Origin of the sequence: Lysinibacillus sp. NPDC047702 (assembly GCF_050272555.1) — a bacterium.
Lineage (GTDB): Bacteria > Bacillota > Bacilli > Bacillales_A > Planococcaceae > Lysinibacillus.
In genome coordinates this window covers 1-57,671 of record NZ_JBNNMG010000001.1, presented here as the reverse complement: position 1 = coordinate 57,671, position 57,671 = coordinate 1, and the positions used below count along the sequence as shown (strand labels likewise).

The 57,671-nt window shown below is 34.9% G+C and carries 56 protein-coding genes and 4 pseudogenes (1 of these 60 running past the window's edge); 18 read left to right on the top strand and 42 right to left on the bottom strand.

Annotated features, from left to right (window positions below):
- Nucleotides 1-753 carry the 3' portion of an MATE family efflux transporter gene (locus tag ACQKIM_RS00300; protein ID WP_427537322.1) on the top strand. Its footprint begins 588 nt before the window's first position, so the window shows 753 of its 1,341 coding nt (coding positions 589-1,341); its start codon lies off the left edge, out of view; its stop codon occupies nt 751-753.
- A gap of 62 nt (nt 754-815) precedes the next feature.
- On the opposite strand, the gene ACQKIM_RS00295 is transcribed toward ACQKIM_RS00300, so the two are convergent.
- From ACQKIM_RS00295 to ACQKIM_RS00280, 4 genes are all read right to left on the bottom strand, one after another.
- Nucleotides 816-1,016, bottom strand: a complete 201-nt coding sequence (locus ACQKIM_RS00295) for an excalibur calcium-binding domain-containing protein (RefSeq protein WP_427537319.1) — start codon at nt 1,014-1,016, stop codon at nt 816-818.
- A gap of 118 nt (nt 1,017-1,134) precedes the next feature.
- Complete coding sequence (locus ACQKIM_RS00290) at nt 1,135-2,346, bottom strand: MDR family MFS transporter (protein WP_427537316.1); 1,212 nt, start codon at nt 2,344-2,346, stop codon at nt 1,135-1,137.
- Between the two features lie 23 nt (nt 2,347-2,369).
- Nucleotides 2,370-3,038 (bottom strand): GntR family transcriptional regulator, encoded by a 669-nt coding sequence (locus tag ACQKIM_RS00285; protein WP_427537313.1) that lies wholly within the window; start codon nt 3,036-3,038, stop codon nt 2,370-2,372.
- Between the two features lie 155 nt (nt 3,039-3,193).
- The gene (locus tag ACQKIM_RS00280; protein WP_427537310.1) at nt 3,194-4,246 is read right to left on the bottom strand and encodes an AI-2E family transporter; all 1,053 of its coding nucleotides are present in this window, start codon (nt 4,244-4,246) and stop codon (nt 3,194-3,196) included.
- A 454-nt stretch (nt 4,247-4,700) separates the two neighbouring features.
- On the opposite strand from ACQKIM_RS00280, the gene ACQKIM_RS00275 reads away from it, so the two are divergent.
- Entirely contained in the window at nt 4,701-5,090 is a 390-nt protein-coding gene (locus tag ACQKIM_RS00275; RefSeq protein ID WP_427537307.1) for a RidA family protein, read from the top strand.
- A 211-nt stretch (nt 5,091-5,301) separates the two neighbouring features.
- Here ACQKIM_RS00275 and ACQKIM_RS00270 read toward each other — a convergent pair whose 3' ends face one another.
- The 4 genes from ACQKIM_RS00270 to ACQKIM_RS00255 all read right to left on the bottom strand — a co-directional run bounded on the left by ACQKIM_RS00270 (nt 5,302) and on the right by ACQKIM_RS00255 (nt 9,496).
- On the bottom strand, nt 5,302-6,684 hold the full coding sequence (locus ACQKIM_RS00270; RefSeq protein ID WP_427537304.1) for an amino acid permease: 1,383 nt from the start codon (nt 6,682-6,684) through the stop codon (nt 5,302-5,304).
- 277 nt (nt 6,685-6,961) lie between these two features.
- Entirely contained in the window at nt 6,962-8,227 is a 1,266-nt protein-coding gene (locus tag ACQKIM_RS00265) for a DUF4179 domain-containing protein (RefSeq protein WP_427537302.1), read from the bottom strand.
- A complete protein-coding gene (locus ACQKIM_RS00260) occupies nt 8,211-8,741 on the bottom strand; it encodes a sigma-70 family RNA polymerase sigma factor (protein WP_427537299.1) in 531 nt (176 codons plus the stop codon). Before ACQKIM_RS00260 ends, ACQKIM_RS00265 begins: the two co-directional genes overlap by 17 nt.
- 173 nt (nt 8,742-8,914) lie before the next feature.
- Complete coding sequence (locus tag ACQKIM_RS00255) at nt 8,915-9,496, bottom strand: TetR/AcrR family transcriptional regulator (RefSeq protein ID WP_427537296.1); 582 nt, start codon at nt 9,494-9,496, stop codon at nt 8,915-8,917.
- A 238-nt stretch (nt 9,497-9,734) separates the two neighbouring features.
- Between ACQKIM_RS00255 and ACQKIM_RS00250 the strand changes: the two genes are divergently transcribed.
- From ACQKIM_RS00250 to ACQKIM_RS00235, 4 genes and pseudogenes are all read left to right on the top strand, one after another.
- The gene (locus ACQKIM_RS00250; protein WP_427537293.1) at nt 9,735-10,988 is read left to right on the top strand and encodes an MFS transporter; all 1,254 of its coding nucleotides are present in this window, start codon (nt 9,735-9,737) and stop codon (nt 10,986-10,988) included.
- 118 nt (nt 10,989-11,106) lie between these two features.
- Nucleotides 11,107-12,174, top strand: coding sequence for an LLM class flavin-dependent oxidoreductase (locus ACQKIM_RS00245; RefSeq protein WP_427537290.1), 1,068 nt, complete (start codon nt 11,107-11,109; stop codon nt 12,172-12,174).
- Between the two features lie 150 nt (nt 12,175-12,324).
- A pseudogene (locus tag ACQKIM_RS00240) lies at nt 12,325-12,477 on the top strand (alpha/beta hydrolase); the annotation flags it as partial.
- 368 nt (nt 12,478-12,845) lie between these two features.
- Complete coding sequence (locus tag ACQKIM_RS00235) at nt 12,846-13,808, top strand: MerR family transcriptional regulator (protein ID WP_427537287.1); 963 nt, start codon at nt 12,846-12,848, stop codon at nt 13,806-13,808.
- A gap of 37 nt (nt 13,809-13,845) precedes the next feature.
- Here ACQKIM_RS00235 and ACQKIM_RS00230 read toward each other — a convergent pair whose 3' ends face one another.
- Nucleotides 13,846-15,279 (bottom strand): alpha/beta hydrolase family protein, encoded by a 1,434-nt coding sequence (locus ACQKIM_RS00230; protein ID WP_427537284.1) that lies wholly within the window; start codon nt 15,277-15,279, stop codon nt 13,846-13,848.
- Between the two features lie 246 nt (nt 15,280-15,525).
- Here ACQKIM_RS00230 and ACQKIM_RS00225 point away from each other — a divergent pair, with 246 nt between their 5' ends.
- Nucleotides 15,526-16,278, top strand: coding sequence for an IclR family transcriptional regulator (locus ACQKIM_RS00225; protein ID WP_427537281.1), 753 nt, complete (start codon nt 15,526-15,528; stop codon nt 16,276-16,278).
- 119 nt (nt 16,279-16,397) lie between these two features.
- On the top strand, nt 16,398-17,333 hold the full coding sequence (locus ACQKIM_RS00220) for an aldo/keto reductase (RefSeq protein WP_427537278.1): 936 nt from the start codon (nt 16,398-16,400) through the stop codon (nt 17,331-17,333).
- Nucleotides 17,334-17,382: 49 nt separating this feature from the next.
- On the opposite strand, the gene ACQKIM_RS00215 is transcribed toward ACQKIM_RS00220, so the two are convergent.
- From ACQKIM_RS00215 to ACQKIM_RS00200, 4 genes are all read right to left on the bottom strand, one after another.
- Nucleotides 17,383-17,991 (bottom strand): flavin reductase family protein, encoded by a 609-nt coding sequence (locus ACQKIM_RS00215; protein ID WP_427537275.1) that lies wholly within the window; start codon nt 17,989-17,991, stop codon nt 17,383-17,385.
- 14 nt (nt 17,992-18,005) lie between these two features.
- Nucleotides 18,006-18,944 (bottom strand): ring-cleaving dioxygenase, encoded by a 939-nt coding sequence (locus ACQKIM_RS00210; protein WP_427537272.1) that lies wholly within the window; start codon nt 18,942-18,944, stop codon nt 18,006-18,008.
- 76 nt (nt 18,945-19,020) lie between these two features.
- Complete coding sequence (locus ACQKIM_RS00205; RefSeq protein ID WP_427537269.1) at nt 19,021-19,614, bottom strand: NADPH-dependent FMN reductase; 594 nt, start codon at nt 19,612-19,614, stop codon at nt 19,021-19,023.
- A 531-nt stretch (nt 19,615-20,145) separates the two neighbouring features.
- Entirely contained in the window at nt 20,146-20,694 is a 549-nt protein-coding gene (locus tag ACQKIM_RS00200) for a cupin domain-containing protein (RefSeq protein WP_427537266.1), read from the bottom strand.
- Nucleotides 20,695-20,876: 182 nt separating this feature from the next.
- On the opposite strand from ACQKIM_RS00200, the gene ACQKIM_RS00195 reads away from it, so the two are divergent.
- Nucleotides 20,877-21,278 carry an SMI1/KNR4 family protein gene (locus tag ACQKIM_RS00195; protein WP_427537263.1) on the top strand — a complete coding sequence of 134 codons (402 nt, stop codon included), beginning with the start codon at nt 20,877-20,879 and terminating at the stop codon, nt 21,276-21,278.
- 58 nt (nt 21,279-21,336) lie between these two features.
- On the opposite strand, the gene ACQKIM_RS00190 is transcribed toward ACQKIM_RS00195, so the two are convergent.
- Both ACQKIM_RS00190 and ACQKIM_RS00185 read right to left on the bottom strand, forming a co-directional pair.
- The gene (locus ACQKIM_RS00190) at nt 21,337-22,464 is read right to left on the bottom strand and encodes a serine hydrolase (protein ID WP_427537260.1); all 1,128 of its coding nucleotides are present in this window, start codon (nt 22,462-22,464) and stop codon (nt 21,337-21,339) included.
- Nucleotides 22,465-22,618: 154 nt separating this feature from the next.
- A complete protein-coding gene (locus ACQKIM_RS00185) occupies nt 22,619-23,062 on the bottom strand; it encodes an SRPBCC family protein (RefSeq protein ID WP_427537257.1) in 444 nt (147 codons plus the stop codon).
- 191 nt (nt 23,063-23,253) lie between these two features.
- Here ACQKIM_RS00185 and ACQKIM_RS00180 point away from each other — a divergent pair, with 191 nt between their 5' ends.
- Nucleotides 23,254-24,093: a YitT family protein gene (locus ACQKIM_RS00180; protein ID WP_427537254.1), complete on the top strand. Its 840-nt coding sequence runs from the start codon at nt 23,254-23,256 to the stop codon at nt 24,091-24,093.
- 71 nt (nt 24,094-24,164) lie between these two features.
- On the opposite strand, the gene ACQKIM_RS00175 is transcribed toward ACQKIM_RS00180, so the two are convergent.
- The 5 genes and pseudogenes from ACQKIM_RS00175 to ACQKIM_RS00155 all read right to left on the bottom strand — a co-directional run bounded on the left by ACQKIM_RS00175 (nt 24,165) and on the right by ACQKIM_RS00155 (nt 28,743).
- Nucleotides 24,165-25,067 carry a D-alanine--D-alanine ligase gene (locus ACQKIM_RS00175; protein ID WP_427537251.1) on the bottom strand — a complete coding sequence of 301 codons (903 nt, stop codon included), beginning with the start codon at nt 25,065-25,067 and terminating at the stop codon, nt 24,165-24,167.
- 4 nt (nt 25,068-25,071) lie between these two features.
- Nucleotides 25,072-26,523: a PLP-dependent aminotransferase family protein gene (locus ACQKIM_RS00170; protein WP_427537248.1), complete on the bottom strand. Its 1,452-nt coding sequence runs from the start codon at nt 26,521-26,523 to the stop codon at nt 25,072-25,074.
- A 197-nt stretch (nt 26,524-26,720) separates the two neighbouring features.
- Nucleotides 26,721-27,260 (bottom strand): annotated as a pseudogene (locus ACQKIM_RS00165) (GrpB family protein).
- Nucleotides 27,261-27,368: 108 nt separating this feature from the next.
- Nucleotides 27,369-28,229: a hypothetical protein gene (locus tag ACQKIM_RS00160; RefSeq protein ID WP_427537245.1), complete on the bottom strand. Its 861-nt coding sequence runs from the start codon at nt 28,227-28,229 to the stop codon at nt 27,369-27,371.
- On the bottom strand, nt 28,219-28,743 hold the full coding sequence (locus ACQKIM_RS00155) for a sigma-70 family RNA polymerase sigma factor (RefSeq protein WP_427537242.1): 525 nt from the start codon (nt 28,741-28,743) through the stop codon (nt 28,219-28,221). The genes ACQKIM_RS00160 and ACQKIM_RS00155 overlap by 11 nt, the downstream gene beginning before the upstream one ends.
- A 137-nt stretch (nt 28,744-28,880) precedes the next feature.
- On the opposite strand from ACQKIM_RS00155, the gene ACQKIM_RS00150 reads away from it, so the two are divergent.
- Complete coding sequence (locus ACQKIM_RS00150; protein WP_427537239.1) at nt 28,881-29,660, top strand: ABC transporter ATP-binding protein; 780 nt, start codon at nt 28,881-28,883, stop codon at nt 29,658-29,660.
- Entirely contained in the window at nt 29,660-31,279 is a 1,620-nt protein-coding gene (locus tag ACQKIM_RS00145; protein WP_427537236.1) for a hypothetical protein, read from the top strand. Before ACQKIM_RS00150 ends, ACQKIM_RS00145 begins: the two co-directional genes overlap by 1 nt.
- 39 nt (nt 31,280-31,318) lie before the next feature.
- On the opposite strand, the gene ACQKIM_RS00140 is transcribed toward ACQKIM_RS00145, so the two are convergent.
- From ACQKIM_RS00140 to ACQKIM_RS00090, 11 genes are all read right to left on the bottom strand, one after another.
- Nucleotides 31,319-31,933 carry an ABC-2 transporter permease gene (locus ACQKIM_RS00140; RefSeq protein ID WP_427537233.1) on the bottom strand — a complete coding sequence of 205 codons (615 nt, stop codon included), beginning with the start codon at nt 31,931-31,933 and terminating at the stop codon, nt 31,319-31,321.
- Between the two features lie 104 nt (nt 31,934-32,037).
- Nucleotides 32,038-32,415, bottom strand: coding sequence for a GntR family transcriptional regulator (locus ACQKIM_RS00135; RefSeq protein WP_054771273.1), 378 nt, complete (start codon nt 32,413-32,415; stop codon nt 32,038-32,040).
- Between the two features lie 269 nt (nt 32,416-32,684).
- Nucleotides 32,685-33,299 carry an ABC-2 transporter permease gene (locus tag ACQKIM_RS00130; RefSeq protein ID WP_427537230.1) on the bottom strand — a complete coding sequence of 205 codons (615 nt, stop codon included), beginning with the start codon at nt 33,297-33,299 and terminating at the stop codon, nt 32,685-32,687.
- A 4-nt stretch (nt 33,300-33,303) separates the two neighbouring features.
- On the bottom strand, nt 33,304-34,161 hold the full coding sequence (locus tag ACQKIM_RS00125) for an ABC transporter ATP-binding protein (RefSeq protein ID WP_427537227.1): 858 nt from the start codon (nt 34,159-34,161) through the stop codon (nt 33,304-33,306).
- Between the two features lie 334 nt (nt 34,162-34,495).
- Nucleotides 34,496-35,446, bottom strand: coding sequence for an alpha/beta fold hydrolase (locus tag ACQKIM_RS00120; protein ID WP_427537224.1), 951 nt, complete (start codon nt 35,444-35,446; stop codon nt 34,496-34,498).
- Nucleotides 35,447-35,872: 426 nt separating this feature from the next.
- Complete coding sequence (locus ACQKIM_RS00115) at nt 35,873-36,376, bottom strand: GNAT family N-acetyltransferase (RefSeq protein ID WP_427537222.1); 504 nt, start codon at nt 36,374-36,376, stop codon at nt 35,873-35,875.
- A gap of 318 nt (nt 36,377-36,694) precedes the next feature.
- Complete coding sequence (locus ACQKIM_RS00110) at nt 36,695-38,467, bottom strand: oleate hydratase (RefSeq protein WP_427537219.1); 1,773 nt, start codon at nt 38,465-38,467, stop codon at nt 36,695-36,697.
- A gap of 515 nt (nt 38,468-38,982) precedes the next feature.
- Nucleotides 38,983-39,219: a small acid-soluble spore protein Tlp gene (gene tlp, locus ACQKIM_RS00105; protein ID WP_053595505.1), complete on the bottom strand. Its 237-nt coding sequence runs from the start codon at nt 39,217-39,219 to the stop codon at nt 38,983-38,985.
- A gap of 274 nt (nt 39,220-39,493) precedes the next feature.
- Nucleotides 39,494-40,852, bottom strand: a complete 1,359-nt coding sequence (locus ACQKIM_RS00100; protein ID WP_427537216.1) for a TraB/GumN family protein — start codon at nt 40,850-40,852, stop codon at nt 39,494-39,496.
- Between the two features lie 549 nt (nt 40,853-41,401).
- Nucleotides 41,402-42,277, bottom strand: coding sequence for a helix-turn-helix transcriptional regulator (locus ACQKIM_RS00095; RefSeq protein ID WP_427537213.1), 876 nt, complete (start codon nt 42,275-42,277; stop codon nt 41,402-41,404).
- Between the two features lie 167 nt (nt 42,278-42,444).
- Nucleotides 42,445-42,621, bottom strand: a complete 177-nt coding sequence (locus ACQKIM_RS00090; RefSeq protein WP_427537210.1) for a hypothetical protein — start codon at nt 42,619-42,621, stop codon at nt 42,445-42,447.
- A 170-nt stretch (nt 42,622-42,791) separates the two neighbouring features.
- On the opposite strand from ACQKIM_RS00090, the gene ACQKIM_RS00085 reads away from it, so the two are divergent.
- A complete protein-coding gene (locus ACQKIM_RS00085; RefSeq protein ID WP_427537207.1) occupies nt 42,792-43,292 on the top strand; it encodes an Lrp/AsnC family transcriptional regulator in 501 nt (166 codons plus the stop codon).
- Nucleotides 43,292-44,458: an aminotransferase gene (locus tag ACQKIM_RS00080; protein ID WP_427537204.1), complete on the top strand. Its 1,167-nt coding sequence runs from the start codon at nt 43,292-43,294 to the stop codon at nt 44,456-44,458. Before ACQKIM_RS00085 ends, ACQKIM_RS00080 begins: the two co-directional genes overlap by 1 nt.
- A 505-nt stretch (nt 44,459-44,963) precedes the next feature.
- Here the strand turns inward: ACQKIM_RS00080 and ACQKIM_RS00075 are convergent.
- A complete protein-coding gene (locus ACQKIM_RS00075) occupies nt 44,964-45,098 on the bottom strand; it encodes a hypothetical protein (RefSeq protein ID WP_427537201.1) in 135 nt (44 codons plus the stop codon).
- A gap of 195 nt (nt 45,099-45,293) precedes the next feature.
- Nucleotides 45,294-45,707, bottom strand: coding sequence for a hypothetical protein (locus tag ACQKIM_RS00070; protein WP_427537198.1), 414 nt, complete (start codon nt 45,705-45,707; stop codon nt 45,294-45,296).
- 183 nt (nt 45,708-45,890) lie between these two features.
- Here ACQKIM_RS00070 and ACQKIM_RS00065 point away from each other — a divergent pair, with 183 nt between their 5' ends.
- Nucleotides 45,891-46,781, top strand: a complete 891-nt coding sequence (locus ACQKIM_RS00065) for an ABC transporter ATP-binding protein (protein ID WP_427537195.1) — start codon at nt 45,891-45,893, stop codon at nt 46,779-46,781.
- Nucleotides 46,778-47,923, top strand: coding sequence for an ABC transporter permease subunit (locus ACQKIM_RS00060; protein ID WP_427537193.1), 1,146 nt, complete (start codon nt 46,778-46,780; stop codon nt 47,921-47,923). The genes ACQKIM_RS00065 and ACQKIM_RS00060 overlap by 4 nt, the downstream gene beginning before the upstream one ends.
- 191 nt (nt 47,924-48,114) lie before the next feature.
- On the opposite strand, the pseudogene ACQKIM_RS00055 reads toward ACQKIM_RS00060, so the two are convergent.
- From ACQKIM_RS00055 to ACQKIM_RS00040, 4 genes and pseudogenes are all read right to left on the bottom strand, one after another.
- Nucleotides 48,115-49,261 (bottom strand): annotated as a pseudogene (locus tag ACQKIM_RS00055) (IS256 family transposase).
- A 343-nt stretch (nt 49,262-49,604) separates the two neighbouring features.
- Nucleotides 49,605-51,266, bottom strand: coding sequence for a helix-turn-helix domain-containing protein (locus ACQKIM_RS00050; protein WP_427537190.1), 1,662 nt, complete (start codon nt 51,264-51,266; stop codon nt 49,605-49,607).
- 138 nt (nt 51,267-51,404) lie between these two features.
- Nucleotides 51,405-52,403 carry an ABC transporter substrate-binding protein gene (locus ACQKIM_RS00045; RefSeq protein WP_427537187.1) on the bottom strand — a complete coding sequence of 333 codons (999 nt, stop codon included), beginning with the start codon at nt 52,401-52,403 and terminating at the stop codon, nt 51,405-51,407.
- Between the two features lie 198 nt (nt 52,404-52,601).
- A pseudogene (locus ACQKIM_RS00040) lies at nt 52,602-53,127 on the bottom strand (serine hydrolase); the annotation flags it as partial.
- Nucleotides 53,128-53,331: 204 nt separating this feature from the next.
- Between ACQKIM_RS00040 and ACQKIM_RS00035 the strand changes: the two are divergent.
- On the top strand, nt 53,332-53,586 hold the full coding sequence (locus ACQKIM_RS00035; protein ID WP_427537184.1) for a hypothetical protein: 255 nt from the start codon (nt 53,332-53,334) through the stop codon (nt 53,584-53,586).
- A 166-nt stretch (nt 53,587-53,752) separates the two neighbouring features.
- On the opposite strand, the gene ACQKIM_RS00030 is transcribed toward ACQKIM_RS00035, so the two are convergent.
- The 5 genes from ACQKIM_RS00030 to ACQKIM_RS00010 all read right to left on the bottom strand — a co-directional run bounded on the left by ACQKIM_RS00030 (nt 53,753) and on the right by ACQKIM_RS00010 (nt 57,073).
- The gene (locus ACQKIM_RS00030) at nt 53,753-54,742 is read right to left on the bottom strand and encodes an alpha/beta fold hydrolase (RefSeq protein ID WP_427537181.1); all 990 of its coding nucleotides are present in this window, start codon (nt 54,740-54,742) and stop codon (nt 53,753-53,755) included.
- Nucleotides 54,743-55,019: 277 nt separating this feature from the next.
- Nucleotides 55,020-55,196 carry a hypothetical protein gene (locus ACQKIM_RS00025; protein WP_427537179.1) on the bottom strand — a complete coding sequence of 59 codons (177 nt, stop codon included), beginning with the start codon at nt 55,194-55,196 and terminating at the stop codon, nt 55,020-55,022.
- 476 nt (nt 55,197-55,672) lie between these two features.
- Nucleotides 55,673-56,017, bottom strand: a complete 345-nt coding sequence (locus tag ACQKIM_RS00020) for a YxlC family protein (protein ID WP_427537177.1) — start codon at nt 56,015-56,017, stop codon at nt 55,673-55,675.
- Nucleotides 56,004-56,534: an RNA polymerase sigma factor SigY gene (gene sigY, locus ACQKIM_RS00015; RefSeq protein WP_427537174.1), complete on the bottom strand. Its 531-nt coding sequence runs from the start codon at nt 56,532-56,534 to the stop codon at nt 56,004-56,006. Before sigY ends, ACQKIM_RS00020 begins: the two co-directional genes overlap by 14 nt.
- 242 nt (nt 56,535-56,776) lie before the next feature.
- Complete coding sequence (locus ACQKIM_RS00010) at nt 56,777-57,073, bottom strand: hypothetical protein (protein WP_427537172.1); 297 nt, start codon at nt 57,071-57,073, stop codon at nt 56,777-56,779.
- Nucleotides 57,074-57,384: 311 nt separating this feature from the next.
- Between ACQKIM_RS00010 and ACQKIM_RS00005 the strand changes: the two genes are divergently transcribed.
- On the top strand, nt 57,385-57,567 hold the full coding sequence (locus ACQKIM_RS00005) for a hypothetical protein (protein WP_427537170.1): 183 nt from the start codon (nt 57,385-57,387) through the stop codon (nt 57,565-57,567).
- The last annotated feature ends 104 nt before the right edge of the window (nt 57,568-57,671 follow it).

The window sequence follows — 57,671 nt, the reverse complement described above, 5'->3', positions numbered from 1 at the left end:
TTAGCTACAGCACTCTCCACAATTATCGGTATGTCAGTACTCTGCCTACATTTCTTCAGAAAGCAATCCGAATTAAGATTTGTACGTAATTTTTTCATCATCTCTGATTTAAAGAAAATATTTTCGATCGGGCTACCGAGCTTTATTGTTGAAGCTTCAGTGGCAATAATTGTCATTCTTTATAACGTGACATTCTTATACTATTTAGGTTCAGATGGGGTTACTGCCTACGCAATGGTGAACTATATTCATACGGTTCTGTTAACCGTTTTTCTTGGTATTGGTATGGCGCTTCAACCTCTAGTTAGCTATCATCACGGTGCAAGATTGGTAACAAGATTAACGGCACTCTTAAAAATCGGCACTGCCACAGCACTAATTTTTGGCTTAACAACTGCTATTATCGCAATGTTATTCCCATCACAGTTAATGGCGTTATTCGGAGAAAGTACATTCGAAATTCGTAATATGGCTGCACAAGGCTTCGTTCATTTCGCTATCGGTTATATATTCCTTGGCATGAATATGGTGTATGCAGAATTTTTCCAATCAATTGAAAAAATTCGACTTGCCACAACTATTATGTTATTAAGGAGTATTATATTATTCATACCTACACTTGTGCTATTACCAAAGATTCTTGGTCCTCAAGCTATTTGGTGGACCTTCCCTGTTGCTGAGGGAATTACCGCTCTGCTAATTTTTATATTTATGAAAAGAAAATCACATACAATTTTCAGGCCAGTAGTTTAAAATACAGTGCTAAAATTGAGAAAACCCCTTTCGTAATATTGCAACGAAAGGGGTTATATTGGTTATTTTTCACAAGCCCAACCATCTTTATCTCTATCAAGATTTGCTGAATACGCTGCATGACCCTTTTTTACACCTTTAGGATATTTTTTGTTTAGCTCTTTGCAGTTTTTAAATGTCTCTTTCGCTTCTACTTCAGCATTTAATGATGTGAACGAAAATACTAATGTTGCTGTTAATAAAGTTAAAATTACTTTTTTCACTATAACACCCCCATGTGGATAATTTTACATAATCTAGAGTATTAATACTATAGCAATAGATGAAATATAAAAGGAGCTCTTAAAAAGAAGCTCCAATTTCTTAACTATCCATTTTGGATCATAATTTTTCATTAACAATTAAATTTTTAGTATAATTCCTTTTCCCTAAATAAAAGAAATAGCTACCTAAAAGGGATATGAAGGCCATAAATAAAAACATCGTTGTTCCTCCATATACTGACAGCAAGATGCCTCCAAACCAAGGACCTACAAAATTTCCAAACTCCCCTAAACTTTGAGCTCCATAGTAAGTTCCACGTAAATGTGATGGTGTAATTTCATCTACCTGAGCATATTCAGCGGGAATAACAAGAATTTCACCTAAAGTAAATATAAGCATCGAAATAATGAAGGGTGTCCAATTGGTTGAAAAAGCAAACCCAGCCTCTCCAATCGCAAATAAAATACATCCAAATAAAATTCTTTGTGTAAATGTAAATCTCTCTGACCATCTCGTTACTGGTATTTGAAGTATTAATACAGTGAAACCATTAATGCTCATCAGCGCCGCAAATAATTTTATGCCATCTACGATATTTGCCTGTAGGTGTTGAGAAAGTGTCACTGACATTTGACCATACACGGTAGTTAATAACATTCCCCCAATAATAAACAATAGTAATGGCGTGTCCTTACGCATTGTTTTCCATAATAATGCTATATTGATGCTCTCCTCAGATACTGATGCATTATCATCAATAGCTCTAAGCATAAAAAATAAAACTACTGCATAGATACTATAGACAATGGAAGTTAATACAAATGCTATCGTACTGCCTCCAATACCTAAAAATGCTCCTAGCATAGGACCTACAGAAAAACCAATATTCAATGCTAAATAACGATTAGCGAACATTTTATATCTTTTATGATCTGGTGTTAAATCAGCCATAAGCGCCTTAGAAACCGTGCCAAAAAATGCCTGAGCTATTCCTCTAAGAATACTAAAAAAAAGTAAACCCATAATATTTGTTGTAATAGTAAAACCTATAAAGGCTATACTTAACCCAATTAAAGAAAGAAGCATTAATTTCTTTCTTCCAATAAAATCTGAAAGAACTCCCCCAATTAATCCACAAAAGGTTCCAGCTAAGGGACCTACACCAATAATAAATCCAATGGTTGCAAAATCTAAGCCTACAGATTGGCTTAAAAAAATAGCTAAAAAAGGCATACTCATAGAGCTTGTTAGGGTAATTAAAACAGTGCCGAAAACTAATACATGTACAACTGGATGATATTCCTTGATATAGCTTTGTATTTTACTCATTGCAAACCCCTTTGTTCTATGAATTAACCAATTAGGTGATTTTGGATTCTAGCAAAACTTAATGTCCAGTTTTGTTCAATTTCATTAAGTACTACAGATAACTTTTTTTGCCTAATAGCTTCGATAATACGTAAGTGTTCCTCATAGGAAAATTGAACATCCTCTACTAAATTAAAATAATATAATTCAACACGTCTAAGCTTTTGTCTGACACCTGTAAGTATTCGTTTCAATTCCTTATTTTGAGATATTTCAATAAAAATCTCATGAAACTCATTATCGTGTTCTACCGCTTCTAATTGATTTCCTTCAGTTATCGCATTTTTAAGTTTAAGATTAATTGCCTCCATCATTTGTAGATGATCATCTGTTATATATTCAAATATCTGTTTCATCGCTAATTGTTCAAGCGTACAGCCAATAGAATAGAGATGGAATACTTCAGTAGCATCAATAAGAGATACAGTTGTTGAACGATTAGGCTTTGTTTGCACAAACCCTTCATCCTCTAAGCGCAATAATGCTTCTCGAATTGGTGTTCGACTAACACCTAATTGCTCTGCTAAATCCTTGTCTCTCAATTGTTGATTGGGCTTTAAAGTTCCATCAACAATCCAATCTCTTATAATTGTATATGCCTCCTCACGTACGAACGTCCGTTTAAGCTTTTTCTTAGAATCGAATTGTTCCATTATAAATGCCTCCAATTATTTTATCTACTGATATGTAATATATCACATATCATTGTCACTTTCTTTATTTTTATCTCTTTATACATTGATAATGCTAATTTATAAAAATCAAAAAGGAATCATTTAGACTTTTGATTCCTTTTTGAAAGATAATGCTATTCGATTTGTTTATTTTCATGCACTGTCGTAGCCTTTTGTAGTTCATCCTCCGAGGAAGTAACCCCCAGAATATCAAGTAGAAACATGAATAATGGAATACCTATAATTAATCCCCATACGCCAAGGAAATGCTCCGAGAAGAGAATGACGATGAATGTATAGAATATAGGAAGATCCGTCTTTGCAGACATTAGCTTTGGATTTAAGAAGTATGCCTCTATAGCATGTAGTACCATCACTATTACTAAGATATAGACAATGTACATTAAACCACCAATGCTATATGCAATAATACTCAGTGGAATTAAGGAAATAATGACCCCTGCGACAGGTACTAATCCTAATACAAAGAGCATGATTCCCAAGGCAATTAAATGTGGGAAGCCCATAATGGATAAAGCTATAACCGATAAAACACAGTTCACTGCTGCAATAATAAATTGTGCTTCAATTACTTTACCAAAAGAACGAATGAAAATTCTTGAGAAATAATTTAGCTCATCGTAAAGTGGACCAATCTTACTTTCTTTAAACTTTGCTGTAAATTCAATAATTCTCTTCTTCTCAAGTAAAATAAACAAGCTTAAAATCAGTGAAATAAAGATGTGTAAAATGATTTTACCAATATTCGTAATATTTTTAAGAGTTAGGTCCACACCCTGCTCTAAATATTTACCAAGTTCAATCTTCTCAAAGGTAGGTGCCAAATATCTGGCAATCTCATTATCATCTGGATCCAAATTAAAGCTAGCAATAAGATCAAAAAGCTGTGTAATTTGTTGGGTAACTACTGGCAAATACTTATAGATTACGGCAACTATTCCTGCCACTAACAACAAATAAAGGGTAACAGTTACTGCTTTTTCATTCATCGGTACATACTTCCGAACTCCAGCTGTTGTCTTCGTAGTCAATTGATTCATCAAATAGGTAATAATAAAGGTAAGAAGTATAAGATTAATCATACTACGCATTAAGTAGAGTGCAGCAGCGATTCCGACTAGAATAATAAAGCGCTTAAATCCATGACTCCGAAAGAAATTACTCATGTATTCACTCCTTCTACAAAACGGCTTCGCTGTTTTTACTGCTCCAGTTTCGCTATCAAATGAACATAAGCAATTAATAAATTGATGTAAAACATTACGTATCATTCTTATGTAAATACTCCCCCTTCTTTGGATTATTATTTCCATCATCTCTTGAAATAAGACTTACTTATTTCTGCCTTACGAGTGTCTTAAGGGATGAATGCAAAAATCCAAGGAGCGGAAAAGAATTGCATGCCTTATCAAATTTAAAATGGGGAACAATACTTTTGTACTTTATTGAAAGCTATATCAGCGTTACAAGCCTTAATTCTATTTATCTATTATAACCTTTTGAATGAGCATATCCAATTTATGTTCCTTTAAAATAGTATTAAATATAAATTTTATCATTCAGAATCAGTATGTTATTATTAACAAAATTTTAAACTAAAAATTAGATAGGATGATTTTTATGAAGATTACAAGAAACCCGAAGGACATTCATCAACCAGTCGCTCCTTATGTACATCAAATTGAAGTAACAGGACCACAGAGATGGTTAACACTATCTGGACAAATCGGAATGGAGAAGGACGGAACGATACCTGAAGAATCAACAGCCCAATTGAAGATTGCACTAGATAATATCCGAAAGAATCTTGAAAGTGCAAATATGGAAGTTCAGGATTTAACGAAGCTTGTTTTTTATTTGGTTGGGGAAATGAACGCAGAGCAACGAAAGCAAATAATAAGTGAATTTCTTGGACTGCACCTTCCATGTACAACTTTAATGTATGTGGTAGCTCTTGCTGCACCTTCCATAAAGGTGGAGATTGATGCCTGGGCATGTAAGGAGATGTAACCTTATCATATGTAGATATTCTTAGAAATGTGCGCTTTGGTTTGCTTTTTTATCTGTTTCTTTAGAGAAAATTAGGAGCTGTCCCATAAGTCCCTTTGGGAGTAAAATCACATGAAATTGAAAAGGCAGAAACATTGAATTAACAACGTTTCTGTCTTTCACTTTTTATTCATTTTGGTTAAAAGGTCCTTTTGGGGACAACCTGTATGCACTACTTTATTTTAGCATGTTTGTATCCATAGGCTATATAGATAACCAAGCCTATTGCTAGCCAAATTAAAAAGCGCAGTATTGTAAACATCGGCAGACTGAAAATTAATGCAAGTGATCCACCAACACCTACTATCCCTACAAGCCATATCGCTGGCACTTTAAATGCGCGAGGTTGATCTGGTCGCGTGTAACGAAGAACAATTACACTAATTGTTGTTAATGCAAACGCAGTCAAACCTCCGATGTTAGCGAACTCGGCTAATTCACCGATTGATAAAAATCCAGATAATAGAATACCTGTCAATACGACTATGAAGATAGATAGTACAGGCACACCAGTCTTTTTATTTGTTTGCGCGATACGCTCTGGGAGAAGACCATCACGGCTCATCGCAAATAGTACACGAGTAGCACTAGTTGTATTAGCGATCATTGTAGCAAGCAACCCAAAGATAACAGCTACTGCGACGATAGCACCGCCCCATTGAATACCTACAGATTGTAACGCAAATACTGTAGGATTTGGAACATCTAAATCAGGGAATGGTACAATCCCTGTCAATATTGCTGCAACAAGAGCATAAATAAGTGTTAATACACTCAGACCACCAATTAAAGCTTTTGGTATTGTTTTTTGTGGATTTTTTACTTCTTCAAGTACTGTTGTTACACCATCAAAACCTGTAAAAGCAAAGAATACTAACGCTGCTCCTGCCATGACACCTGACCAACCAAATGGTGTAAATGGCGTCCAGTTTACAGGATCAACATGGAATGCACCGATGGCAAGGAACAAAATAATTGCTGCAACCTTTGCAATTGTAAATAACGTATTTGAACGACCCACATTCTTAATCCCACTCAATGCAATCCAAGCGACGATAAGCCATCCAATTACTGCTGGTAGATTGACAATCCCACCATGTGCAATATCTTTTGTAAGAGCCTCAGGGATATGAATACCTACAGATTGTAAGAATGAATCTACGTAACCACTCCAGCCAACTGCGACGGTACTAGCAATAACCGTAAATTCTAATAGCAAATCCCACCCAATCATCCATGCGATAATTTCTCCTAACGCAATATAGGAATAGGTGTAAGCGCTTCCGGCGACGGGCGCCATTGCTGCAAATTCTACATATGCTAGTCCAACTGCAATTGTTACAATCCCACCGATTAGGAATGAAACGATAACTCCAGGACCAGCATGAAGAGCAGCAGTAGTTCCAGGTAAAACAAAGATCCCTGCTCCGATTGTGGCTCCTAAAACATATAGCATTAATTGCCATGACCCAAGTTCACGTTTAAGTTTAAAGCGTTCAACTTCGGTTATTTTATTGGCTTGCTCGATTGACTTCGTTCGTAAAAACTTCGCCATAATAACCACCCCTTATTAATAACTAAAAAATATAAAATTTTCTAATAACTAGTATATTATATATTTTTTAGAATTGAGTCAACAATTAGATTATTGGAAAAATTAATTTTTCATTAGATTATAGTAAATTTTATTGCTTAATATAGAGAAAAAAAATAAATAACTGAATATTTATCTTTTTTATTTATAAACTAGTACTGTTATAGATTCAAAGTAAGATATAAAAATCTATGAGCCCCCTCAATTAACTGAGAATTCTCATAGATATTTTTTAAAACTATTTTACTGGAATCGTGACTATAGCAGATGGCTCTAGTTCCATATATGGCGTCGTTACAGTATGAACAATTGGTTTCCCTACATTTGCTTGATAAGATACCTCATACTTATTTGGTCCCACTGCATGGACATAATTAGTGATAAGACTTTCTCCTGAATCTGACACAATCTCAAAAAAGGAAGGTGTAAGTGTATCATCAAAAGGAAATTCACTATCGATATAAAAAGAAAGTGTTGCCTCATGTCCCTTTTTTGTTACTCCAGTTATGACATAATCCCCCATCTTGTCCTGTGATATTCGCTGTGGGAATGAGTCTGCTAGTGGTACAATTAAATCTTTACGATTTAAGTTAAACGGGAAGAAATAGTAAGCTATTCTTACCTCAGTAATATCTTGATGTAAGGGCTCTATTAAGTACGTGTAAGTTGTACTTTTGTCATCGCCACTTCCTGGTTGGTCCAATATTTTAAGTGGCGTGCCATGCTGATCCATTATTGTCGCATTTAGGACACCGGACTCTTCAGAAAATAATTTGTCCATAGTCGCATCAAATTTCACTTTAATCTTTGTCGTTGTTGTTGAACTGTCCATGCTTTCTACAACAAAGGTGTTACCTTTTACTTCCCCTGTTTGGCCAGCAATTACTTTATTACTATGATTATTTACTTTTTTAATAGGTGTAGAAAATACCCATTCTCCTTTTGTTGAACCAATCTGTAGAAACTTTAAAGTTAAATTAAACTCATCAGGTAATTCCTCAGCGATAGGAAATTCTAATAACCCGCGAAATATATTTTTATCTTCTAAAATTTTTAAACTTTCAGGAACATTTAGTTCTCTTTCGTTAACAGTTATAATGGCTTGTGAAAGTTCCTTATACTCTGGCATTGAATAAACTACATTTAACCGTGCACCATCAAATACAATTTCCTCTATCGTAAGAGCTGTACCGTTACTAGTAACTGTCTTATTTAAGACTACCTTATTGTCATCAGAAAGCGCTGTTTTTAATCCGTTATCATGTTCTGCTATATTAAACATAAAACCAATAAGTGGCACGTCTGCTAATACACTTGCCATTTTAGGAGAAATAAAACCGGAACCGACAATTAAGGCTATACTTGCCACACTTGAAAGGATGACTCTTTTCCATATTTTCTTGTCTTTTTTCTTTTGTATTCCCACACCTTTTTCAATAGCAAAATCTAGCTTTTCCATTGGTACATCAATGTTCTCTATTACTTCTTTAATATTGTTCTCCATAATTCTCTCCCTCCTTATTAAAATATTTTTTTAGCTGCTGTATGCCTCTATGCACATTTGTCTTAACTGTACCCTCTGGACAATCTAATAAATCAGCAATATCCTTTGTAGATAAATCGCGATAATACTTCAATAGAATGACAGTTTTATATTTCTCTTCAAGCTGCTCAATAGCTTGTAGTAGATCTAGTCTCTCATCATAGCTTGAAACTTGGATTTGCTCTGATTGTTGTTCCAAGATAGGTACTATTTTTTGATTTTTTCGAAGCGTCTCGATGGCTGTATTGATTAGAATCCTCATCAGCCATGTGGCAAAATAGCGCTCTTCTTTGACTGTATGGATATTGCTATAGGCTCTTGCTATCGTCTCCTGTACAACATCTAAAGCATCATTTTCATTTTTCATATAAATATAGGCCATTTTATATAGCTTTATTTTTTCATTCTGCAACAGCTCCACAAAAGCTTTGTTATTACCCTTTTTCGCCTTAAGTAATAGTGACTTTTCCTGCAATTTTTCCATCCTCCTTTCTTGTTTCTATATGTTAGATGATACAGATTTGTAAATCGTTTCAATAAAGTAAGAATTTACAACATAAAAAAATCTCCTTTAGAAAATCTGCTCTAAAGGAGGACTTAGATTTGTAACTATTTAAATTTCGTTTTCTTGATTTATACTCAATCGAATTACTTTAATAATGTGAGTGTTGCTGCAATTGCATTGTCAACAAAGGAGCGTTGTGGTCGAGACTTCATCATAACTGTTATACCAATTAACGATACAATCAATGCCTGTGCTAAAGACTTTGCATCTGTGTCAGCAACCAGTTCCCCTGTTTGAATTCCTCGTTCAATTGTCTCCTGAAAAATAACAGCTAAGTACATTTGATGTTCTCTAGTCAGGACTTCAAATTTCTCATCATGAGGAGCAAGCTCTACCATTGTATTGATACAAAAACAACCTTTACTGAGATCTTCCTCGTATTCCTCGATAATAATATCTGCAAAAAAGATGGAAAATGCCTCTTTTACAGACGAGTATTTTTGAAGTCTAGATCGTATATCAGATGCACGAGACGTTGTATATCTACGAAGTGTAGCTTCAAACAATTCTCTCTTGTCTCCAAAAGTGGAATAGATACTAGGGCGTTGAATACCCATTCTAGAGGTAAGGTCACTTAATGAAGTTGCCTCATATCCCTTCTCCCAAAATAGCTGCATCGCTGCTTCTAAGACTTGACCTTCATCAAATTCACGAGTTCTTGCCATAAGAGCACACCTCTAAACTTTAATTTTTAAGGATTATTTTTTATTGTCATTAAATTCATACCAAACAGTATGTAATTATTATATATACAGATAGTATTCAAGTCAAATAAAGACTTATTTTTTTAGATATATAAATAAATAGTTGACATTACAAATGACACTAAGATATATTTACCAATAATTATATTGTACCGAACAGTATGTTATAATTGCAATCTATTATGAATGGAGGGAAAGTATGTGTAAATCTCAAACAGATTTAGAAAATAGACCTCTTTACACTGGAATAACAGATTCTTCATCATCTGCATCTAACATGAAAGAACAGTCATCTATGACACAAGCTGTTACATTGTTATTTGCAGCTGCCTGTGGAATATCTGTCGCCAATATTTACTTTGCACAGCCCTTGCTTGATCAATTGTCTGAGGCATTTGGTATTAAACACTCCACTATTGGTATCGTTATTACCATTACACAGATTTTTTATGGTTTGGGCTTACTGTTGCTGGTACCACTTGGAGATATACTGAACCAACGGCGAATAATAATTGGTCAAATGCTGTTATCTATAATGGCTTTAGTTATTGTTGGTACGGCCTTTTCGAGCATCGTACTTTTTGCAGGTATGGCTTTGGTGGGACTATTAGCAGTCGTGACACAGACACTTGTGGCATTTGCAGCGACAATGGCTTCCTCTGCCGAAAGGGGCAAGGTCGTTGGTATTGTAACAAGTGGCATTGTTATTGGTATACTTCTTGCTCGAACATTCGCTGGTATATTAACTGATCTTGCAGGCTGGCGCTCTGTATATCTGGTATCTGCTGTCATTATGCTTTTGATGGTTTGTATGTTTGTCAAGGTGTTACCTAATGCTGAACGCGAGGTAAAATCGTTGTCCTATACTCGATTGATTAGGTCAGTGCTTGATTTGTTTATTCAGGAAAGAACATTACGAATCCGCTCCTTTCTAGCCATGCTGATTTTTGCTGACTTTAGCATTTTGTGGACTTCACTAGTACTACCGCTTAGTACACCTCCGTTCGCTCTAACTCACAGCGCGATTGGAGCTTTTGGTCTTGTAGGAGTAGCTGGGGCATTAGCGGCAGCACGAGCAGGGAAATTGGCCGATCAAGGTTATGGACAGCGAACGACAGGTATTTCTTTAGCTCTACTACTGCTTTCATGGTTGTTCATCCGTTATCTTGAACATTCTTTAATTGCGCTAGTCATCGGCATAATTCTTCTTGATTTGGCGGTACAAGCCGTTCATGTTACAAATCAAGCTATGATTCTTCCTCTGCGAGCTGAAGCACGAAGTCGACTTACAGCTGGCTATATGGTGTTCTATTCTATTGGCGGTGCAAGCGGATCAATTGCTTCAACACAAATGTATGCATACTTTGGCTGGGGAGGCGTTTGCTTACTTGGAGCCTCAATTAGTGCCTTCGCCCTTCTTTTTTGGGCAATGACGAGCCAAGTAAAGACCTAATGAACATGGAGTATACATCCACTAAATAATTTGTCTATATATATTTATTGAACTGAGCACTCCATTTCTGCAAGAAACATGGCGAATAAAAAACTAATCTGACAAGGAGAGATAATAAATGGAAATAGGTATTACTTCTTTTGTAGAAACGAAACCAGATGTTCACAGTGGGGACGTGATAAGTCACGCACAACGATTGCGTGAAGTTGTTGAGGAAATAATTTTAGCTGATCAAGTAGGACTAGATGTTTTTGGCGTCGGCGAGCACCATAGGGTAGATTACGCTGCTTCGTCCCCAGCAATGGTTCTATCAGCAGCGGCACCTCAAACGAAAAAAATAAAACTAACTAGTGCCGTGACAGTGCTCTCTTCCGCAGATCCTGTAAGAGTTTTTCAGGATTTCTCTACACTCGACGGTATTTCAAATGGTCGCGCGGAGATTATGGCAGGACGAGGTTCTTTTATCGAATCCTTCCCCTTATTTGGCTATAACTTGAAGGATTATGATGAGCTGTTTGAAGAGCATTTAGCATTGTTGCTCAAAATACGTGAATCTGAAAAAGTCACATGGGAGGGTGGACATCGACCAGCGATTAATGATTTAGGAGTTTACCCTAGACCTGTTCAAAGCCCTTTGCCAGTATGGATTGGCAGCGGTGGCAATCAAGAATCTGCCATCCGAGCAGGTCTTCTGGGATTACCTCTTATGCTCGCTATTATTGGAGGTAGTCCAATGCAATTTTCTCCCATTGTACAGTTGTATAAAAAAGCCGCTGCTCATGCAGGTCATGATCTATCCAAACTTCAGGTAGGATCCCATTCTATAGGCTTCGTTGGAGAAAACACAGAAAGGGCAGCAGATACATTTTTCCCATCGACTCAGGCAGGCATGAACAAATTAGGGAAAGAACGAGGCTGGGCTTATTATGATCGCTCTAGCTTTGATGCTGCACGCAGTTTTGAGGGAGCCTTATATGTTGGTGATCCAGATACAGTGGCTAATAAAATTATTCATCTTAGGAAGCATGTTGGAATTACACGTTTTATGCTGTATGTGCCTTTAAGCACGATGCCACATGAACAGGTGATGCGTGCCATAGAGTTACTTGGAACAGAAGTTGCTCCTCGTGTACGTGAGGAAGTTGCCAAATGGGAAGCAGAACAGGAGTCACATTCACTCCTTTAATACCATTAATTTCGCCTTGGCGTAATTGTAGCTGCCGCTACGCTTTCGAGCAAAAAACATCTGCTGCTATGCTTTCGATACAAAAAACATTTGCTGAATGAAGATAAAAGAATCCTATTTTATATCAGTATTTCATTGGAGGAATATAATGTAACACAGCTTGCTCAAGCAGGTGTAGACGTTGAATTCCATCTCTATCCCGGCTGCTTCCATTGCTTTGAAGTCTTTGTACCTGAAGCCGAGGTAAGTCAGCGTGCAAGTCAGAACTATTTAGAAGCAATGACTCGCGCTCTTCACCCTTAATCTACCTTACTGAGAATGTGAACTAGCCCTTATCATAGTCGTTAAGGAGTTCAGTTGCAATCATAATTGACAGGAGCAGAATTTTCTAAATGAAAGTTGCTGCTCTTGGAATGTTTGAATATGGAAAAATTTAAAATGCGAAAATGCTTTGACGATATTTTCGCATTTTATAATTATAAGTTATGGTGACTTTGTTGAAAAAAACTTCACAGCTGTGCAAGTCTAATTCCTCTATTTATGGCTTTCAATGTTTTAAGGATTCATTTATGGCAAGTTTATCGTAAAATAAAATAATGACTTTTTTTATCATCAAATGAACTATGATGTTAAAATTACTATAAAGTAATCCAATCAGGAGGTGTAATCATTTGGAAGAAAAATATACTATAGGTGAAACAGCTAAAATAATAGGTTCTACTATAAAAACAGTTCGTTACTATGATGAAATTGGGTTGCTGAAACCTACAAGTTATACTGATGGTGGACATCGATTATACACGGTGAAAGATATATGGCGTCTTGAAATGATTACAAACCTGCGTTATTTGGATTTTGGAATTGATGAAATAAGCAAAATGATATCTGAGGAGATATCAGTCACTAGAGCACTTGATTGGCAGATTGAATCGATGGAAACACAGGTTAATACGCTTATGGATATGATATCAATTTTGCGTCAAGCAAAGGAACATAATGGGGATTCATTGCAGTGTATTCATGATTTAGTAAATGCACGAACAATTAAAGCTGAAAATAAAAAACAATTTATCGATAAAAAAGTGAAAGAAATACAATTCTTAAATGGCATTCCAAAAGAGTGGAAAGATTCGTTTTTTTATTATTTTGACAAATACATTATTAATCAGGTGAAAGGCTCCGCCAAACAAACCGCTGCTTGGCATGAGTTGCAGGAGCTCATAAATGATCCGCAGTTTATAAAAGACCTGAAAAATACTGAATTTCTGTACATGAATATTGTTCATCAACCAAAATATAACGCTACAACACTGGTCAGAAAGCTCGAAAACATCCATGATCGATTGAATAAGGCGTTGAAACAAAAATCACCTGCCAGCAGTCCGGTTGTACAGGCCATTGTCGATGATACTGCTAGGCTGTATGCGAACTCAGAGCAATTGGACGATAAAGAAGATTACTTCCGTTACTTTGTAAAATATATTCAAAGAACCAAAACCAAACGACTCGAACGATGCGAAACGTTATGTGCCATTCTAAGCCCACAATACTACCAACTCTCAAAAGCTAATCAATTACTATTTCAAGGAATAGAATGGCGACTTGAACATACGGAAAATTCAGAAGGCGAATAATTGAGGGCTAAACACCCTCAACTATTCGCCTTAGCAGTCAACCTTTCTGCAACGTAAACTCTGGGTAATCCCCAATATTTTGCTCTAATAGTTTAAATGGCTGTTGCTTTAAATAATGATTAAAGAAATCCAATGAATAGTCGTTAATCAGACGGTAAGCCTTTTGGATGTCGACCCCTTCCATCCGTTCATAAAGCGGTGAAAACAGGTATAAATCGGAGAAGCCCATATGCTTCATATTTTTAATCTTCATCCAATAGTTCCCACCCATAGTTACATACTCATACCGTGGCAGAGTTTCTTTTACAAACTCGATGAACTCCTTACCATCCGTTTCCTTCGCTTCTCTGATTGAGTCATCTGCACTCATCATCATAAACGGCTTCTTCAGCCCATCCGCAGGAACTCGGAGTTTTCCATATAGAACGCCATCCATATTAAGAGCTGCTTTTATTCTTGAATCTGTCATTAGCATTTGGGTGCTCGTTGCCCCACCAAAGGAATGACCAAACATACCTATATTCTCCATATCCATTCGACCTGTAAAGCGGTTTTCAGGATCGTTTTGGGCCAACTGCTCTACTTGATCCAGCACAAATTTAGCATCTTCAACCCAACCCTCATTTGCTTTATCTAAATATGCGATTGATTCCGTTTTTTGTGGAACGTAATTTGCTATACGACCATCAGAAAAAACTGAGGTCGTGCTACTGTAGGTGTGATCTATACCTACCACGATGTAGCCTTGACTAACTAATTGCTCAATTTGAAAAGTATTCTGATTTTTATGCCCACTAAAACCATGCGAGAATAGGAGCACTGGATAGGTAGATTCCTGATTAGAAATCTCAGCGTTCTCAATAGCATGCGTTTTGACATAACCGAAATTTGTAAATAAAAACTTCGGTAAATTTAGAATTTTACTATACCCCTCTGCAAAAACAGCTGAATCGGAAATATAAGGAGCCATATTACCTTTAGCATTCGAATCAGCAGGATACCAAATTTGTACCATTAACTCACGCTTGTCGCCAGGCTCTGGTGTGAGAGTCTCTTCTCTCTGAGTATCCTTCCAATCATAAGTGATCGTTCCAATTTTGTACGGACCCGTCGGCTTTTCAAAGGTAAATACCGGAAGAGCGATAGGCAGACTAACTGCTATGGCAGAATAAAATACAGCTAATGCTGAATTCAGAACAACGCGTAATCGGCGCATACTTGATTGTTGTTCTTTTTGAATTTTTGGGTTAAAAAAGTGTTTTATCACAACAACAACGAGGAAAAATAATGTCATCAAATAAGTCGGTATCATTTGCCACCGCATCCCTTCGATGATCCCATGGACAAGTAGAAATAGCATAGACATACTACTAGCTATCAGCATTCCTCGCTGTGACTTATTTCTACCAAAAACTAACCAACCTAGTAAAACAATATTAAAGATGACATAAAACAATTCAATAGACCTCATAATAAAAACCTCCTTGTTTTTTGATCTTGCTGATTCAAATCAAAGTGTATTACCTCCAGTAAGAGGAGAATCAAGCACTTCATACAAAAAAACACTGACATTTTTTATAATTGTCCACCATTTTAAAAATTATTATTAAAATAAAAATTGAGAAGTTATAAAAAATTGTCTTTATAATATCAATAAAGAACTATGAATATTTCACAGGTACAGGTTAAGTTATTTTAGAAGTTAGGAGAGGACAACATGGATTCCTATGAAGTATCGACATTAAAAAGGGGCCTTTTGATTTTAGATATATTACGTCAAAAGCATTCTCTTACATTAACTGAAATTATGGAAGAATTATCAATGAATAAGACATCCGTTTTTCGCATGCTTTATACGCTAGAAAAAATGAATTATGTTCTTAAATATAATAAGTATTATCAATTAAATCCGCATATTTTCAGGGATGAGCACTTATATTGGCATAAAGATATCCAATGGGCGTCTCTCGTAGCACCCTACCAATTAGCCCGCCAAGAAGAAATAACTACTTATATTGGTATTTTAGAAAATTGTGAGATGGTGATAAAAAATGTAATTAGAGAGCCTTTTGAACAGCCTGCTTTTCATGCCATCGATACTCGGACACCTATGCATTCAAGCGCGCTAGGAAAAGTAGTGTTAGCTCATCTGTCACCTACAAAACAACGTGAACTATTAAATAGTATTGAACTTAATACCTTTACAGCAAAAACCTTCTATGATTATGGTCTATTGATTCCTCATTTACAGGTCATTAAAGCTCAAGGATATGCTGTTGATAATGAAGAAACGAATGAAGGTAAATGTTGTATTGCCGTTCCGATTTATGTGAATGGGGAAGTAATCGGTGCCATTGCTTTGCATGGTTCGACGAATCAAATAAAAAAAACTGCCATTCGGTCATTTGTCAAAAAGTTAGAAGAGGCAAGTCAGCAATTGACGGAAGAAATTCATTATCTTTTAGCATAATGTTAAGGCTCTTGGCAATTAAAATGCAATTGTTTCTATATATGAAACTATAACGATGTATGTTGGTAAAACATCCTTTTTACTCTATTCTAATTACAGAATAACGAGGAGGTAGGAATATGAAATTTCATACTTTTAAAAAAACAACTATCAAGATTTCCGAAATTGGTCTTGGGACAAATGCTGTAGGTGGACATAATTTATTTAAAAACTTAAATGAGCAAGATGGGAAGGAGCTAGTCTCAGCTGCACTTGACTTAGGGATAACTTTTATTGATACAGCAGACATTTATGGAAAAGGGCGTTCAGAAGAACTTGTTGGCGAAGTATTAAAAAATTACCCAAGAGAAGATTTCGCTTTAGCAACAAAGGGAGGTAGACATTGGTTTGAGGACGGTTCAGTAAAAACCGATAATCATCCGCAATATCTACGTGGTGCATTCGAAAATAGCTTGAAACGGCTACAAATGGATTATGTAGATCTTTATTATCTACACTTCCCGGATAACGAAACTCCTCTTGCGGAATCAATTGGTGAATTGTCACGTTTAAAGGAAGAAGGAAAGATCCGAGCAATAGGCATTTCAAACGTAACATTAGAACAGCTTATAGAGGCAAATGTGCATAATGATATTTCTGTCCTACAATCTCCTTACAATATGTTAAATCGTTCAGGAGAACAGGATTTATTGCCATACTGTATAAAAAATGAAATTTCATTTATTCCATACGGTCCACTTGCATATGGCCTACTTGGTGGAAAGTATACAAAAGACTTTAAGCTAGATACTGGCGATTGGCGAATTTCAGATCCTTTATTCCAAGGCGAATTATTTGAACAAACATTAGAAAAAGTAGAAGCGTTAAAGGGAATTGCAGAGGAAAAGCACACGACATTACCAAATCTAGCGCTTGCTTGGTTATTAGCTCAAGATGGCGTTGATGCCGTTATCCCAGGTGGGAAACATAAAAAACAAGTGGCTAACAATGTGAAAGCAACTGATATCCTATTAACAAACGAAGATTTAGTGAATATAGAGAGAATTTTAATTTAGAACGAAAAAAACGCGAAAATGTTGTTATATCAACATTTTCGCATTTTTTTTATTCGGGACGTTCTATCTCAAATATATCACCAATTTTTGCGTAATTTGAGCCAGCTAGTCTGCTAACTGCTTTTAGTTTTCTTGGATCAATTCGCCCTTCATTATAAATGGTCTCATCTATATGATATTGCACGACTTCACCAATAAACAAATCACCTGTCTGCTCCTCACCATTCATTAAAGGAATCGACTGTACTAAACGGCATTCCATTCGAACTTTCGCCTCTTGAATACCTGGTACAGATATCAGTTGGCTATCGATTAATGTAAATTGTGCCCGATCGATTTCACTTTCAGTTACAGGTAAGGACGCTGCTGTTTCATTCACCTGCTTAACATTATCCTCATCTACAATATGCACAACAAATTGCTGCTGATGATGGATATGGCGAGCGGTATCTTTTAAGCGCCTATTTGGTCTTTGAACTGCTAGAGAAATCATCGGTGGATTGGAAGACACGATATTAAAAAAACTAAAAGGTGCACCATTGATGATCCCTTGCTCTGACTTCGTCGTAACAAAGGCAATTGGTCTTGGAATAATACTGCCAATCAATAACTTATAATTCTCGCGTTCTGTATTTTTCTTAGGATCAATTGAAATCAAACGTCCCATCTCCTTTAATCAAGCGCACGCGCTTTGATTGGAATTAATGTTCTTTCCAATTGTTCTCGATGCTGTTCGTATTGAGATGGTAACATTAATTGGCTACCCATTGTCTCAGGTGTCTCATCATGAGCGAATCCAGGTGGATCTGTCGCAATTTCAAATAAAATCTCACCGGGTTCACGGAAATAAATCGCATTAAAATAATTACGATCCTTCACTTCGGTAACATGTTGACCATGATTCATAACATACTCTTGCCATTCTAGGTGATCCACATTATCCTGTGCTCTCCACGCAATATGGTGAACAGTTCCTACACCCATTTGTCCACGGTGACCTGCAACCGTTTTTAAATCAACTGTATTGCCAATGTCTGCGCTGGATTTGTAGCGTGTATACTCGCCTTCTGTTGCTACTTTTTCAAGCCCCATAACTTCTGTTAAAACTTTTGCAGTTTCTTCAGGGTGACTTGAGTATAGAGTAGCTCCACCAAACCCTTTAATGGCAACTTCAGGCGTTACTTCACCAAATGTCCATTCATTTAATTCGCCTTCTGCACGTGCAACCAATTCAATATGAAGGCCGTGTGGATCATCAAATTGAATGACTTGTTCACCAAAACGCTCACCTTTTTCGAATGGAATTGCAAATTTCGCTAGACGATTAACCCAGAAAGTTAGTGCTCCTTCTGGTACAACATAAGTAGTTACGCCAACTTGGCCATCACCAATACGTCCTTGATAAGCATCTGCCCATGGAAAGAATGTAATAATTGTACCAGGTTTACCACCTTTGTTACCGAAGTAAAGATGATAAGTGCCTGGATCATCGAAGTTTACCGTTTGTTTTACTAGACGTAAGCCTAATACACCAGCATAAAAATCAATATTATCTTGTGGATGCCCTACAATGGCTGTGATATGGTGAATACCCGCAGTATGTTTTTTCATGTTAACAAGCCCTTTCATGACTAATTCTTCTTACCTGTACTGTGCCCAATTACGACCTACCTCAAACTATACAAACTTAGCGAATTGTATATAGCGCTTTAGACCATGGGATTAACTGATCTAACATTTGGTTCACTGAATCTGTTTGTACTTCTTTTGGTTTAAAGTCTGTCCCATTTTCAAAATCTGTGAATAATGATAGTGCTGGGTGAACACGTACATCTGCGATTAAAAGCTCGCCCATAATGCCACGTAAATGTTCTGCTGCACGAGCACCGCCAACAGAACCATAAGATACGATTCCAGCTGCTTTGTTATTCCACTCTACACGTAAATAATCTAGTGCATTTTTTAATGCCCCTGTAATAGAGTGATTGTATTCTTGTACGATGAATACAAAGCCATCTTGTTTAGCAATAATTTCTGACCAACCTTGTGCTCCTGAAGCATCTTGTCCTGGTTCGCCTAATAGAGGCAATTTATAATCAGCAATATCAATTACTGTATAATTTGCGTCACCGCGTTGATCTGCGATTTCCTTCACCCATTGTGCTACTTGAGGGCTTACTCGACCCTCACGAGTTGATCCAATAATAAGACCGATATTTAATTCTGCCATTGTTTGCTCCTCCTCTTTTTTCGAACTAAAGAATTTATTCAAAAAACCCATAATTGTACCTCCTTGCGAGAACTAAAGGTTCGAATTCATTTATCTTTAAATTATTTATCTTGAATTCGAGATAATAATAACACGATAATTTAATAAACGTCAACACCTTTGTTTTTTAATTTTTAAAAGGCAGAGAAATTTAGCTCTCTGCCTTTTCTAAATTCCTATTCGCTTGTGATTTTAGTCGATTATGTATGAAAACTGTTCCTCAGTTTATTTACATTATTGAAATGCCAGCCTTCATCCAGCCATTAATTCGCCTCCATGAATATCATTTACCACTAATGACTCTACATTGTCCTCTTGCTGGATTATCTTTACTCCATTTTGAGCATTTCTCAACAATCCCTCCTAACCAAATCTTCTAAAAAGAATAGATCATTGGTTTTTATTAGTGCTACTTAAATTTTTAATGAGGAATTCATTATCTTTCCACACAAATATCAGGTAAAAAATTTATTTTAATACTTGAACAAACAAGTAAAAAGCATGTCTTGATGGAGTTAATCAAAACATGCTAGCCCTTACCTATTATCCACCGTGTCCATAGCCTTCTTCTGAGGCCATTGCATCTGCCTTTGTTGCATGTACAGTACCAAACGGATGATTTGGAGGAGCATAAATTGTGAAAAGCTTCAACGGCTTATTTCCTGTATTTGTAACATTATGCCATGTTCCCGCTGGAACCATTATGGCAGAGTCTTCACTTACATTTCTTTGATAGTTTAAATAATCCTTAGTCGGACCCATTTGAGCTATGCCTTGCCCTTGTTCAATACAAATAAATTGGTCCACATGAGGATGTACCTCTAAGCCAATGTCATCTCCGACATTGATGCTCATAACGGTTAGTTGTAAATGCTTCCCTGTCCATAACGCTGTGCGATAGTTTCTATTTTGCTTGGTAGCCTCTTCTATATCCACAACAAAGGGTTTCTGTCCAAAATCCTTCTGAACATTTCTCCATTCGTTGGAATAATCATTTCGATTCCCTTGTTCCATCTGATTGGGATAGACCCAATATGCAGGTTGATAATTATAATGATACATCTGGTAATTTCCATAATAAGGATTATACATTTACCTCAATCCCCTTTCACATTATAAAATTATCCTATGCAAGTGGGTAAAGGAAGGTACATTCATGAAAGAACTTAACAGTCGTGCTTATAAAAATTATAAAGGGGTGGGATTGCATGTATAATCGTTTAATAGAAAAATTAGACCAAACTACAGCTATAAAATGATTCAGAACGAGGGGGTTGAAGAGAATTGGATTAAATTGGATTAAAAAAATAGAGGAGGAACTCGGATTTACCTTATCACCCTCCTATTGCTGGTGGCTGATAAACTATGGTAATGCATTTCTTGATGGTAGCTATATTCTAATGTTAACTTCACTAGAATTTCGGGATATTTCTGATAATGATCTTCTCTATATTCATCATCTCAATGTGGCTGATGCGAATTGGTGTAAACAGCACCCTCATAGGCTAGAGTTATTTATCCCTGACTTGGATGAACTGTACTATTTTGATACATCATCAAAAGATTCAGATGGTGAATTTAAGATTATGTGCTACGACCTAATGAATGGAATTATTTACGAATATGCCCCTACTTTCACAGATTATCTTAAAAAATTAATCGATGAACGTATCTGAGAATGACAGCATTAAAAATAGCCTCGATTCGTATAGCTATCGAGGCTACTTCTAGTTATTATTGAGACAATTCCTTTTGTAAATGTAATCGGAATTTCTCATCTGTTAAAAACTTCAATTGAAAGCTATTCATGTTTTTAGATAGCTTTGTCTGTTCTATCCTATTGAGATTATTGGCAAAAAAGGCGATCTCCGTTTGATTACCCTCTTTATCCTTTGTATACGCTGCTAATGTCAAAACAAAGGCAGTAGAGCCACCCTTTTGACCTGCATGTAAAAGCCATTCTTGATTTTTAGGGTTTTGCATTAATTGTTCCATTACAGGATCTAGATACTTATGCACATCTTCAGTAAAGTAATTTTTATGATTCAGTTTCTCTAAAATCGATATATAATCTGCTGTTGTTGCACTTATTAAACGATCAGACCAGACCTTTTGAAAATCCATATCTAGGCTTTGAAGAATTTGTTTTTTCTCTTCTTTGCTAAGGGGCTTCTTTAACCAAGTTTCGTGAATAGACAATGCCCTCTTTCTATATTCTGTCATATCCATAACCTTCATAGCTGTTAAGGTTTCTTTTTTGGTTAGACTCTTTTCATTCATTACTTGAGTAGGTATGCACAATGAACTTACTATTGGATACAAAGGTTCATGATCCACTAAATTTAACTGCTCTAATACCTTATTAATATTTTCTAGCCCTAATAGCTCCATTAAAAATTCTGTATTTGCATTTGAACTATAGGCAATCATCCCATTTGCTACTTCGCTCAAGGGTACACCATCATTCTCTATTTTGTTATCTTGCTTTAACTGCTTTAGCCAGGCTACATGTGCCCCACCATCTGTTTTGGGGATATAAAAAGTTTGTAAATCCTCTAAACTTACTAGTTGCTGAGAATTTATACGCCCCTCTGCTGCCTGTTGTGCATATTCAATCGCTACAATAATTTTAACTGTACTCGCTAACGGAAGGGGCTTCTTTGAATTGATCTCTACCCATTTTTGTTGATTATAATGAATTGCTAAGGATACATGTTCATTATCTTTATTTTTCTTTATGAATTGCAGGACGTATTCGGGATTATCCTCATTGAGGTCTTTCTGAAATTTCCAAAACACTATGCCTATTACTAATACAATACAAACAAATAGACCTCCAATAATCCAAAAGATTGTTTTCAATATTACCACCTCCGAAACTCTACTTCTATTACCTTGTGGTGATTAATCATATTATATCCGCAATTATCATAATTATGGTAGTTTTACTATATTCTAAACATATACAAAGGAAGGCTGGTCCATTTTTAACCAGCCTTTACTAAACAATACTACCTTAATGAATCAAGGAAGCTCTTAAATTATTGATTCCGTTTTCGACATAAGCCTTTAAGCAAGTTAATGTAAACACCCAGCCCTCTTTTTGCTGCATCATTTTAGCCACAACATCTGGATCTTCTGCGTTTAATCCTGATTCGCTGACTTCCATAACGGTTCCTGACTCATGCTCTGTGAGTGTAATGGTAACGACTGTCTCCTCGCCATGCTCCTCACCCCATGAAAATACTATTTTCTGATTGTTTTCAATTTCAAGCACAGTCATAATGCCCTTTGCATTGTATTCATCATACCTTAATGTAATTCTTTTACCCTTTTCCCATCTTTCCGAGCTGCTGGAGAACCAAAAATTCCCTATTTTATCTGGAGATACAATAGCTTCAAATACCTCGTTGGCAGGCTTATTAATGATTAATTTAGTCGTCACAAGCGTATTTAGCATTCTTCATCATCCTTTTTCCTTTAGTATGTCTTCACTTCGCCAAATTTTTACCATTTCCTTCTTTAGTATGTTCCACAATATAGATTTCAATAAAAAATTAGTCTTACGATTATTAAATATCATTGATAAACATCCCAAAAACGATATAAACTTGATATAGAATAAATCAAAACAATTTGGTGGTGTGTGTAATGAAAAAATACTTTATGGATATATTCATAATTGCGGTTGGGTCACTGCTTTTTGCACTGGCAGTTAATCTATTTGTTATTCCAAATGATTTAGGTGAAGGTGGCGTTACAGGTTTAACGATTATTGCGTATTATCTGTTTGGATGGTCGCCAAGTATTGTAAGCTTTGTGCTAAATGCGGCTTTATTAGTGGTTGGCTATAAGTTTTTAAGTAGGCAAACAACGATTTATACGATTATTGCAGTTACTCTCCATTCACTTTTCTTACATTTGACAGAATCATGGTCCATTGCTTCAGATGAAATTATTGTGAATACTATTTTTGGTGGGGTATTTGCTGGGATCGGCATCGGCTTAATTATTAGAGTTGGCGGAACAACAGCGGGTTCTACAATCTTAGCTAGAATTACAAACAAATACCTTGGTTGGAGTATTAGCTATGGTCTTTTGTTCTTTGATTTAATTGTCGCTTTTTCATCGTACTTTATTATTGGTGCAGAGGCATTAATGCTGACTATTATTATGCTTTATGTGGGAACAAAGGTAATGGAATTTGTTATTGAAGGTGTCAATCCTAAGAAAGCCGTTACCATTATTTCAAAAAAGCCAGAAGACATTGCAAGTCATGTAAATGGCTTTATGAATCGAGGCGTCACAGTGCTATCCGGTCATGGCTATTATACGAAGGAACAAAAAGAAATTCTTTATATTGTAATTAGTAAACAAGAGGTCGTAAAACTCAAGAAAATTGTTAAGGAAATCGATAAGGATGCCTTTATTGCCATTCATGATGTCAGAGATGTCTTTGGACATGGATTTATAGAATTATCTAAATCTTAATTAGAACGACTAAACACCTTTTGTTGAAACTAACATTCAACAAAAGGCGTTTTTATGCCAAACAACCCATTTTATCGTCTTACCTTTAAAGATGTTTCTATAATTTGATCTAATAGGTTTGCATAGCCGATTCCCGCCCCAAGTGCGCTTTTTGGGAGTAGGCTGTTTTTTGTCATACCTGGTAATGTATTTACTTCCATAACATACGGGATACCATCCTTGATTAACATATCAATTCTGGCATAAACACTGCATTTTAAAGCGTTATAACTGGCTAGTGCAGCCTCCGCAACACGCTCATGTATGGCGGTAGGAAATTCTATAACCTCTTCAATTGTAGAGGCATCATTATATTTCGCCTCATAGTCAAAGAACTCTGCAGTATGTCGAATTGACAATATTGGTAATAGCTCACCATCCATTATAGAGCAGGTTATTTCCTCCCCTTGAATATACCTTTCGATAATAATTTCAGCATCCCATTTGAATACTTCATCAACTGCGGAAACTAAGGCTTCTTTATCATTTACGATTTTCACCCCTACGCTGGAGCCACCCGAATTTGGTTTTACTACTAACGGATACCCCATTTTATCCACCTTATCTAGCAGCAGCTCTTCCCTAGTTGAAAGATGGAGCCAATCTGGTGTTTCTATGCCCTCATAACGAAGAATTTTTTTGGAAATATTTTTATCCATACAAATACTGCTTGATAGTATACCACTGCCAGTATACGGTACATCTAAGGTCTCAAGCACACCTTGTATCGTGCCATCCTCTCCAAACTTGCCATGAAGCGCTAGCAGGGCAATATCGATGTTTCTTACTTTATCTATAAGTTCTGTTTTGTCATGTAGTTCAATTGCTACAACTTCATATTTACTTTTATCTAAATGGGCAATCATTTCTTCCCCTGTCATAATAGAGACCTGCTTTTCCGAGGAAATCCCTCCCATAATAACGCCAACTCTCATATTTTCAACTCCCCATTTCATTTTTCAAGGTGTCACCAATAATCTTAATTCCATGGACAATATCCTCTTCCTTTAACCGCGAAAACCCTAATCGAAAAGTATTACTACCTTCGCCATTGCTATAAAAAACATCCCCAGGATAAAAAACAACTCCTCTTTGATAGCACTTTTCCAATAGTGTACGAGCATTTATTCCTTGCTCTAACTCAATAAAGAGATGAAGACCGCCATCACCAGTCATTCTTTTAAAGGGAATGTATTGATTGCAAGCTTGACGGGCTAGTTCATATTTTTTCTTATAGACTGACTTAGCCTTTTTTAAGTATTTTTCGAAATAGCCATCCTGTAAATATTGATAAAGTACAGCTTGATCTAGTGTTGATGTATGAATAGTCCGTGCCCTTTTAACACTTTCCAAGCAATGAATAAGCTCCCTATCTGCCAATATCCAGCCAACCCGTAAGCCTGGAAAAAGAATTTTTGAAAAGCTGCTGATATAAATAACATTATTACCTGCACCGATAAAGGTTATTAACGGTGCCAGATGAGAGCCTGAATAACGTAATTCCTCATTAAAGCCATCTTCTACAATCGGAATTTGATAGTTAGAAAAAAGGCTAATAATTTCAGATCTTTTTTCAGAGGAGGTCACAATTCCTGTTGGATTATGATAGGACGGAATCAGATAGGCAAAATCGAAATCCTTTGCTGCCAGGCTTTTTTCAACCTGATCTATATCGATACCGTCATCCTTCATGTCAATTCCGTGGATGTCAAAGCCATGCAAGCGAAAAAGCTTTAATGCGGCGTGATGAGTAGGATTTTCACAAATCACACGCCCAGATTTTTTAGCAAAGGATGATAATAAAATGTCCAATCCCTCGGTAAAGCCATTCGTAATTAAAATATCCTTATTAGAAATATCGACACCCTTCTTCTCCATATAATGAAGAAGGTACTCGATTAGCGGTTTATAGCCCTTGGCGTATCCGTAATTCAATACGATATCCCCTTCAAGCGACATCCTAGTTAAAAAGGCTCTTTTAAAGTTTTCAACATCAAAAAGCTTTTCTTCTGGGGCGACACTGTTGAAGGAAATCATGCCTTTTTCCCAGTGAATATCCTCTTGTTTCATCAAATCTAATTCATCAGCTAACAAAGTAACTTTATTAAGCCTCTCCCTCCAATCGAGCTCAACAGAGGGTGTTTTCACTGTTACGACCTTTCCTACAAAATTCCCTTTTCCTTTCAATGCATAGATGATGCCATCTTGCTCTAAATCTGCATATGCATTCAATACGGTATTTCTACTGACTGATAATAATTTACTAAGTTCACGGGTAGATGGAAGCTTCTGATGCTCCAGCAGATGTCCCTTGACAATCATTTCTTTTAAATAATTCTTTAATTGAATATAAACCGGACGATCATCCACAAGCTTAAAATCATTAAACACTTCCTGACCCCCTTGCTTTATTTTTGCATAACTGACTTTCACTCAAAAGGTCCACTGCATATGGAATTTTCTTTAGCAGTGGTTGATAAAAATAATAACAATTCTAAGTTTATTAATCTTCAAAATTAAACTACCCCATACATGTTAGTTAAGTGTTTAACATGTACGGGGCTAATGAACCTTCTTCTTATCGGTAATTAATAGGGACAATCATTCTTTACCATTCGTTCTATCTTAGCTCTATCGATTATCATTCTAATGAACGGTTCCTTTTCCTTGGTATAGATTGAACGATAGTTTGGATATTTAATCGCCAGTTGTTTTTTTAACAAAGCATATTCATTTGCTGCTTGAGGATGTGTTCGAAGATAATCTCGAAACAGTATTTTTTCAATCCATTCCCCACTGTTAAATTCACAAATATGTAAATGGCATTTTCCCTGTCCCTATAACCCTTTTCTAAAAAATTTTCTATCAGCAAATTCGGGTTTCGGAACATATTCATAGTCAATTAAAATTAAAGCATCCACGGAGTCTGGCATCTCATCTAATTTTTGTACACCTACAAGTATGTCTATGATAGGTTTTGCGTCTAGTCCCTTAATTGATGTACTTCCAATATGTTCAATACCAAGAACCCTTTCTCCTAAAGCTTCTTGAATTCTGTTTTTTTCATAAGCATATTGTTGTTCCCAATTAGGGTTATACGTGGACAGTTGTACTTTTATTTTCTCCATGTGCTCACCACCCTCATTCTTCTTAAATAACCTAAAGCCGAATATTGATCTTCGCATATTGAATTTTTCTAATCTTTATTATATGTCATAATTTTCTATTCAAAAACACTAATATATCTTACCATTTACATCACAATTAAATTCAATGGTAAATGCTTTTTCAAAATGTAAGCCATTATAATCAAAATTTCCTTCAATACGAATACTATAGGTTCTACCCCCGTCTATTAATGAAACCCTATAGGACGTTTGCTCCCACATGCCCTTAGGATAGGCTAGTCTTGTAGAAATATTGTCAGCTTTTATAAATAATTGCCGATCATAAACTTCATTAAATTGTGTTTTAAAATATCCTGTTACTTCAATTGTTTTCAAAATATCCGGGAAGTAAATATACGTTGTTTTAGTCGTACTTCCATCTGCATTAGTAATAATCGGCTCAGGAGTTATTAACATATTATCAATTTTTTCACGTTCTGTAGCTAGATGTTGTTCTACCCCCTCCTGAATCCTTTTTTCAAATTCTTCTGGCGTAACCCAATATTTATCATCAAATTCCTCTATTGGCACAACTCTAGTAGATAGACCTGGTTTCTTTTGCATAGCTCTTTCTACGATTTCCACATATTCCTTGTAATATTGTTTTTTTTCTTCATCCGTAAGAGAAAGTGGTTCTTTTGGAATTTCTTCCACAGACTGTGCTGGCGGTTCAATATTCTGCTGTTGCACCTCATTTATAATAGCCATTGAGGTATCATTGGATGGAGGACTAGCTTTCTCTACCGATTGAATCGTAGGCAGTAGGCTAATTCCTATTAGAATAACAGCTACTATTGAAACAATTAAGGGCTTAACATGATATTTAGGTTGATGGGATTTCTGTATTTTTGTATGAATATTTGCTTTTTCCTTTTCTGATAACTTTATAGAAGCAGGAAGAGATCGCTCCAGTTCTTGTTTAATATTCATATTCAATGTCCCCCTCCTCTATTGTTATTTTTGCTAATTTTCTCCCCCGTACTAGCCGTGTTTTTATTGTATTAGGAGAGCATTTTAAAACATCGGCCATTTCAGTGATTGAAAGTTCAACATAATAATGTAGCCATAATACTTCTCGATATTTAATTGGTAAAGAGCTGACTAGTTCGCCTATTGATTGATTTTGCTCTTTCTGCAAATAGTCCACTTCAAGGGATTCACGCCTTAACCACGTTCTTACTTTTTCTGTCACTTCTAATTTTCTATAGTGCCAGCTTTTTAAATAATTTTGACACTCGTTTACAGCTATTCGATATAAATACGTTTTGATGGAGGAACGTCCTTCAAAGCTATCCAGGCTTTTATAAAATTTTATAAAGACATCCTGTACAATATCTTCTGTTTTCTGTAATTCTTTTACATATGTATAAACCAACCGCTTTAAATAATCACCATGCTGCTCCATCGCCTCATATAGCAATCGCTCTTTGTCACCATTAGTCAAAGCGTAACCTCCCCTCTTATAAAGTTAGACAAGTCTGGAAATGAACTGGTTTCATTTTATCAAAAGGAAAATTCCCACTTTTTATATGGTATAGTATGTTTATGGTTAATTTTTCTAGAATTGAAAGGGGCTACAAAATGGAAGAGATTTTAACGATTACGAATTTAACGAAAAGTTATGGAAACAAGGATATATTAAAGGGAATTGACCTCCATGCATCTAGAGGAGAAATCATAGGCTATATTGGTCCAAATGGTGCTGGTAAAAGCACAACTGTGAAAATTATTTTAGGACTAGAAGGTGACTATGGTGGAGATATCAAGCTCTTTGGGGAGAGTATTAGAGAAAATCAATTAGACTATAAACGAAGAATTGGTTATGTACCAGAAATCGCAGATGTTTATGATAATTTAACAGGCTACGAGTATTTAACCTTTATCGGGCAATTATACGGGCTTGATTTAGAAGTAGCTGCTGACAAATCAAAATCCCTAATGGAATTGTTTGGTGTTGGAGAAGCCTACCATGCTAGAATTTCCTCATATTCTAAGGGAATGCGACAAAAGCTATTAATTATCGCCAGTCTATTACATAATCCAGACATACTATTTTTAGATGAACCCATCAATGGCTTAGATGCAAATAGTGTCATGATTTTTAAGGAGATTTTAACGCAACTTGCTGCTCAAGGAAAAACGATATTCTATTCATCTCATATTATGGATGTCGTAGAGAAAATCAGTAGCCGAATTATCCTGTTGTACGATGGGAAAATTGCTGCTGATGGTACGTTTGCGGAGCTACAAGCAGAAAATACAGAGGGAACACTGGAAAGAATTTTCAATCAATTGACAGGCTTCCATGAACACCAGGAAATTGGTGAGAAATTTGTCTCCATTGTACAAGGGGTACGATGATGACAGATTTTAAAACCCTACAGCTGCTTGATAAATTCCGCATTATTTTTATTAAATTGGGCATTGATTATGACATGATGAGGAAAATCCTCCATATAAAATTAACAATGGATGAGCGTAAAGTACCGACAATATTTAACCAGAACAAGAAGAAGGATGATCAAAAATACGGCTATATTAAGTCTTTATGGATTTATGTTTTGTTTGGGCTTATGCTCATTCCACTTATGAGCTTTGGTCAAAACTTTCTTTTCCAGATGAGTATTTCATATGCCATGATTATTTTTTTAATTATGACATCCTTGATTTCTGATTTTTCATCAGTCCTACTGGATGTACGCGACAGAAGTATCCTTTCGACTAAGCCGATCTCTACGAAAACGATTAATGCCGCGAAGTTTATGCATATTTTCATCTATTTAACTTATTTAACAGTTGCATTAACAGCTATTCCACTTGTCGTTAGCCTCATCAAACAAGGCATTGCATTCTTTATGTTAACAGTGTTTGAGATTTTTTTAATCAACCTATTTATTGTCGCTCTTACCGCCATTCTCTATATGATGATTCTACGATTCTTTGATGGAGAAAAGCTGAAGGATATGATCAATTATGTTCAAATTGGACTATCCTTAATGCTGATGATTGGCTATCAAGTTCTGATTAGATCCTTTGAATTTGTCAATTTAGATATGGCGGTAATATTTCATTGGTGGAGTATTTTCCTTATACCAATGTGGTTCGCCGCTCCTTATGAGTTGCTACTAAATGGTAACCATTCCTTAATGACCATAGTTTTTTGTTTGCTTGCAATCATCATACCTATTATTTCAATATGGCTTTATATTAAACTAGTTCCAACTTTTGAACGCAATCTGCAAAAACTATTAAATACAAGCAAATCAAAAAAAGAAAAGAACAATCGACTAAAGGCGTTTTTGTTAAAAATCATTTGCGGAACTAATGAAGAAAGAGCTTTCTACCGTTTTGCCTCCCTTATGATGAAACAAGAGCGAGAGTTTAAGCTGAAAGTATATCCGTCCTTAGGCTTTTCCTTTGTCATTCCATTCATTTTTATGTTTACTTTTTCCAGATCAGAAGAAGTTGATTATTCTGTTAGCATGAGCTATTTAAATATTTATTTCAGCATGCTAATTATTCCATCAGCTGTGCTTATGCTTAGCTATTCAGCGAAATATAAAGCGGCTTGGATTTATAAGGTCTTTCCACTCAAAGATTATACAGACCTAAAAAAAGGTAGCTTAAAAGCATTTTTGATTAAGTTGTATATTCCATTATATATTGTGCTAAGCATCATTTTCTGCTTCATCTATGGTCCGAGAATCATCCCAGATTTACTGATTGTTTTAGTGACAAGCTGCTTGTACACTGTCATTTGCTATATTACTATCGGAGGTAATATTCCTTTCACAAAGCCCTTTAATGATATTGGCGATGCCCAGAGCTGGAAATCTCTTATATTGCTTCCCCCTTTAGGTGCTCTAGCGGGACTGCATTACTTCCTAGCAGCTCATATTTCTTATGGTGCTGTAATTTATTTAATCGTGCTTGTCATCACGAATTTTGTTCTATGGAAACTTGTATTTAAGCGTACATAAACGGCTTGAGCCTAGATTACTGGGCTCAAGCCGTTTATTTTAAAAAGCTTTCTTCTCATATATACGAATAGATAGTAGCCAAGATCCAATATATAATATAACAGTTGTAAGAATAGCTATGAAATACATTTGCGTTTCTTGTAAAGTCAAGAACTTTCGTGCTAGTTCTCTTAATATATCATTTATAGGAACTAGTAAACTAATTGTTAACATATAGATACCCAATAAAACACCTAAAGCAATCAATAAATAATGCGTTTTAAATTTATAGGAGATTGGAAACATGAATGATATAGCGACCATTACTAGACCAATAATAAACAACATTTCTTTCCATATAAAAAGACCCCCTTTTCCATTTATGAGGAAATCCCCCGCATAAATCATGAAAATAAATATTGTTGTAAATATCAGTGAACCTATATATTTTGAACTGACAATTTCCTTTCTCGTATAAGGTAGAGAATTGAGTAGAATATTAGAGTTGTCTTTTTCATCGTAAGCGAAAGCATTTAGTATAAATATTACACTATAAAGAAATCCCAAAGGTATTAGGGAGGGTACACCTGCCAATAAGTAGATTATTATAGTAGCAATGTAAAATAAAATTATTTTCTTTTGTATTAAAACATCCTTAAGTATAAGGTTAATCATCTATTTACCATCCTTTTTTTCGTATATTACATATGAGGGTACGCTTTTTCACAATAACCGTATCTCCAAATATATTCACCACACGAATTTAACAGCTGTCTCCATCACTCATTCTCTGTATACAATAGTGTGAGCATTTCTTTGAGCTCTGCTAAGTCAATGTTCATTTCTTTAGCATTTTGAATGGCAATCAACAGATTTTCTTCGACTACCTTTATTTTTCTTTCTCTCATCATTTCCTTATTTTGTTCAGAGATGAACGAACCTTTTCCCACAATAGAATAAATAAACCCGTTTTTCTCTAGCTCTTCATAAGCGCGTTTTGTTGTAATAACGCTAATTTCTAAATCCTTTGCAAGCTGGCGCATAGAGGGCAATGACTGCCCTTCTTGTAGTTCACCTGTTAAAATAAGCTTTTTGATTTGAGCATAAATCTGCTCATAAATCGGCTCTTTTGAACTGTTTGAAATAATAATTTGCATACAAATACCTCTTCTTTATTTTTATGTGATTGGCACATGAAGACATCAGTTATTTCGTTAGCATGAACCATTAGAATTTTTATTTCAACACACTAATTATTTCGTCCGCTGTACAATGGAATTTATAATGTCTTTCACATAAAGATTACATTGTATATTGTTTAGAGTATAATTTTCTGCCTCACGGAAATTATCCGTTTATTGATAGTGGACCTTGTTTAAGCACGTAAACAGCTTGAGCCTACATCGCTGGACTCAAGCTGTTTCTTTTAAAAAACTTTTCTCGCATATATACGAATAGATAGTAGCCACGATCCAACATATAAAATAATGATTGTAAGGATAGCTACGAAATACATTTGCGTTTCTTGTAAAGTCATGAACTTTTGTATCAATTCTCTTAATGTACCATTAAGACTAGGGGATAAAAATTTAATGATTAAAATATATATTCCAAATAAAGCACCTACAGCAATCATTAAAGATTGCGTTTTAAATTTATAAAAAATTGGCAGTATAAATGACAAAGTGACCATAACAAGACCGATAATTAGCAATATATCTTTCCATAAAAACAATACCTCTTTTCCATTTAAGAAGAAATCACCTATAGAAGTAATGAATATAATTAGTGATGTATATACCAATGAACCTATATATTTCGAACTAACGATTTCCTTTCTCGTATATGGCAGCGAATTAAGCAAAATATTAGCGTTATCTTTTTCATCATAAGCAAAGGTCTGAGTGATAAAAGCCATACTATATAAGAATCCTATCTTTACTAGGGACACATCTATAAATAAATAAAGTATAATTGTAGCAATGTATATTAAAATTAATTTCTTTTGAATTAAAGCATCCTTAAATATTAGATTAACCATCCCATTACCATCCTTTTTTCGTATAGTACATAATATCTTCAAGCGTCGGTTTTTCCATAATGACAGAATCCCCAAATATGTTCGCCACACGATTTTTATCCGCAGTTAATGCCTCAAAGCCTGTGTTCGATTTTCGGATGGCAACAAACTCTCGTTCCGTTTCCTGATCCAATAAATTCAATGTCCCTTTGACAATGGCATATTCCTCTTCAATCTTGTAAAATTCCTTCGTGAATATATGCTCACCATTATGAACAAAGGTAATATAATCCGCAATTCTATCCAGATCTGTTGTTATATGGGTCGAGAAGAAAATCGTTTTATCTTCATCTTGCATTAATTCATGTAGTATATTTAGTAGCTCTCTACGAAATATCGGATCGAGCCCAGCAGTTGGCTCATCCATAATAATTAATTCTGCATGATGAGCTAGGGCTATGGCTAACGAAGCTTTCATCTTCATACCCTTCGAAAAGGTCTTCATATTTTTATTCAATGGTAGTTCGAACTGATTGACATAACGTTGAAAGGCGTTATTATCCCAGTTTTTATAGGCTGGTTTAATAATCCTTTTCATATCCTTTAATGTTACATTTTCATAAAAGACATTTTCATCATAGACAAAGCCAATACGTTCCTTTATTTCTTTTTCATGCTTCTTGTAATTCATGCCAAACACTGAAACAGTGCCACTATCTTGCTTTAGTAAGTTCATAATCAGCTTGATTGTTGTAGATTTTCCTGCACCATTTCCCCCGATAAATCCAGTTACAAAGCCTTTTTTTACGTTAATAGAGAAATCCTTTATTTGAAATCCCTTAAAAGATTTATGAATATGCTGTAATTCGATGACATTTTCCATCTTTAACCCTCCGTATGCAATAATGTAAGCATTTCCTTGAGCTCTTTAAGACAAATGCTCATTATTCTAATAATGTATATATACTTTATATACAATATACACACCATGAATTTATTTTGCAAGTTTTAATTTTTTACTGTTCAATATAAAATTTTCATTACATAGTAAATCACTATGTAACCGTAACATTGTCTCTCTTTTTGAAGTAAAAAGGCATACAGTCAAATTAAATGACTGTATGCCCATTGTAAATATTAATAATCCTTTCTTCCTTGATGGCAATTTAAATCAACGCACAAATAGCCTGGAGATTTTTACATTTTAAAGATCCTGCTTAAAAAATAGAACTTTCTATAAATTTTTTTGACTCATCAGCAATTCGCTTAAATTCAATATCATGAATATAGTGGGCGCAATCTAATTTTATGAATTCACCATCTTTATACTTACTAATAAAATCCTTTTGAAAGTCAAGCCATGTATCCTTATCCCAGCCTGTTCCTTGCCCATTCGATGAAAATAAAAGTATAGGAACATTTGGCATTTCTAAGGTCTCAATTTTTTTTGCATTAGCCTTTATGTTTTTTATTTCATTAATCATATTTTTAGTTACCGTTCTACGATAAAAAATCACTTTATACAGTTCCTTCTCTTGCTCTGTCAGATTTCCATACTTCATCGCATCACTCTCGGAAAGACCCGGAATCCATCTCGTAATACCTATCTTTGCAGCAAATGCGCTTAAATGGATCATTGGCATATTTATATTATAATCCTCATATGCAGCAGGAACAGCCATATCCAATCCAACAATTGCTTTTACCTCGTCTGGATAAATTTGTGCCCAATACAGAGCTTCAATCCCAGACATAGAATGAGGAAATAAAATATAGGGACCCTCAACTCCTGATTTTAATAGAGCTTCCCTTGTTTCCTGTAAAATCGTCTCAATATCTCGATTAGCGTCTGTAGTATCACTAAATCCGTAGCCTGCCTTTTCAACGACAGCAATTCTATATTTATCACTTAACAAGGAGTACAATGATTTAAAATCTAAAACAGGTGCACTCGTGCCACCACCAGACATAAAAACTAGCGTTTCTTCACCTTTTCCTTCTATGTATACATGCATTTTATGGTCATTAACGTCTACCAGCTTCCCAATGGGTGTAAATCGATTTTCTTCTTTGGATAATTGTATTTGGTGATTAATATAACTGGTAGTAATAGTTAATAGAAACAATGCCATTATTATGATTAACATTTGTACAATTCTTTTAAGCATTAGCTTGTTACTCATCCCTTTCCTAAGCTAACCAGAATTATTTTGATTTTTTAAAGCCACCTCTATCTAAATACATTAAAAATAAGAAGCCTACAAAGCTGATTCCTAAAAGGATAGCTGCCCATGTTATTATCAATTATGCTTCGGCATAATTGCGTCCGGAATCGGCTTTGTGCTTACACAAAGAACTCCTTTTAGATTCCGTGACATCCGCCGGAGGCTTTAACTTCTTTCAGCAGGTGTTTGTACACCCTCAGAAAAGTAGCATAAATTCGCATTCATCTTACCACTTATAGAAGTGGGAGACTTCTGCTGAAAGAAGTTAAGTTTACAATGAAACTAAACAATGTAAAGATAGCTAATAAAATATAACTATAGGGTTTTTTCAAAAATTTCACTGTTTTAAATGTCACCTTCCTTTAATTCCTAACGTTCTAATATATAGTAGACAAATCGTAACTCCTGACCATTCATTTCGAATTTCTCGTCACTGATGCTTACCTGTTTAAATCCATTTCTTTCAAGTACTCGTTGGGAAGCAATATTATGAGTTGTTGTTTTTGCCTTTAACTCCTTGATAGTGCCCTCTGTTTCTAATAATAGCTTTAAAGCTCTAGCTCCTATCCCATTTCCCCCATATTCTTCCCCAACTCTATAGCCGATTTCCGCAGAATTATTAGTTGCATCAATATCCACTAAATTTATTCTTCCTACAATATTGCCCATATTGTCTCTAATTAAATAAAATATTGATTTTTGTTCCTGTTGCTCTGCTAAAAGCTCTTTATGTCTCTCTTGAAAAGTTTCAAATTTATAATAATCTTCCCCACGACTTGGCACCATTTGCTCAAAAAATAATCGGTTATTTTTTTCAAAATTAAATAGTTCTTGTGCATCGTTTTCTCGTAATTTATAAATTGATATATCCAAACTTACACGACCCCCTTGTCATTATCTAAAGATGTTTTCCGTTGTATAATTTGTTATAAAATAACAGGTTTGTTTTATAATTATCTTATCGAAGAGTTTAGGTTTTATCAAACTTTTGAAGAATACCTGTGTATTGATAGAATTTATATAGAGGAGAAGTAGCCATAATGTCATTTATAAAAAAGATGACAAAGTGATAAATTTATCATTAACAAATGAATAGATCGGCGTTCTAAAAAATAGAGGATAAATATTAACTTCTATAATTGAGTAAAAAGCTGATTCAAAATAATGAATCAGCTTACTAAGCAACATAATTTATATCAATTTACTTTCTTTCAGTAAATCATATATGATGGTATCTTTTGTTTTATGAATACCTAATTTTCCTATTTGCTTTAAGATAAATGGTGCGTCTATATCTGTTAATTTTTTACCATCCAGTAAGCGAGCAGTTGAGGATAACAAAGTCCGAATATCATAAGTAGATGCAAACACTTCCGGTACGCCTCGATCAATATTTAATAATTGATAAACCCCCTCCATTGCTGTTCTTACTGAATACTCAGTTGTGAATACAGTGTCTCTTGCTGTTTCACTAAAATTCCCCATGAAGGCTAAGTTAACAGATCCATTAGGCACAACTAAAGGACGGTCACCTATTGCTCTTGGCATGAAGTAAGATGTTATATAAGGCATGTAACATGGAATTGTATTACATGAATTTTGAGCTAAATCTGGTATTTCATCTACAGGTACACCCATATGGTACAGCCACTCTTGTGCTATCTCAATGCCAGTACATTCAGTGATACTCTTTTTAATAAAATCACCTGGTTTATTAGATAGTAGACCATAAATCCAAACGACTAATTGATCCTTTGGTTGATTTTTAAAATGAGGTTGTCTGTTCAATGTATAGCTTAGCATCCAATTAGAATCTGTAGCAGTTACAATACCACCTGTAACTACCTTGCCTGCATATGGATCTCTTTTACTGATCTTTTCAATATATGGAGCAACTTTAGCATCCAATGTAGTTAGTGTTGCTGAAACAAACCAACTTTCTTCAGGAAGATTATCGCAGAATTTTTCTGGTCTACCAAATTCAGAATCTTGAGAAGCTATGTTTTTCCAAAGTGACCAGCTTCCGCCTAAATCTTTGCTTATAGGAGCTGGTGTATTATTGTCACCATAAGTTGTACTCTCCGTGATACTACCATTTGTAACAAACACTAATTCATTTTCTGTTAGCTCTATATTCTTTTTCACACCATTTTGTTTTAACACTAAAGTATGAGCTACCTTTTTGTCTCCAACTTTATCGACCAAAACATTCTCTACAACCGTATTATATTGAAAATCAACATGATGGCTTTCCAAATATTTAATCATAGGAAGCACTAAAGATTCATACTGGTTATACTTTGTAAATTTTAAAGCAGATAAATCGGGCAGCCCCCCTATATGATGAATGAAGCGCATAATATAACGACGCATTTCCATTGCAGAATGCCATTTTTCAAAAGCAAACATTGTAGACCAATATAGCCAGAAGTTCGATTCAAAGAACTCTTCAGAGAAAACATCTGTAATTTTTTTATCATCTAATTTCTCTTCAGGAATAAAGAATAATTTAATCATTTCCTCTGAGGATTTATCAGATAAGGTAAACTTCCCATCATCCTCAAGTCTTTGACCCCTATTTTTAATTAATCTACATTTTGAATAGTTAGGGTCCTCTTTATTTAACCAATAAAATTCATCTAATACAGAAGCGTTTTCTATTTCTAATGATGGGATGGAGCGGAATAAATCCCATAGGCATTCAAAATGATCTTCCATTTCTCGACCACCGCGAATAATAAAGCCTCTTGTCGGATTTAAAATACCATCAAGGCTACCACCTGAGATATCTAGTTCTTCGAGAATATGAATATTCTCTCCCTTCATTTGACCATCACGAATTAAAAAACATGCGGCTGACAGTGAAGCTAGCCCCGATCCAACAAGATAGGCTGATTTCCTATCAACATCTACTGGTTTTTTAGGACGTGCGAAAGCCTCATAATTACCATTACTGTAATACATAATACCGCCTCCATAAATTATTATCGTGATATAGCATACCATCATTTTGCATTGTAATGGTAAAAAGAGAGAAAAATTAACAAAAAATTCAATTTTGAAGATAACTCAGGATATACATATACCCTATTATTGGACATAACAATTCATTGCATTTTTATAAATTATTCTTTATATCAAAGTGATTATGCAAAGCCTGAATATTAGATTACCCTTCTAACGGATAACCTTTAGAGCACTTGGATTGATAGCATGATTTCCTTTTATAATACTAACCATGAAGCTGTTAAAGTATACAATCTTTTCAGAATAGCCTTGCATAATTATTATATTAAGAAAACAAAAAGATGATTCAACAGTCAAACTTTATTTTTTGTCCTTCCCCTTTAATTACCATAATTAAATGTTAATAAGCAGATGGCAATATAGAGGCCCATTATAGAGCTTCTAGACCATCTGCTTTTGTTGGAGGCACTTTTAGAAAGATGAGGGAAGTTAGTAGCCAAGTTTCTTCTTCTCTACACTTCCCCTTTTTTACGTGCTGCCATTTCATCTTTCATTTCTTCTTTTAATCCTTCAATTGACTTTTGACGTCGCTTATTCTTTTCTTTAATCATTTCACTTTGCATAGGATCTGCAAATTCCAAACTAATTTCCGCTTCATGAAGTTTTTCTTCAGTGTTTTTAACGATATCACGAATTCGTTCAACGTTATTGGATCTATCATCTGGTTTCGAGTGTCTTGAATTAGCCATGGTAGCCTCCTTAAATTTTGACATAAAATTAGTTTGTATTTTTCTTATGTTTATATGTACACTAATTTTTTATAAGAAAAGCACATTTGCCCTTTTAGCCACGACAAGGGCTGGAGAATGCGCTTTTACTTCCTTATTTAAAAAGCCTTTAAGGAAAATATCCCTTAAAGGCCTTTTACTTAAATAACTAAATTAAAGTACAACTTAAAATATTCATTCTCCTTAAGCTCAAAACTCTTTATGGAAGGAGTTCTCTGTTAAAGGTTTTTCATTATTAATAAAACGGCTTCACTTTGTACCCGTTTTTCTCCAAATGATAGCGAACGCTTTTCTCGATTAAGAAGTGACCAGAACCTACAACAACAAAGTACGTACCCTCTTTCTCATCAAGTACATTCATGATTTTTTTTGCCATTTGTTCATCACGTAAACCAAATAGCATTTCATTGTATTCTGACGATTCGCCTTCCATTGCTTGGAAGCTTTTTGCAAATTCTTCAACGTCCCCTTGCTTCCAGCTTGTAAACCACTCTTGGAGTAATTCGGATTGATTTTCTTCAGATGGTGTGAGTATGCTATCCAACACAGCGACTAAAGATTTTTCCTGTGCTTCTGGTGATAACGAGTCAAACATATCAACCTGTGCTTTAGTACCTTCTAATTCAATCACTGGCTTTTGCTTCAGCTGTGCATTCAATAAAAAGTATATATCAATACCATGCATCGCCATTTCTTGTGGCGTCATACCAAAGGAATCATCCATTGCCAGCAAAGCTAACGTGTTTGAAAGCATCCAAGGCTTTTGCAATACCAGTTCTTCCATCGGGAGATCATAAAGCGCTGCCACTTGCTCAAGCTTCGCATATGTTTCTGGCGCAACAGCCTCTTTCAGTGTTAAACCATCTGTATACATTGCCTTTTTTGAATAGTATTCAAGCCCTTTTGTATCTAGAATATTTGCTTCTACTAACAGCGCATCCGCTTCATCAAACGCTGTCACTAGTTTTTTATTGAATGGATATAAATCTGGCGTACCTAGATGAATGGAGCCCAGTAAATACACAATCGTATCCTCATCCTCCACTACCCAGGCTACTCCCTTCGATCCTTGCTCTGCAAGCTCATATGTATTCTTAATAAATCGAACAGCTAATAGAACAGCCTGCTGCGTCGTTGCCTTTTTCTCTAATTGTAGTCCGTTTTTAGAACCTTGTAATATGTTATGCTCTTTCATAAATTGAACGGCATCTGTGCCAACAGGTAAATCATAGCGTGCCACGATATTATACAAGCGATTCACAATATCACCGCGTGTGTTATCATTCTTCACACTTACTGGCTTATACTGTTTATTTTCCGCTAAGCCCAGAGAGGCAATTTTCTTTTCTGTTAATGCCAGCAGTTCATTTACCTTCTCCACCGAGATTTCTTGAAGGAAGCCCTTATAATACCAATCAGTTGGATAAATTCCGTATTTTTCACCCTCATTTAATGTTTCAATAGCCCAATCACTAATAAATGGTACTAGGGGTGGTGATTGCTCCTCCGCATGTACTGCTGGCATAACCGCAGTCAGCATCAATGAAGCGCCAAGCAACGCAGCACTCGTACGTTTCATTATCTTTTTCATCATATCTTTTCTCTCCCATATTCATATTTGCTAAAGCAACATTAGAGATTATACCATATAAAACCCATCTATTTTATACTCAATATGTAAATGTTTACAATTTCGTTTGGACCTAAAGTTATGTAGATATACTTCATATAAATTAAATATGATGCAAATTAATTTATAAAAAACTGCATATCACAGAATCTCACTATATTAATTTCTATTACTAACCGCAGCTATGAAATAAGACGGTGACAAACTAGTTCATTTAATCGTCTTATCTTTTAATTCTAGGTATAAAGTTTATTGAATAAAATTTGAATTTAAAATTCCTAAATTGCATCCTATATTTTCAAAATTCACTTTTGAAACACCTACTAAACTAAATGGAAGGAAATGAATTTTCTTATTTCGGATTTAATAGTATTAATAAGAGAAGAGCTTAATGAATTTCCGATAGCCCTTATATCAGTGTATAAAGTCAAAGAGGCTGTCTAGGAAGTCTAAATACACTGAAATAAAGAGCCCAAGAATGATCATTTTATAGCATTCTTGGGCTTATTCTTATCACTCTTCATCAAATCCTAAATTAATCGGCTCTAATGGCAAGTTTTCTTGACCAAGCATATTTGTTGATGTAACAGATAAATCTACTTCTTCAAACTTAAATCCATCAGCCCATACTTTACCTGCTCCTGTTAATAGAATACCGAAGTGAATAGAGGCACTTTCTTTTGGTACATCTAATACAATCGAATAGAAATTCCAGTCCGTTGTACCCTGAATCGGCCGATTATCCATATTATCAAACTGAGTCACATCACCTGTACTATTATCTACTCGACACCAAACTCCACATTTTACAACTTCGTCTGTCTTTAAGAAACAAGACACTTTAATACGTTTTCCTATCCAGTTATCTGCTGAAAAGCTTTGCATCATTGTACCGAATTTATCTTCACCTACATCTGTTTTCGAGGACAGTAAACCTGATTTCTTGCCCGTATGGAATACTTGTCCATCAGCTTTCATTTCATAAAAAGTTGGGTGTGAACCACTTAAAATCCAGCCTTTGATTGTCGTTAAATCACTCATATTTTTTTCCTCCGTCCCTTGAAGTGTTCGCATGATTTTGCGATATTTGCCAGGTGGCATTTTATATAGCTCTTTAAAAGAACGTGTGAATGCTTCTTGTGATTGATAACGTAACTCAAACGCAATTTGAAGTATCGATTCATCTGAATATAATAAATACATTGCTGCTGTTGCCAGTCTTCGTTTTCGAATATATTCACTTATTGTCAATCCAGTTTCTTGTTTGAAGATACGTGATAAATGAAATTTTGAATAACCAATATGTGATGCATAATCATCTAACTGCCAATCATCAAATAAACACTCTTCTAAAGAACAAATTACATCTTGAGTTACTTCACTATACATATTGCTCACCTCACTTCCTAATTTTAGAGGATTTATAATTTAGTTTTTTGATATTGATTGCTATTTTATTACTCTTTCTATAATTGAGTGAATATTATAGTAAGTGCAATTCAATTTGTTTCGCTATGTAACAACTTTCCTACTTATTCAAACATACTAATCAATCATTATATAGCTTCTGTCGTCATTAATTTAATTAGCTGTTTATAGTAAGTATGGTTTTCTTGAAGCTCCTCATGTTTTCCAGAACTAGTAAGCAATCCATCCTCAAACACTAGAATTTGATCCGCATGTGTAATTGTCGATAAGCGATGTGCAATAATAACCGTTGTACGTTCTTTCATTATGGAGTAGCTACTAACGGAAAAACTTATCAAACTTTTGCATTAAAAGAGTTTATTAATATAGTCAATCAGGTATACAATGACAGAGATTAGGGTTTTAAAAATCCTCTTCTAAAGATAGTAAAGAAATATTACAGATAATATCGGAAGATAAAGGAAGGAAAAAACTAATGAAATTAACAGAAATCGAAATTGAAATTGCAGAAATTTTAGAAAATAATGCTCGTTTATCCAATGAGGATATTGCAAAAATGAAAAATTTAAGTGTTGAAGATGTTAATGACACAATTAAAAGACTTGAAGATTTAAATGTTGTGATTCGCTATGTTTCACTAGTAGATTGGTCAAAAGTAGAAGGACATGAAGGTGTTACAGCGATGATTGATGTTAAAGTTACACCAAAAAAAGATGTAGGCTTCGGCTCAATTGTCGAACGAATTTATCGATTTAACGAAGTAAAGTCTGTTTATTTAATGTCCGGAGCATATGATTTATCTGTCTTGATTGAAGCACGTTCCTTGAATGAAGTAGCTAATTTTGTATCTAGTAAACTTTCTACTTTAGATTCTGTCCTTTCTACAACAACTCATTTTATATTGAAGAAATATAAACATGATGGAATAGTATATGAACAAAATGATGAAGATAAAAGAATAGTGGTGTCACCATAATGATACAAACAAAATCATATTTAGCAAACTATGTAGAACAATTAAAGCCTTCTGGTATACGCCGCTTTTTTGACTTAGCTACAGGAATGGAAGGTGTTATTTCTCTCGGCGTAGGAGAACCAGACTTTGTCACACCTTGGCACGTCAGAGAAGCTGCAATTTCATCGTTAGAACAAGGCTATACTTCTTATACAGCAAATGCTGGACTACTTGAACTAAGAGAAGAGATAGCTTTATATATGAAAAAAAACTTTTCGGTTTCCTATGCTCCTAAATCAGAAATCATTGTTACTGTTGGTGCTAGTCAAGCAATTGATATTGCTTTAAGAGCAATACTAGATCCAGGTGATGAAGTCATTGTTGTTGAGCCCTGCTTTGTCTCATATGCACCACTCGTAACAATGGCTGGAGGCGTACCTGTTACTGTACAAGCATTAAAAGAAAATGATTTTAAAATTCTTCCGCATCAATTAGAAACTGTTATTACCCAAAAAACAAAAGCTATTATGATTTGTTCTCCTAACAATCCAACGGGTTCTTTGCTTAATAAAGCCGAATTAGAGAAGATTGCTGAACTTTGTGAACAATATGATTTACTTGTACTTTCCGATGAAATTTACGCAGAACTTGTTTATGATGAAGACTATACAAGCTTTGCCTCTATAAAAGGAATGCAAAAGCGAACAATCTTATTAAACGGTTTTTCAAAAGCATTTGCGATGACAGGTTGGCGCTTAGGATTTGTTTGTGCACCTGAAGAAATAACACGGGGCATGTTAAAAATTCATCAATACACAATTATGTGTGCTCCAACTATGGCACAATATGCGGCTCTAGAAGGGCTAAAAAATGGTAGATCTAGTGTGGAGGATATGAGAAAAGTTTATCGTCAACGTCGTAATTTTATTGTTAAGTCTTTCAATGATATGGGTTTAAGCTGTCATTATCCTGGAGGAGCATTTTATGCATTTCCATCCATTGAGTCAACAGGATTAAGCTCTCAAGCATTTGCAGAGCAGTTGTTGTTAACTGAAAAAGTAGCTGTTGTTCCTGGAGATGTTTTCGGTGAAAGTAGCGAAGGAAATATCCGTTGTTCCTACGCTTCATCTATGGAACAACTGCAAGAAGCAACGAAACGTATTCAACGATTTATTAATAATCTTTAAAATAAATAAGCGGTTGATTTCTCTAGTTAGGAAATCAACCGCTTTATATGCTTCCCCTTGAAAGTAAATGTTTTTTTCTCATCCAGTTTTTTTCATCTATCTGCCCTATAGTTAAAGAAAAAAATAATATAAATACAGGATTTTTACAAATGGACTTTCACCACCTAATTGTTGTGCATGCCGGGCACACATTAAAACACCCCTTTGGATAATCGTATCCAAAGGGGTGAAAAGTTGCACTTGTATTAAAAACGGTATAGCTTTATTTCAAACCTACACTCTCACATGAATACAGAAAATAAAGTTGTACAAAAATAATATTAAAGACCTTCATTTTACAATAACATATAATTTTAAATAAAAAATAAAGTTGTACTAAAAATACAGTTACTTACTTTTGAAGGATTATATCTAAACTTACCCATTCTCATAGGCAGGAAGTATGCCCATTAGATCAACCCCTCCACCAGAAGGCATAAACATATGATTAATGGCTTTACTATCCTCAATTGTATTTAATACACCTGTTGATTTGATTCCTATCAGTAATAGTAACTCTTTCAGTTAAATTACTAAACAGCATTAATGTTGCTTCTTTTGATAAAACCAGCTGCTCAGATTCTTCATTATAATTTGGCATTTTTATTTCCTCCAGACGGATAATTCTTCATAATTCACCTTGAGAATATTCACCTTCATTAGATAAATTAAGAATTTGTAGTTAGAATGTTTACTTCGAGCTGAAAAAAAATTCTCCCCCTAACTAAACAGATTTTAATTTTTAATCTGTCTACCTAATGGGGGAGAATATCTATACGTGGTCGCTATTTGACCATTACCAATAAAATTCATAAGTTCGGTTGTATTGCCATGTATATCTACCTAGCGCATGTTCCCATGCTGACGAAATTAAAGTAGACGAGTCCTTTTGAGTGAAAATTCCAACTGTTTGATATAGTTTAAACCGCTGGTCATAATCGTATTCAATTGCAGGGGTTGCGGCATAGTTAGCATAATGTTTCCACGCCACTATTAAATTCATTTGACTAGATCTTGGTAATACTGTCCCTCCATCTTCTTGAGAGAATGTACCATCTATTGCTGGTAAGATGTCATCTCCACTAAGTTGAGAATATGTACTCTCTATTTCTGGTTCTACTGCTTTGGCACTAAGAGTGTTGATACTAAAAACATTGAGTAGGACTACTAAGGCTACTACAGGTAAAAATAGTTTTCTTAAAAAATGCATAAATTTCTCCCCTTTCAAATATTTGGAATAGAGAAATACTCTATTACATCTTCAGCATAACATATTAGTAAAATTATTACAATTAATATATTTTTTACTTTTTTAACATTTGCACTATAAATACATTAACATAATTTGTATAATATGTGTATAATAAAATAATAATAATAAAAGGTGGTATATATGGTTATAATAGTTAATGAAGTTGTGAAAAAAATTGGTAGGTCTGTTATCATTAAGGATGTTTCTTTTACAATTAATAAAGGTGAAATAGTTGCAATAGTCGGTCCAAATGGTTCAGGAAAAACCACTTTATTTAAATTGATGACATCCTTGCTCCATTTAGATGAAGGATCAATTAAAATAAATAAAATAGATTTACAGAGAAATAGAACTGAATATTTAGAACAAATTTCATTTATGCAAGATTCTTCAATTCTCTATCAAAACTTAACCGGTTACGATCATTTGAAATTTATCAGTAACATTAAAAGGAAGTCCGAAAAGGATATCATGGAAATAATAAAAGAATTAAAAGTAGAAGAATATATACATAAAAAAGTGAAAACATATTCCCTAGGTATGAAGCAATATCTTCTACTTGGAATATCAATGTTAGCAAATCCAACTGTATTATTATTAGATGAACCTTTAAATGGGTTAGATCCAATCAGCGCAGAAAAACTACATTCTGTGATACTAAACTTAAGAAATAATGGAACGACAATATTATTTTCTTCTCATAATTTATCCCAAGTAGATAAAATTGCAGATAGAATTTTATTTATTTGTAAAGGTGAGATAATTCGTGAAGTTTATGTTAATAGAGAAAGTGAAATGTACAAGTTTATAGTATCTTCTAAGAAAGAAATGATTGATATATTAAAAGGGAATATCCACATTATTGATGTTCAAACTTCTTCAAGTGAAGAAATCCAATTAACTATTAAAAAGGGGTATTTAAGTGAAATTTTAAAAGTTCTCTCTACATCTGATATTGATATTATAAAAATTGATAAAAGTGAACAAACTCTTGATAATATTTATAGAAAAATATATGGGGGTGAATTATGAATATGAATCTTTTCATTTTTGAATTTAAAAAAATACTAAAACAGAAAAAAAACATTTTTTTTCTGTTGTTTTCTGTAGCATTTGTTATTCTATTTTTGACATTAAATTACACTACGGAAAAAATTAGAGAGGAAGAGAGAATAAAATCTCTAAACTTCTCAGTAGAAGAAAGAAGTAGAGTAATAAAAGATCTCCCGAAAATACTAGAAGGAAGAGAACAAACAGAAATAAAAGCTATTGTAGAAAGTGAAAAAGATGAGAGGGAATTAATAGAAGAACAAATAATTGCTTTAGAATCTAATAATTGGGAAGATTATTTGAGAATTCAGTTGATATTAGATCAAAATTTTCTAAAGGGAATTAAAGATGGCTCTTTATTTGGTGGTGAACCTATAGAGTCTGTTGAATATAGAATAGCTATGAATAACGAACTCCTTCAAAATAATATAGAGCCCACTGATGAATTGTATTCTACGAAAGGGTTTAATTTTTTAAATAGTGTTTTGTCTTATGCTTTTAGTTATGTTGGAATCATCTTAATAGTATTTTTTATTGGAGATAAATTATCAAGAGAACTAGAAAAAGGTACAATTAAATTTCTTTTTACTCAGCCGATATCCAGAATAAGTGCTCTAAATTCCAAATTTATTTTTGCAGTACTAAGTTCTTTACTTCTAATATTAGTTGTGGCACTTACTTCATTTATTAGCGGAAGTTTAATAAGTGGAACTGGTACTATTAATTATCCTATACATCAATTAAATAATGAGATTACATTTATAAATATTGCAGACAATTTACTACAGAGTGGATTGCTCTTTATTTTTATAATAATATTTATCGTTTCTCTTACTTTATTATTTGCTACTATAAGTAGTAACAGTATAATTTCTATAGGATTACCAATTTCATTATTAGGATTGTTTGCATTCAGTACTGAAAGATATGATTTTTTATCTAACATTGCTCATTTACTACCCTTTACATACATAAATACTCCAATAATTATAAATGGGTATTTTGCAGAATCCTTAAATAATCCAAATGTTAATTTGGAAAACGGAATAATTATAACGTTAATATCTAGTGTGATTATATATTCCTTTAATATATATTTATTAAATAAAAAAGATATTTTATAATGTAAGTGAATAATATGGTACCTGTGGGGGACTGTCAATATTTTTGTGTAAATGACAATCCAACCTTTTCTAATAGATCATCACTTTTTGATTTTTAAATAGATTTATTCGAAGGAATGATTTTGGTTATTGGGAAGGGTTAACCCTTCCCAATAACCAAAATTTCGCGCTGCGGGTTCTCCTCCTTATACTTATAGCTCAAATATCGTTTCAAGTTCTGCTCGTGCCTGATTGAAACCGATATGACAACGTGTCGCAAAATTTTGGTTGTACTCTTCAAACTGTGAAACAAGAAAACGTTCAAGTGATTCTTCATTTGGAAATTGCTCTTTGCGTTTTGTATATTTCTTGATTTTTTTATTAAAGGATTCAATCAGATTTGTGCTATAAATACTACGCCAAATCGCTTTTGGAAAGCCATAAATCGTCAGGAAAAAGCCATTGTCTTGCAAGGATTTCACGACTTTAGGATAGGCTTTTTGCCATTTGGAACAGAAATCTTTTAACGCTAGTTGTCCTGCTTCTTTATTCGCTGCCTTGTAAATTGTTTTAAAGTGTCATCACATATTTCTTGACGATCCCCTACACGAACCTTGTGTGAGATATTACGTGCCACGTGTACTAGACAAGTTTGGTACTGTGCTTTCGGAAAGACCGCTGAAATGGCATCCGCCATACCTTTTAAACCATCAGAAATAAACAGAAGGACTTCTTCGACTCCACGTTCCTTGAGTTTTGCGAGAAGTTCCTGCCAGTTGTACGCTGATTCAGTTGGTGCAATCGTATAGGCTAATACTTCTTTTGAGCCGTCCTCACGAATACCAACAGCGATATAAACAGCTTCTTTGGACACTGTTTCACGACGCACTGGAAGATACGTCGCATCTAAGTAAACGCAGACATAACGTGCGTTTAAAGGACGTTTTTGAAAAGCTTCAACCTGTTCTGTGACCACTTTTGTCATGTTCGAAATCGTCTGCGGTTCAGCAATCTCTGACATGGTAATCCCTTTTTGGAAGAGATGAATAACGGTTGATTCTAACGTGTCATTTGAGCGCTTATAGGATGCGACCGTCTGTTGCTTGAACTCACCGTTGCGATCACGTGGAATCTGGATGTTTAAATCACCGTATTCTGTATGTAGCGTGCGTGAATAAGAACCATTACGTGAATTGCCAGAGTTGAAGCCGATTCGATCATATTTTTCGTAATCTAAAAAAGCCGTTAGTTCTGTCGTAAGTAGCGTATTGACCGCTGTTTCTAAATGCGTACGAAAAACTTCGGTAATATCTTGTTTTTTACTAGAGCATCGACTAATTCTGTTGTAAACTGATTCATAGGGAAGACCTCTTTTCTAGGATTGGTTGTGGTGACTTAATTCTACCAAGAAAAGGTCTTCATTTTTTGTCGTCTTATTCATTTACACAAAATATTTTATACTCTCAGATTCTATAGCTCGAATTTATACAAATAATAAAGTAATTTATTTTAAACATTGTTCAAAGTAGTACACCACTATATTACCTCTTTGTAGCTTCTTTATTTCCAACTTATCATTATTCTTTGGAAGGTTACATCAGGGGTTTGTTTGAATTTTCAAACGCGAAAGTTGGATTAATAATGATTTGTTTACAGGGTAAAACTAAGTTACTTGGTGTGTAATTTGATGATAAACCCCTAATCAAATAGTCTTCCTCTTAAAAATATACGGTAGCACCTCTAACAACCGCTCACGTGTGATTGGATCACAATGATTCCATGTAAAATCTACGAAATGGGTCTTACCGGGAGTTAATTCGGCTAAAGTGGCGATCTGTGGACAATGAGTAATAGTTTGTAATTCTTGGGGAGAAGCCAAGATAAAATTACGCTCTCCAGCATAGTAATTTATTTGATGCTGTTGAATTTCTATCCATGCTTGCCCCTGCTCAATTAGGTACATCACTTTAGGAGTCGGACGAAAGCCAAGAGATTCATACAAGCTGGCAGCCAATCCGGTCTGACACATAATATAAAATTTTGCACCTAACTTGAGATAAACAGTAGCCGTCTCTCCAGCAACATAAGCATCGGCTAATTGCCTACGTACCAGTCTTACTTTGTCCTCATATGTAGTTATCCACTTCTCTGCCGCTTTACTCCGTTCAAATAGTTTAGCGATATACCGTAACCGCTCGAATAGCCTAAACTTCTTGTCCAATACAACAGTTGGAGCAAGCGCATCCAGTTCCTGCAAATCTTGCGGATAATAGCTAAGCAATATGAACTCAGGCTGCAACTGTGCTATTTTATTCGGATCTGCCCAATGCCCGATACTATGAATATTTCGTAGCCTATTGTGATAAATCACGTTATCTTTCATGATAGAGATGGCCGCTCCTATAGGAGATATGCCTAGAACGAGTAATTCCCCAAGTGTAAATTTGCCATCAGTCACAATACGTGTTGTATCTTTAGGAACATGAACCTTTCTGCCAAGTGAATCGATAACTGTTCTTTGCTGAGTATGAAGATGAATGTTTGCATATTCACGTGGAGTGTTTCCCGTTAATTTATGAAAGCATCGGCTGAAATAGTATTCATCCTTAAACCCAATTTGTCGAGCTATTTTGCTCAATGGCTCAGTGGAATTACGCAGAAGTTCTTTTGCCTGATTTATACGTACATGGGTCAAATAATCAGTTGGCTTTTTGCCAGTCAATGTTTTAAACTGTTGACTATATTGCCATCTAACCATTCCAGCCATGTTAGCTAGTTGTTCTACTGTCAAGTCCTCATCATAATGCTGTTCTATGTACTGTACAGTTTTTTGAACCAATTTAGTCTTTTCTTCGTTCTGCCACTGGTTAGCTTGCTCATCTAACTGGACCATCATAGCTAGTATCTGCTGAAGTCTACCTTGCATTATCGCCATTTCTGATGTGGATAGGGATGAACAAACTCGATTACTTATCCATGCTTCATTTCCTAATACTCGCTTAACTTGCAAATATAGCAGACTATACGGACAACCACAAAGCAAGGGTGGATGAGCAACTGAATTTAAAGACATTCCTTCTACTTCAAAGGTTTCAAAGGTAAAGCGTGCAAGCTGTGCCTCTTTGTTACTTGATTCTACCGTGTAGCTTTGTACAGGTAAAATTAGAATGCAGCTTCCTTGTCGTAGATCAATTGCCATTTTGTCTACATACAGCCGTATGCCATGACTAAGTGCTATCAATAATGTGCATAAATTTGTTTTATTGTCATTTATTCTCTCATTGTGGCTATTCGCTGGCATCTTCTGATTAACTTGAAATCTATCATAGTGTTGTAGCCTAATATACAGGGATGCTAGATTCATAAGCAACTCTCCAAATATTGAAAATGATTCTCATTATCGTTATTGTAACATATAATGACCCACTATCAACTATTGTTCGAGTATGTGCTATTTTAGAAAACTAGCGGTTTAAAGAACTGAATAGGCAGATACAAATTCTTACTGTTGGTGCATCCATTGTGGCAGCTTATCAAACAATTGCTCCAAAGCTAATAAATTATCTGTATTCCATTCATTAGGAACAACATAAACATTTCCCTTTTGAACTGCAGGCAAAGTTCCCCATATCGGACTTTGTAGCAGTCGATCAGCTTCTGTCTCACTTTCATCATCCTCTTGTACAATTACAAACAAATGATCACCAGCAAACTCTGAAAGCACCTCTTCTGAAACCGTAACGAAAGACACGCCTTCTACATCAATAACATTCTTCTGTACTGCTGGTGGGACAGCAAAGCCATTCTCTCCATAAATAATGGCACCGAGGCTACGATCGCCCATAACATAAAGCGTTTTACCTAACTGGTAGAAAACTGTTGCGGTTTCCCCTTCTACTAATTGAAACTTATCAAACATTTCTTTAGACTGTGTTTCAAACTTAGCAATCAATTGAGCTACCTCTTCCTGTTTACCCAAGATATTCCCCATCTCCTTTACACGTTCTGTATAAGGAAGAGCTGGGTTGAAAGGGATAGTAGTAGCAATTTTTGATAATTCTTCATTATGGTTTGGATCCGCCTTGTAATAACCGTTAATAATCAGATCAGGTTTTAAAGTCAGAATCGTCTCTAAGTCAGCTGGATTTCCAATATCGACGATTCCTTCAAGTTTACCTTCATAGAAACTAGGAATATCTTTGGGAAGATTATTACCAACAACGGGAATATCCATCGCCAAGAAATCACCAATCGTCTGACCAATATAAACCACTCGTTTTGGATCTGCAGGTATTTCAACCTGTTCACCTGTAATCGTTGTATATTGAACTGTTTTCTCACTTTCCTCTGCCTGCACATCAGCTTGAGCTATTTTCTCATTTTCCTTTACCTGTGTATCAGACGTGTTGCCATTAGAATTATTGCATGCCGATAATATCAATAACAACAGGAGGAAACACCCTCCCCATAGTTTAATTCGCTTTCCAAGATATCTCTTCACATTTATTGCCCCTTTCCTTCTTACCTTTAATTGAAAATGATTATCATTTACTGCATTATTATAGTTTGTGTGAAAAGGGGAAACAATGGAAAAAACGCAATGATTTATTTGGATAAATGTCAATATCCACACCAAAACAAAAAATACCCGTTCGCTTATTTCATTTATCTTCATTCAGCAGATGTTTTTTGTATCCAACTTGACGCCTTCCCGCTTTGCCCATGCGGCAGTGATTTCCTTCGATAGCACATTCTTTTCTAGTTTCTCGGTTACATATTGAGTAACCACTGATTGCCCTAAACCTGGCAGCGATGAATATGTGCTATCCTTCAAATAAATTCGTCCATTCTTCTCAGTGACGAAATTGAACTTGGAGGTACCCTTCTCATTAATAAAGCTTCCATTCGCAGTATATAAATATTTTTCTTCTGGATTAGATGGTAAGATTAGTTCTTCGTAATTTCTATTTTGAATTGACTGAAACTATTGCCGTAAAAACCCGCTTTCTTCGCTACGTCTTGAGGCATTTTGGCTTTGACAGGCTTGCAAAAGATTTGTTCGGCTTGATATCCTTAATTGTGCCCTTCTCTTTAAGCGCAGCGAGCAGTATTTCAGTCGCCATCAGTTGATTTGTAGTGCTGCTACCGCCGGAGGACAACACAACCACTGCCATCTTCTGTTCAGGAAGTACGACCAGTGAAGCATGTTGCAGTGCTGTGTCGCCGTTAATACATTTTCTGAAAAAAACATATGATCAGTACAGAACTAAGAGTCTAGTTGATACAGGATACGGAACAAAGTACAATGCAATTAGAAACGATAATGTTAGAGTAATTGCTTCCGTTGCAGGTTTTAGTATGAATGAACATTTAAGAGGTACTGGTGATTGGTATTTTAATACAAAGCCATATTAAGGAGGTTTTTAGGTTTGCAAAAGTCTAGCATATTTAATAGAATTGCGTTAGCAGTGCTGTCTATTATGGTTATCGGTGTTCTTTATTCCTTCATTTGGTATAAAGAGAGTTTTGATAGACCAATTTGGATACAACTTGTTATGACTTTTTGCTTTTTAATGTTGAGTATAAATAATTTTAGGTTAAAGAAATATGCTATGAGTTGGATTTTTGCTGGAGTAGTAGTAGCTTTTGGAATCAGTATATTTTGGGATACTACAGCTGTTTAATCAATTATCACTCATGTCAATTAACTCAGATCAGCCAACCATTTCTTGTTATATTTCATGACAAAACCCAAAATTCAGATAAAGAGTAAAACGACAGTTTAAAAGGAATGGCATTATAAAGAGATTATATTTCTAGCTCCCTTTAGTCTGTATTTGTAACAAGCCCTTAGTTGATTTTTTTAAGGAAATTACTTGTGGCATCACTGATATCTGTAACATGAGTTTGAAAGAATCCATGAGAGCCGTCAATAATTTGTGACTCAGCGTTTGCACCAAGTCGATTTAAATGATTTTTTTGAATCTCTTCTCCATCTTTTTGTTGTTTTAATTGTACTGAGGATATTAGCTTCAATACAGGTATTTCTGAAGGGAAGACTACACTGTTTACCTCATTGACATTGTCATTTAAACTCAAAGCCTGATTAATGATCGTATCGTTGACAACATGATAAGAAAATAATTTATTATCACTGATTTCTTTTTCGATATAGCCATTTTCAACTGTTTGAGCAGAAGGTACCAATCCAAAGTAGATTCGACTTAATCCAGTCTCTTGCAGTAACGTATTAAAACCATATGTGATTTTTACAGTTTTGGGGTCCAACATGAAGGATTGTAAATTAGATTCCATTTTTACTGTTGGAGTTGTGTCTAACATAATAATCGCAGAGACTTCGTTAGGATATTTTGCTGCATAATATTCGCTGTAAACTCCGGACGCAGAATGAGGCATTAAGACATATGGTGGCTTCATACCAGCCAAAGATAATGCTGTTCTGATTTCTTCCATATAATTTTCATTTGTTCGTGGTGTATCTGTCTCGTCACTGAACCCCATTCCAAAATATTCAACAGTAACTACAGTATAATCTTTCGAGAGTTCTCTCATTAATGGACCAAAATCTGCACTTGGCAAAGGCAACCCAAAACCCGGTAACAAAACAATGGTTTTCTCTCCCTGTCCCATTGAATATACATGCATTTTCTGATTGTTTACTTCTACCATTTCCCCGTAAGGCGAGATAGCTTCAAGCTCATTTGAAAAGAATATTTTGTTGATTGCAAATCCTATTACATTCAGACAAACAATTATTCCTAAGATCCATGCAAAAACATACATTATCTTTTTACCTTTTTTCTTTTTAATTTTACTCAATATGATTACTCCTTTTCTGTGGGGGAAGAGATAATAGAAATATCTCTGGCTTTTCTTCCGTCTGTAACTTCAAAGCTATATTTTAGTAATAATCCTCGTAATTCCAAAAGAAATCCGTCAAATTTCATGTCAGTCATCATTACTGTGTTAGTCATAAAAATTTTATCTTTACCAGGGTCTTGATTTTCGCTGTTAAAATAATTGCGAAATCTTGTATATCTATTCCTTAAAAACCCTAAAGCATTTTAAGAGGCATTTTCAAGTGTGTTATGCTTCGTTATTTCTTCAATATGCATGGCCAGGGTTCTTTCAAAGCTCCCCCGATTTTTTTCTCAGAAACTACCGTTAAAATATTGTTGTCCAATAAAAGTTTGATATTTCGGTACAATGTTATTCGCGGAATATCACTAACTTTTTCACAAAGCTCTGTAGTGGTAGTGCTTTGTTTTGTCATAAGTAACCTCCTTGATTTTAGTTTGAAAGTTATTGAATTATGTATCTTTGTTTCTTTTGTTATATTAATTATTGTTTTCTTCTGTCTCAACATGATAGATATAATTTCCTAATTGTAAGACAAGAATTGGCGCAACCGCTCCTCATGGGATTCCATTTAACAGTTCATTCATTTTTCTCCTCCAAATTGTTTATTTCCCTTAATACGATTACGTTCGTCTAATCGTTCACTCACTAAAAAATATAAAAAAAAATCTCAGGAATTTGAGCCTGAGACCTTTCTTTTAAATATTTTTCTTGTAAAAATAAGATAGATAATAAGATACATTGGAAATTGAATAAGGCCTAAAAAGCCCCATAGCCAACCATTGTGTCCCCTCTTCCGTGCATCCCAAAACATCCATGAGCTCTGACAAATCAGAATGAATGCAATCACGACGCATAACCAAAGTGGTGTGCTACTTAGTTCGTTTGAGATCATTCATTACTGACCTTCTTTCTAGTTTTGTTAAGAGCTAAGGGCAATAAGATAATCCCCACAAGCTGAAAATAAAGAAAAAGAATTGGCTGACGATAAACGACAGCAATCCCAACCGAAAGCACAAATACTGCAACAGAGATAAACGTGAGGAGGTCTTTCCATTGTTTTTTTCGTATTCTTTTTTTCTCTAATTCAACATTCTGTTGAAACCATTGTAAGTTTGGAGTAGATACTGGATTCCATTGATCCAGTTTTTCTAAACCATCTATTAATTGCCTAACCGTTAATTCATCTTCAACACCCAACATAGAATTACTATTTTTAGAATCATGCTCCTTCAAGTTCAGCCAACTCCTTTCGTACACTTTTTAGACCATTTGAAACTCGAGATTTTACTGTTCCTTCTGCAATACCCATCATTTTTCCAATTTCCTCATATGAATATCCGTAATAATGCTTTAACACGATTGGCATACGTATTTCTTCATTAATTTGAGCAAGTACATTAAGTACATCAGTCCATTCTTCGTTCATATTGGCTGCATTCCATTTCATTTTTCGGAGCGCTTGTTCCTGCTCTAGCCAATTTTTCTCTCGCTTCTTTCTACGCTGTTGATCGATAAAAAGGTTCGTTGCGATTGTGATAAGCCATGAGGAAAACTTAGATTCACCATTATACAGTTGGATTTTTTCAATACACTTCATCATCGTCTCTTGTGTTAAATCTTCTGCGATTTGTGGCTGAAGGGTAACTTTCATTAAATACTTTACGAGGAACGAATAATTCTGTTGTAGCAGTTTCGAAAGAGCCAATGTATCTCCTTTTTTCGCCTTTCGAATTAAATCCTTTTCATCCATGAGATCTACTCCATACAATAATGATTTATATGTAATACGACTAACTAGGAAAAATCGTTCATTTTCAAAATAAAGAAACACAACAAATACATTTAGCCACCTATTAGCATTTATTAAGTTTACTTGAAAATTATATATTTGACCAAAACCCAAAGTATTGTTGCTCATTCAACGAGTTCAGAATACTTGTTTAATTATTATTATCAAAAACTACTCACATATTTTGTTTAAGTATGTCTTCTTTAACTACCTGCCCGTTTGTGGAATAAGAAAAAATTATCTGCCTTTGCACATTCAGCACAATAATATAAATTGTCCTTTCGACAAATACCACCTGCTATAATGCTGAGCCTCGTATATAATGCCTGTCCATCCTGTAACACATCCCGCAAATTTCCCTGCTGCTGCGCTTTTGATAAAAACGAAGCATAGTATGGATAAATCGTGTGGTCAGCTAAAAGTGATTCCACCGAATACTGCGATCCTAGCCTTTCTGCTAAAACATAAAAATAACTACCAATCTCCGCACTCGGTATCACAGAACGACTGCCAAACGCTCTTCCAACGTATCTTTACAATCAAGATTCCCACTATAAAAATGGTAACGTGCAAAGGCTGAATATAACAATTCATTTGGATATGGGTTTGTGAAAAAGGATAGCATCAAAACACCTCTACATTCTTATCTTCTATTAGCTTTAAAAATCATAAATTCTACCATGTTGTATTATTTTTTACATAAAATGTGAATTTACTGTATAATTCTCGATATACATAGTACAAATTATTCACTCGAAAAACATGATATATTCTATAAATTAAATTCAAAAATAAGTAAGGGGGAATTTTTATGCAAGATTATTTTGATGAATATAAACTAATGCATTTTAATTACTTTGTTGTTTTTAAAACAGATAAATTAGAAGAAGATTATTTACCTATAGTACCTAATCCACAAAAATTTAATTTTGAGACAATGCATCTATGGGACCATGATTTAAATATTATCCTACCTGCATTATGGTATATTTGATGTTAGTCTAAATTATGGACACAGTGAATTGGGAGTTTATAAAGTATAATAATCTTAACAATTTACTAGGAGTGTCTAAGATGACAAAACGAAAAAGCTATGAC

Bases quoted from the DNA above. Each gene is read 5' to 3' on its own strand.
- ACQKIM_RS00290 (WP_427537316.1), bottom strand. From the start codon at position 2,346: ATGAGTAAAATACAAAGCTATATCAAGGAATATCATCCAGTTGTACAT.
- ACQKIM_RS00285 (WP_427537313.1), bottom strand. From the start codon at position 3,038: ATGGAACAATTCGATTCTAAGAAAAAGCTTAAACGGACGTTCGTACGT.
- ACQKIM_RS00280 (WP_427537310.1), bottom strand. From the start codon at position 4,246: ATGAGTAATTTCTTTCGGAGTCATGGATTTAAGCGCTTTATTATTCTA.
- ACQKIM_RS00275 (WP_427537307.1), top strand. From the start codon at position 4,701: ATGAAGATTACAAGAAACCCGAAGGACATTCATCAACCAGTCGCTCCT.
- ACQKIM_RS00270 (WP_427537304.1), bottom strand. From the start codon at position 6,684: ATGGCGAAGTTTTTACGAACGAAGTCAATCGAGCAAGCCAATAAAATA.
- ACQKIM_RS00265 (WP_427537302.1), bottom strand. From the start codon at position 8,227: ATGGAGAACAATATTAAAGAAGTAATAGAGAACATTGATGTACCAATG.
- ACQKIM_RS00255 (WP_427537296.1), bottom strand. From the start codon at position 9,496: ATGGCAAGAACTCGTGAATTTGATGAAGGTCAAGTCTTAGAAGCAGCG.
- ACQKIM_RS00250 (WP_427537293.1), top strand. From the start codon at position 9,735: ATGTGTAAATCTCAAACAGATTTAGAAAATAGACCTCTTTACACTGGA.
- ACQKIM_RS00245 (WP_427537290.1), top strand. From the start codon at position 11,107: ATGGAAATAGGTATTACTTCTTTTGTAGAAACGAAACCAGATGTTCAC.
- ACQKIM_RS00230 (WP_427537284.1), bottom strand. From the start codon at position 15,279: ATGAGGTCTATTGAATTGTTTTATGTCATCTTTAATATTGTTTTACTA.
- ACQKIM_RS00225 (WP_427537281.1), top strand. From the start codon at position 15,526: ATGGATTCCTATGAAGTATCGACATTAAAAAGGGGCCTTTTGATTTTA.
- ACQKIM_RS00220 (WP_427537278.1), top strand. From the start codon at position 16,398: ATGAAATTTCATACTTTTAAAAAAACAACTATCAAGATTTCCGAAATT.
- ACQKIM_RS00210 (WP_427537272.1), bottom strand. From the start codon at position 18,944: ATGAAAAAACATACTGCGGGTATTCACCATATCACAGCCATTGTAGGG.
- ACQKIM_RS00205 (WP_427537269.1), bottom strand. From the start codon at position 19,614: ATGGGTTTTTTGAATAAATTCTTTAGTTCGAAAAAAGAGGAGGAGCAA.
- ACQKIM_RS00200 (WP_427537266.1), bottom strand. From the start codon at position 20,694: ATGTATAATCCTTATTATGGAAATTACCAGATGTATCATTATAATTAT.
- ACQKIM_RS00185 (WP_427537257.1), bottom strand. From the start codon at position 23,062: ATGCTAAATACGCTTGTGACGACTAAATTAATCATTAATAAGCCTGCC.
- ACQKIM_RS00180 (WP_427537254.1), top strand. From the start codon at position 23,254: ATGAAAAAATACTTTATGGATATATTCATAATTGCGGTTGGGTCACTG.
- ACQKIM_RS00175 (WP_427537251.1), bottom strand. From the start codon at position 25,067: ATGAGAGTTGGCGTTATTATGGGAGGGATTTCCTCGGAAAAGCAGGTC.
- ACQKIM_RS00160 (WP_427537245.1), bottom strand. From the start codon at position 28,229: ATGAATATTAAACAAGAACTGGAGCGATCTCTTCCTGCTTCTATAAAG.
- ACQKIM_RS00150 (WP_427537239.1), top strand. From the start codon at position 28,881: ATGGAAGAGATTTTAACGATTACGAATTTAACGAAAAGTTATGGAAAC.
- ACQKIM_RS00145 (WP_427537236.1), top strand. From the start codon at position 29,660: ATGACAGATTTTAAAACCCTACAGCTGCTTGATAAATTCCGCATTATT.
- ACQKIM_RS00140 (WP_427537233.1), bottom strand. From the start codon at position 31,933: ATGATTAACCTTATACTTAAGGATGTTTTAATACAAAAGAAAATAATT.
- ACQKIM_RS00135 (WP_054771273.1), bottom strand. From the start codon at position 32,415: ATGCAAATTATTATTTCAAACAGTTCAAAAGAGCCGATTTATGAGCAG.
- ACQKIM_RS00130 (WP_427537230.1), bottom strand. From the start codon at position 33,299: ATGGTTAATCTAATATTTAAGGATGCTTTAATTCAAAAGAAATTAATT.
- ACQKIM_RS00125 (WP_427537227.1), bottom strand. From the start codon at position 34,161: ATGGAAAATGTCATCGAATTACAGCATATTCATAAATCTTTTAAGGGA.
- ACQKIM_RS00120 (WP_427537224.1), bottom strand. From the start codon at position 35,446: ATGCTTAAAAGAATTGTACAAATGTTAATCATAATAATGGCATTGTTT.
- ACQKIM_RS00110 (WP_427537219.1), bottom strand. From the start codon at position 38,467: ATGTATTACAGTAATGGTAATTATGAGGCTTTCGCACGTCCTAAAAAA.
- tlp (WP_053595505.1), bottom strand. From the start codon at position 39,219: ATGGCTAATTCAAGACACTCGAAACCAGATGATAGATCCAATAACGTT.
- ACQKIM_RS00100 (WP_427537216.1), bottom strand. From the start codon at position 40,852: ATGATGAAAAAGATAATGAAACGTACGAGTGCTGCGTTGCTTGGCGCT.
- ACQKIM_RS00095 (WP_427537213.1), bottom strand. From the start codon at position 42,277: ATGTATAGTGAAGTAACTCAAGATGTAATTTGTTCTTTAGAAGAGTGT.
- ACQKIM_RS00090 (WP_427537210.1), bottom strand. From the start codon at position 42,621: ATGAAAGAACGTACAACGGTTATTATTGCACATCGCTTATCGACAATT.
- ACQKIM_RS00085 (WP_427537207.1), top strand. From the start codon at position 42,792: ATGAAATTAACAGAAATCGAAATTGAAATTGCAGAAATTTTAGAAAAT.
- ACQKIM_RS00080 (WP_427537204.1), top strand. From the start codon at position 43,292: ATGATACAAACAAAATCATATTTAGCAAACTATGTAGAACAATTAAAG.
- ACQKIM_RS00075 (WP_427537201.1), bottom strand. From the start codon at position 45,098: ATGCCAAATTATAATGAAGAATCTGAGCAGCTGGTTTTATCAAAAGAA.
- ACQKIM_RS00070 (WP_427537198.1), bottom strand. From the start codon at position 45,707: ATGCATTTTTTAAGAAAACTATTTTTACCTGTAGTAGCCTTAGTAGTC.
- ACQKIM_RS00065 (WP_427537195.1), top strand. From the start codon at position 45,891: ATGGTTATAATAGTTAATGAAGTTGTGAAAAAAATTGGTAGGTCTGTT.
- ACQKIM_RS00060 (WP_427537193.1), top strand. From the start codon at position 46,778: ATGAATATGAATCTTTTCATTTTTGAATTTAAAAAAATACTAAAACAG.
- ACQKIM_RS00050 (WP_427537190.1), bottom strand. From the start codon at position 51,266: ATGAATCTAGCATCCCTGTATATTAGGCTACAACACTATGATAGATTT.
- ACQKIM_RS00025 (WP_427537179.1), bottom strand. From the start codon at position 55,196: ATGACAAAACAAAGCACTACCACTACAGAGCTTTGTGAAAAAGTTAGT.
- sigY (WP_427537174.1), bottom strand. From the start codon at position 56,534: ATGGATGAAAAGGATTTAATTCGAAAGGCGAAAAAAGGAGATACATTG.
- ACQKIM_RS00005 (WP_427537170.1), top strand. From the start codon at position 57,385: ATGCAAGATTATTTTGATGAATATAAACTAATGCATTTTAATTACTTT.